Origin of the sequence: Prevotella melaninogenica ATCC 25845, assembly GCF_000144405.1 — a bacterium.
In the GTDB taxonomy this organism is placed as follows: Bacteria; Bacteroidota; Bacteroidia; order Bacteroidales; family Bacteroidaceae; genus Prevotella; species Prevotella melaninogenica.
The window spans coordinates 1,011,888-1,069,558 of the sequence record NC_014370.1 but is presented as its reverse complement, the minus strand read 5'-3'; the positions used below and the strand labels follow the sequence as shown (position 1 = coordinate 1,069,558).

Annotated in this window: 46 protein-coding genes, 3 tRNA genes and 1 pseudogene (1 of these 50 only partly in view); 22 read left to right on the top strand and 28 right to left on the bottom strand. The window is 38.5% G+C overall.

Features of this window, described 5'->3' with window-relative positions:
- Positions 1-952, top strand: partial view of a phosphoethanolamine transferase gene (locus HMPREF0659_RS04240; RefSeq protein ID WP_013264263.1) — the 3' portion only. The gene continues 806 nt to the left of window position 1, outside the view; 952 of the gene's 1,758 nt are visible here — the last part of the coding sequence; its start codon lies off the left edge, out of view; the stop codon is at positions 950-952.
- A gap of 412 nt (positions 953-1,364) precedes the next feature.
- Here the strand turns inward: HMPREF0659_RS04240 and HMPREF0659_RS04235 are convergent, their stop codons facing one another.
- Together HMPREF0659_RS04235 and HMPREF0659_RS04230 are read right to left on the bottom strand one after the other, a co-directional pair.
- Positions 1,365-2,927 (bottom strand): sulfatase, encoded by a 1,563-nt coding sequence (locus HMPREF0659_RS04235; RefSeq protein ID WP_013264461.1) that lies wholly within the window; start codon positions 2,925-2,927, stop codon positions 1,365-1,367.
- Between the two features lie 306 nt (positions 2,928-3,233).
- Positions 3,234-5,315, bottom strand: coding sequence for a GDSL-type esterase/lipase family protein (locus tag HMPREF0659_RS04230; RefSeq protein ID WP_013264294.1), 2,082 nt, complete (start codon positions 5,313-5,315; stop codon positions 3,234-3,236).
- A gap of 771 nt (positions 5,316-6,086) precedes the next feature.
- On the opposite strand from HMPREF0659_RS04230, the gene HMPREF0659_RS04225 reads away from it, so the two are divergent.
- Together HMPREF0659_RS04225 and HMPREF0659_RS04220 are read left to right on the top strand one after the other, a co-directional pair.
- Positions 6,087-6,473: an ISAon1 family transposase N-terminal region protein gene (locus HMPREF0659_RS04225; protein WP_013263850.1), complete on the top strand. Its 387-nt coding sequence runs from the start codon at positions 6,087-6,089 to the stop codon at positions 6,471-6,473.
- Positions 6,439-7,431 carry an ISAon1 family transposase gene (locus tag HMPREF0659_RS04220; RefSeq protein ID WP_013264433.1) on the top strand — a complete coding sequence of 331 codons (993 nt, stop codon included), beginning with the start codon at positions 6,439-6,441 and terminating at the stop codon, positions 7,429-7,431. Before HMPREF0659_RS04225 ends, HMPREF0659_RS04220 begins: the two co-directional genes overlap by 35 nt.
- A gap of 91 nt (positions 7,432-7,522) precedes the next feature.
- Here HMPREF0659_RS04220 and HMPREF0659_RS04215 read toward each other — a convergent pair.
- The 5 genes from HMPREF0659_RS04215 to sppA form a co-directional block, all read right to left on the bottom strand.
- A tRNA-Phe gene (locus HMPREF0659_RS04215) sits at positions 7,523-7,595 on the bottom strand.
- Positions 7,596-7,728: 133 nt separating this feature from the next.
- Positions 7,729-8,838, bottom strand: a complete 1,110-nt coding sequence (locus HMPREF0659_RS04210; RefSeq protein WP_013264755.1) for a thiamine-phosphate kinase — start codon at positions 8,836-8,838, stop codon at positions 7,729-7,731.
- 99 nt (positions 8,839-8,937) lie between these two features.
- Positions 8,938-9,747, bottom strand: a complete 810-nt coding sequence (locus tag HMPREF0659_RS04205; protein ID WP_081439540.1) for a purine-nucleoside phosphorylase — start codon at positions 9,745-9,747, stop codon at positions 8,938-8,940.
- The gene (gene lpxK / locus HMPREF0659_RS04200; protein WP_044045867.1) at positions 9,629-10,810 is read right to left on the bottom strand and encodes a tetraacyldisaccharide 4'-kinase; all 1,182 of its coding nucleotides are present in this window, start codon (positions 10,808-10,810) and stop codon (positions 9,629-9,631) included. Before lpxK ends, HMPREF0659_RS04205 begins: the two co-directional genes overlap by 119 nt.
- A 6-nt stretch (positions 10,811-10,816) precedes the next feature.
- The gene (gene sppA / locus HMPREF0659_RS04195) at positions 10,817-12,595 is read right to left on the bottom strand and encodes a signal peptide peptidase SppA (RefSeq protein ID WP_013264158.1); all 1,779 of its coding nucleotides are present in this window, start codon (positions 12,593-12,595) and stop codon (positions 10,817-10,819) included.
- Positions 12,596-12,690: 95 nt separating this feature from the next.
- On the opposite strand from sppA, the gene HMPREF0659_RS04190 reads away from it, so the two are divergent.
- Complete coding sequence (locus HMPREF0659_RS04190; RefSeq protein ID WP_013264837.1) at positions 12,691-13,743, top strand: glycerate kinase family protein; 1,053 nt, start codon at positions 12,691-12,693, stop codon at positions 13,741-13,743.
- A 134-nt stretch (positions 13,744-13,877) separates the two neighbouring features.
- A pseudogene (locus HMPREF0659_RS12865) lies at positions 13,878-14,142 on the top strand (helix-turn-helix domain-containing protein).
- Positions 14,143-14,213: 71 nt separating this feature from the next.
- Here HMPREF0659_RS12865 and HMPREF0659_RS04185 read toward each other — a convergent pair.
- Positions 14,214-15,017 carry a tyrosine-type recombinase/integrase gene (locus HMPREF0659_RS04185; RefSeq protein ID WP_013263818.1) on the bottom strand — a complete coding sequence of 268 codons (804 nt, stop codon included), beginning with the start codon at positions 15,015-15,017 and terminating at the stop codon, positions 14,214-14,216.
- A gap of 5 nt (positions 15,018-15,022) precedes the next feature.
- On the opposite strand from HMPREF0659_RS04185, the gene HMPREF0659_RS12380 reads away from it, so the two are divergent.
- Positions 15,023-15,286 (top strand): Eco57I restriction-modification methylase domain-containing protein, encoded by a 264-nt coding sequence (locus tag HMPREF0659_RS12380; protein WP_081439539.1) that lies wholly within the window; start codon positions 15,023-15,025, stop codon positions 15,284-15,286.
- A gap of 83 nt (positions 15,287-15,369) precedes the next feature.
- Here HMPREF0659_RS12380 and HMPREF0659_RS04180 read toward each other — a convergent pair whose 3' ends face one another.
- Positions 15,370-16,602, bottom strand: coding sequence for an IS4 family transposase (locus HMPREF0659_RS04180; RefSeq protein ID WP_013264582.1), 1,233 nt, complete (start codon positions 16,600-16,602; stop codon positions 15,370-15,372).
- A gap of 51 nt (positions 16,603-16,653) precedes the next feature.
- Between HMPREF0659_RS04180 and HMPREF0659_RS04175 the strand changes: the two genes are divergently transcribed.
- Positions 16,654-17,583 carry a class I SAM-dependent methyltransferase gene (locus HMPREF0659_RS04175; protein ID WP_013264625.1) on the top strand — a complete coding sequence of 310 codons (930 nt, stop codon included), beginning with the start codon at positions 16,654-16,656 and terminating at the stop codon, positions 17,581-17,583.
- 39 nt (positions 17,584-17,622) lie between these two features.
- On the opposite strand, the gene HMPREF0659_RS04170 is transcribed toward HMPREF0659_RS04175, so the two are convergent.
- The 4 genes from HMPREF0659_RS04170 to HMPREF0659_RS04155 all read right to left on the bottom strand — a co-directional run bounded on the left by HMPREF0659_RS04170 (position 17,623) and on the right by HMPREF0659_RS04155 (position 24,862).
- Positions 17,623-21,585: an Eco57I restriction-modification methylase domain-containing protein gene (locus HMPREF0659_RS04170; protein ID WP_013263844.1), complete on the bottom strand. Its 3,963-nt coding sequence runs from the start codon at positions 21,583-21,585 to the stop codon at positions 17,623-17,625.
- A 19-nt stretch (positions 21,586-21,604) separates the two neighbouring features.
- The gene (locus HMPREF0659_RS04165; protein WP_013264779.1) at positions 21,605-22,600 is read right to left on the bottom strand and encodes a hypothetical protein; all 996 of its coding nucleotides are present in this window, start codon (positions 22,598-22,600) and stop codon (positions 21,605-21,607) included.
- Between the two features lies 1 nt (position 22,601).
- Positions 22,602-23,648 carry a PDDEXK nuclease domain-containing protein gene (locus tag HMPREF0659_RS04160; RefSeq protein ID WP_013264042.1) on the bottom strand — a complete coding sequence of 349 codons (1,047 nt, stop codon included), beginning with the start codon at positions 23,646-23,648 and terminating at the stop codon, positions 22,602-22,604.
- A 500-nt stretch (positions 23,649-24,148) separates the two neighbouring features.
- Entirely contained in the window at positions 24,149-24,862 is a 714-nt protein-coding gene (locus HMPREF0659_RS04155) for a hypothetical protein (protein ID WP_146160282.1), read from the bottom strand.
- Positions 24,863-25,637: 775 nt separating this feature from the next.
- Between HMPREF0659_RS04155 and HMPREF0659_RS04150 the strand changes: the two genes are divergently transcribed.
- The 8 genes from HMPREF0659_RS04150 to HMPREF0659_RS04115 all read left to right on the top strand — a co-directional run bounded on the left by HMPREF0659_RS04150 (position 25,638) and on the right by HMPREF0659_RS04115 (position 32,935).
- Entirely contained in the window at positions 25,638-27,053 is a 1,416-nt protein-coding gene (locus HMPREF0659_RS04150) for a threonine/serine exporter family protein (RefSeq protein WP_013263860.1), read from the top strand.
- A gap of 520 nt (positions 27,054-27,573) precedes the next feature.
- Positions 27,574-27,646 (top strand) — tRNA-Lys (locus HMPREF0659_RS04145).
- A gap of 39 nt (positions 27,647-27,685) precedes the next feature.
- Positions 27,686-27,758: transfer RNA gene (locus tag HMPREF0659_RS04140), tRNA-Lys, on the top strand.
- 98 nt (positions 27,759-27,856) lie between these two features.
- Positions 27,857-29,278, top strand: coding sequence for a S8 family peptidase (locus HMPREF0659_RS04135; RefSeq protein ID WP_044045865.1), 1,422 nt, complete (start codon positions 27,857-27,859; stop codon positions 29,276-29,278).
- Positions 29,279-29,306: 28 nt separating this feature from the next.
- On the top strand, positions 29,307-30,611 hold the full coding sequence (gene xseA, locus HMPREF0659_RS04130) for an exodeoxyribonuclease VII large subunit (protein WP_013264948.1): 1,305 nt from the start codon (positions 29,307-29,309) through the stop codon (positions 30,609-30,611).
- A gap of 40 nt (positions 30,612-30,651) precedes the next feature.
- The gene (gene xseB, locus HMPREF0659_RS04125) at positions 30,652-30,840 is read left to right on the top strand and encodes an exodeoxyribonuclease VII small subunit (RefSeq protein WP_013265025.1); all 189 of its coding nucleotides are present in this window, start codon (positions 30,652-30,654) and stop codon (positions 30,838-30,840) included.
- A gap of 127 nt (positions 30,841-30,967) precedes the next feature.
- On the top strand, positions 30,968-31,984 hold the full coding sequence (locus HMPREF0659_RS04120; RefSeq protein WP_013264420.1) for a branched-chain amino acid aminotransferase: 1,017 nt from the start codon (positions 30,968-30,970) through the stop codon (positions 31,982-31,984).
- 465 nt (positions 31,985-32,449) lie between these two features.
- On the top strand, positions 32,450-32,935 hold the full coding sequence (locus HMPREF0659_RS04115) for a ferritin (protein ID WP_013264819.1): 486 nt from the start codon (positions 32,450-32,452) through the stop codon (positions 32,933-32,935).
- Between the two features lie 121 nt (positions 32,936-33,056).
- On the opposite strand, the gene HMPREF0659_RS04110 is transcribed toward HMPREF0659_RS04115, so the two are convergent.
- From HMPREF0659_RS04110 to HMPREF0659_RS04075, 8 genes are all read right to left on the bottom strand, one after another.
- On the bottom strand, positions 33,057-33,590 hold the full coding sequence (locus tag HMPREF0659_RS04110; RefSeq protein WP_013264275.1) for a hypothetical protein: 534 nt from the start codon (positions 33,588-33,590) through the stop codon (positions 33,057-33,059).
- Positions 33,590-35,365, bottom strand: a complete 1,776-nt coding sequence (locus HMPREF0659_RS04105; RefSeq protein WP_013264688.1) for an AAA family ATPase — start codon at positions 35,363-35,365, stop codon at positions 33,590-33,592. Before HMPREF0659_RS04105 ends, HMPREF0659_RS04110 begins: the two co-directional genes overlap by 1 nt.
- Before the next feature lie 298 nt (positions 35,366-35,663).
- Positions 35,664-38,189, bottom strand: a complete 2,526-nt coding sequence (locus tag HMPREF0659_RS04100; protein WP_013264105.1) for a transglycosylase domain-containing protein — start codon at positions 38,187-38,189, stop codon at positions 35,664-35,666.
- Between the two features lie 77 nt (positions 38,190-38,266).
- Positions 38,267-39,178, bottom strand: coding sequence for a tRNA (adenosine(37)-N6)-dimethylallyltransferase MiaA (gene miaA, locus HMPREF0659_RS04095; RefSeq protein WP_013264985.1), 912 nt, complete (start codon positions 39,176-39,178; stop codon positions 38,267-38,269).
- Between the two features lie 114 nt (positions 39,179-39,292).
- Entirely contained in the window at positions 39,293-40,063 is a 771-nt protein-coding gene (gene lpxA, locus HMPREF0659_RS04090; protein ID WP_013264060.1) for an acyl-ACP--UDP-N-acetylglucosamine O-acyltransferase, read from the bottom strand.
- 18 nt (positions 40,064-40,081) lie between these two features.
- Positions 40,082-41,470, bottom strand: coding sequence for a bifunctional UDP-3-O-[3-hydroxymyristoyl] N-acetylglucosamine deacetylase/3-hydroxyacyl-ACP dehydratase (locus HMPREF0659_RS04085; protein ID WP_013264911.1), 1,389 nt, complete (start codon positions 41,468-41,470; stop codon positions 40,082-40,084).
- Positions 41,471-41,475: 5 nt separating this feature from the next.
- The gene (gene lpxD / locus HMPREF0659_RS04080) at positions 41,476-42,516 is read right to left on the bottom strand and encodes a UDP-3-O-(3-hydroxymyristoyl)glucosamine N-acyltransferase (protein WP_013263969.1); all 1,041 of its coding nucleotides are present in this window, start codon (positions 42,514-42,516) and stop codon (positions 41,476-41,478) included.
- Positions 42,517-42,566: 50 nt separating this feature from the next.
- Positions 42,567-43,787, bottom strand: a complete 1,221-nt coding sequence (locus HMPREF0659_RS04075) for an HD domain-containing protein (protein ID WP_044045982.1) — start codon at positions 43,785-43,787, stop codon at positions 42,567-42,569.
- Positions 43,788-44,047: 260 nt separating this feature from the next.
- Here HMPREF0659_RS04075 and HMPREF0659_RS04070 point away from each other — a divergent pair, with 260 nt between their 5' ends.
- Positions 44,048-44,257: a hypothetical protein gene (locus HMPREF0659_RS04070; RefSeq protein WP_013263827.1), complete on the top strand. Its 210-nt coding sequence runs from the start codon at positions 44,048-44,050 to the stop codon at positions 44,255-44,257.
- Positions 44,258-44,379: 122 nt separating this feature from the next.
- Positions 44,380-45,921 carry a RapZ C-terminal domain-containing protein gene (locus HMPREF0659_RS04065; RefSeq protein ID WP_013264584.1) on the top strand — a complete coding sequence of 514 codons (1,542 nt, stop codon included), beginning with the start codon at positions 44,380-44,382 and terminating at the stop codon, positions 45,919-45,921.
- Positions 45,922-46,076: 155 nt separating this feature from the next.
- Here the strand turns inward: HMPREF0659_RS04065 and HMPREF0659_RS04060 are convergent, their stop codons facing one another.
- From HMPREF0659_RS04060 to rplU, 4 genes are all read right to left on the bottom strand, one after another.
- Positions 46,077-46,433 carry a MarR family transcriptional regulator gene (locus tag HMPREF0659_RS04060; RefSeq protein WP_013264198.1) on the bottom strand — a complete coding sequence of 119 codons (357 nt, stop codon included), beginning with the start codon at positions 46,431-46,433 and terminating at the stop codon, positions 46,077-46,079.
- A gap of 9 nt (positions 46,434-46,442) precedes the next feature.
- A complete protein-coding gene (gene trxA, locus HMPREF0659_RS04055; protein WP_013263882.1) occupies positions 46,443-46,952 on the bottom strand; it encodes a thioredoxin in 510 nt (169 codons plus the stop codon).
- Between the two features lie 566 nt (positions 46,953-47,518).
- On the bottom strand, positions 47,519-47,809 hold the full coding sequence (gene rpmA, locus HMPREF0659_RS04050; protein ID WP_004361192.1) for a 50S ribosomal protein L27: 291 nt from the start codon (positions 47,807-47,809) through the stop codon (positions 47,519-47,521).
- A gap of 16 nt (positions 47,810-47,825) precedes the next feature.
- Positions 47,826-48,143 (bottom strand): 50S ribosomal protein L21, encoded by a 318-nt coding sequence (gene rplU / locus HMPREF0659_RS04045; protein WP_013263975.1) that lies wholly within the window; start codon positions 48,141-48,143, stop codon positions 47,826-47,828.
- 832 nt (positions 48,144-48,975) lie between these two features.
- On the opposite strand from rplU, the gene HMPREF0659_RS04040 reads away from it, so the two are divergent.
- Positions 48,976-49,542, top strand: a complete 567-nt coding sequence (locus tag HMPREF0659_RS04040; protein WP_013264260.1) for an NUDIX hydrolase — start codon at positions 48,976-48,978, stop codon at positions 49,540-49,542.
- 31 nt (positions 49,543-49,573) lie between these two features.
- A complete protein-coding gene (locus HMPREF0659_RS04035; protein WP_013263879.1) occupies positions 49,574-49,822 on the top strand; it encodes a hypothetical protein in 249 nt (82 codons plus the stop codon).
- Here the strand turns inward: HMPREF0659_RS04035 and HMPREF0659_RS04030 are convergent.
- The 3 genes from HMPREF0659_RS04030 to HMPREF0659_RS04020 form a co-directional block, all read right to left on the bottom strand.
- Entirely contained in the window at positions 49,802-51,127 is a 1,326-nt protein-coding gene (locus HMPREF0659_RS04030; RefSeq protein ID WP_052299130.1) for an MATE family efflux transporter, read from the bottom strand. The two genes, HMPREF0659_RS04035 and HMPREF0659_RS04030, sit on opposite strands and share 21 nt — an antisense overlap.
- A gap of 93 nt (positions 51,128-51,220) precedes the next feature.
- Entirely contained in the window at positions 51,221-51,898 is a 678-nt protein-coding gene (locus tag HMPREF0659_RS04025; RefSeq protein ID WP_013264652.1) for a DUF4230 domain-containing protein, read from the bottom strand.
- A 2-nt stretch (positions 51,899-51,900) separates the two neighbouring features.
- A complete protein-coding gene (locus tag HMPREF0659_RS04020) occupies positions 51,901-52,569 on the bottom strand; it encodes a DUF4230 domain-containing protein (RefSeq protein WP_013264524.1) in 669 nt (222 codons plus the stop codon).
- A gap of 792 nt (positions 52,570-53,361) precedes the next feature.
- Between HMPREF0659_RS04020 and HMPREF0659_RS04015 the strand changes: the two genes are divergently transcribed.
- The 3 genes from HMPREF0659_RS04015 (at position 53,362) to HMPREF0659_RS04005 (ending at position 56,959) form a co-directional block, all read left to right on the top strand.
- Positions 53,362-54,570 (top strand): L-serine ammonia-lyase, encoded by a 1,209-nt coding sequence (locus HMPREF0659_RS04015; protein WP_044045864.1) that lies wholly within the window; start codon positions 53,362-53,364, stop codon positions 54,568-54,570.
- A 518-nt stretch (positions 54,571-55,088) separates the two neighbouring features.
- On the top strand, positions 55,089-56,483 hold the full coding sequence (locus HMPREF0659_RS04010; RefSeq protein WP_013263881.1) for a DUF2130 domain-containing protein: 1,395 nt from the start codon (positions 55,089-55,091) through the stop codon (positions 56,481-56,483).
- A 20-nt stretch (positions 56,484-56,503) separates the two neighbouring features.
- Complete coding sequence (locus HMPREF0659_RS04005; protein ID WP_013264492.1) at positions 56,504-56,959, top strand: DIP1984 family protein; 456 nt, start codon at positions 56,504-56,506, stop codon at positions 56,957-56,959.
- Positions 56,960-57,671 lie beyond the last annotated feature (712 nt).

The window sequence follows — 57,671 nt, the reverse complement described above, 5'->3', positions numbered from 1 at the left end:
AACGCCTTATCAACTTGCCATGATGAATGGTAAAGATTCGTTAGCAGTGTTTACTAATGTTGTTTCACCATGGAATCTAACGAGTAAAGTGTTCAAGCAAATATTCTCATTGCAATCCGTTGATGAGAAAGGTGATTGGAGTAAGTATGTACTCTTTCCAGCAGTGTTTAAGAAAGCGGGGTATCATGTTAGTTTCTTGTCTAATCAATTTCCGTATGGTATTAACTATACACCTGATTGGACGAATAATCTTGTAGGTGGTTTCTTCTTAAATCATCCACAATTAAACAAGCAAATGTTTGATTATAGAAATGTTACGATTCATAACTATGATGAGGACCTATTAAATGATTATAAAGATATCATTAGCTATAAGAAGCCACAACTGATAATCTTTCATCTTTTAGGACAGCATTTTCAATACTCATTGCGTTGTAAAAGTAATATGAAGAAGTTTGGAATAATGGATTATAAGCGTATGGACTTGACAGATAAAGAGAAACAAACTATTGCAGACTACGATAATGCAACGCTTTATAATGATTATGTATTGAACAAGATAGTAGAACAGTTCCGTAACAAGGATGCCATTATTGTCTACTTGTCTGACCATGGAGAGGATTGCTATGGTAAAGATGTAAATATGGCTGGTAGGTTAACTGAAGTCGAACAAATCAATCTCAGGAAGTATCACGAAGAGTTTGAAATACCTTTTTGGATATGGTGTTCGCCTATATATAAGCAGAGACATCGCAAGATTATTACGGAAACATTGATGGCAAGAAGTAATAAGTTTATGACAGATGATCTACCACATCTGTTGCTTTATCTGGCTGGAATAAAGATAAAAGACTACTTCGAAGAGAGGAATGTCATCTCTCCAAGTTTCAACAGCAATCGTCGTCGTCTTGTTTTGAAGACTATTGACTATGATAAAGCGTTATATCAATAAGACGTTTTTATAGTGCTGTTTGGTAGAGTTGTCCTATATTAGTTCTTTATAAAGCACTTTACAGTTTTCTTTATAATAACCAAAACGAGATTCTTTGACAATCTTCAGCTGATGTATTGTTATTCCGCACATAGCGTGTTGATGCTCCGCACGTGTTGTGTTGTTGGTAAACACCAATGGTGCTGCCTGCTAAATATCTCGCAAAATGTCACCAAAGTAGGTTCAACTTATTGTTATAAACAAGTTGTACTACAAAGAACTTACTTAGTCTGTTGGGTCAGTAGCTTATTTCGTAAAGTTGATAAGATATCACTTCAAGGAGATACTATTCTCTCTTTTATCCTATAAGAGTAGAATGATGCAGTTGAAATAAAATCAATGAATAACTTATGTCTACTTAAACTAACCACTCTTATTTTCTTTTTTCACCCTCTACGATTGGTTTCTGTGCATTCATTTTATGTAATTTAGATGTGAGATGTCTGTAAAGGCGTTCAACGAGTTGAGGGTGAGAAGAAGCAAGATTATTCTTCTCAGACAGGTCGCTGGATAGATCGTATAGTTCTTTTTGACCAGTGAGATACGAATAAATCAATTTCCATTGCCCTTCACGAATGGCACAATTAAGACTGATTCCCAATCCCTCTCCATCCCAAATGTTAGGATAGTTCCATATCAGTTGTCGCTTCTTATCACCTTGTTGTTTACCACGAAGAATAGGTGTAATGTCTTGTCCGTCTATTTTTTGTGGTACATGATAGTTCTTAATTCCAGCCATGGAGAGTAAGGTAGGGTAGAGGTCCTCTATGATGATAGGTGCATGAGAGCGAGTATTTGGTTTTACAATATTATTCCATTTTACAATAAAGGGAACTCTTATACCTCCTTCATACAGAGAACCTTTACCACTCTTGAGTGGTGCATTCTGCGTGTAAAGTTCTCCATCCCGCCAATAGGATGATGAGGCGAGTCCTCCATTATCGCTCATAAAGATGATGATGGTCTCTCGCTTAAGTCCTGCCTTTGCGACCCAATCCATGAGGTCTCCCAAACTTTTATCCATTCCTGCAATCAATGAAGCGTAAGCAGCTTCCTTTTCCGAAAGACCACGTGCACGATACGTAGGGTAAAAACGCATATCTCGATCGATTGGTACGTGCACAGCGTAATGAGACATATAGAGATAGAAAGGTTGGTCGTATTTCTTAGCCTTCTCTAATGATGCTATTGCCTCTTGTGTAAGGGCTTCTGTGGCAAAGATACCAGTACCCCAATAACGTTCCAAGCCTGGGATAGCGAATGGAGATGTGGGTTTGCCATCTTTTGCAAAACCATAGTTACGTTCGCTTAAATAGGTAGCTAATCCACCAGCTGCCGTACCTGTAATGTTTACGTCAAAGCCAAAATGGCACGGATTCTCACCCGGAGTGTCAATAGCTCCCCAGTGTGCTTTTCCGCAATGTATGGTATGATAGCCTACATTTTTTAGGAGTTGTACAAAGGATATAGCCTTTGTAGTATGTGCGACATTACCGCTTTGCGCAATACCATTATAATTCCAATCAGGTAATGTTACGCCATCTCGTTTCCCATCTGTCATCTTATCGCGATGTAAAGTCCAATTCGTTACCCGATGACGAGCCATATTCATACCTGTCATCAGACTACATCTGGAGGGCGAACTGATAGGAGTTGCATAAGCATCTGTAAACATCATCCCCTCGGAAGCAAGTCTTTCCATGTTAGGTGTATCGTATTTCCGATTATTGGCAGTAATCGAATCGGCAAAGGGAAGAGATGTGTCTTGCCATCCCATGTCGTCTACCATGAACAAGATAATATTGGGTTGTGTATTTACTTGTTGTGCTTTGGCTGGGAAGGAAATGCCGAGAGCAGCTATTGAAGTTGTAATCAATAGGGTAGAAGAGTGCTTTGAATTATATAAGGTATAGTTATTCATTGTTGTATCAATCATTGATAGGGGTTTTTAGATAGAGTACAAAGTTAAAAAGAAAGTTGCTAATCACCACATAAATATGATGAAGTTCTTAAAATCTTTTGCTATAAAGTTATTGAGAGTGTCCTATAGTAGATGCATGATATGGTTAAACTACCAAATATATAGGGATACATCAAGGGGCATAAAGGGAGAAAATCTATTTGTGTAATATAGTAAATAGGATTCTGTCTGGAATGGTCTTAATAAAAAAAAGTCAGACTGTGGGCAGTCTGACTTAATTGTATCATTTTTCTAAACAAAGAACGATGGTTATAAACACCTTTATTTCTTTACTGCCCATTGGAATGTACTACATGGTAATCCTACCTCATTCACAAGGTTGGCACGTGTAAAAGGTTGCCATCCATAACGAACATAGAGTGGACGTGTTACAGAAGACGACTTAACAAGAATTGTGTTAGATGATGTTATTTGTGCTTCTGCTGGATAATAGATGCCATCTGCACCTGCTACCTCAAAGCCAATAAGGCGGCTGCCCTTAGCTGATAGTGACTTTGCGTGAATAAACTGTAATTCAATTCCATTGTCTTTTGCTGATACAGAATGACAGATAGGGCCATCAGATTCTATGTTGTAGTCATAACTATGGTGTAAAGCCTGTAAGCCAAGTCGCTCACCGACAGGTTTTTTGTTAGTGTAATGTACATCTAAGGAATCACCCACATCTGTTGTAACAGCCATCCATGTATTACGTAGTCTTGATGCCATACGACGCTGAGAATCACGGAAACGTGGCCATGAAGGACGATTCAGGCTGGAGAGCTGTACGAAATAAAATGGTAGCTCTGGGTCATGGAAGAAATTACGCCAACTCTTCTGTAACATCGGGAAGAGACGTTCGTGTAGTTCCATGTTATGTGCATTGGACTCACCTTGGTACCAAACAATTCCCTTGATACTATATCCTTTTAGTGGAAGCATACCTGTCTCGAACATATAGGCTGGTGCATAAGGATGACGTTGCAGTGGGTTCTTACTTACGCTGATGTTTTGCAATGCTCGCTCACGTGCCCATTTCATACCGAAATCTCCATGATACCAATCACGAAGAATAGCTGGCATACGTTGTTCTAACGTATGGCGGTCAATCCATGACTCTGTAGTGGTACCACCAACAGCATTACAGATGACACCTACTGGGACCTGCAAACTGTCTGCTAACTTCTTTCCAAAGTGATAAGCTACAGCTGAGAAGCCACCCAAAGATTCTCGAGAGCAGTTACGCCATGGTCCAATATGGAGGTACTGATGACGATTGACAGAGTCGCAAGCATTAGCAGACCATGCTATGGCAGTCGTTGGGTAGATAGCTGACATATTAAAAAGATGTAAGTGTGTCTGACTGTCAGCCTCATTCAAGTCTTGTGTCCTGCTCTGTACAGCATTTACAGGTAACTCCATGTTTGATTGTCCTGAGCAAAGCCACACTTCACCAACGTATATGTCTTTAATAGTAAGCTTTTCTTTCTTCGTACTTATTTGGGCTTTATAAGGTCCGCCAGCTTTCTCAGCAGGGAAGGTAATCTTCCATTTTCCTGCATCATTTGTTATAGCTGAAAGCATATGCCCATTGAAGTTGACCTTAACAGTTTCACCTGCATTTGCTTTTCCACGGAAAACAATAGGTTTGTTGCGCTGAATAACCATACCATCGGTATACAATGGAGACAGGGCAAGCCCACCATAGTTGCCTGTCAAGGCTCCATAGACCGTCTCTGCAATAATCTTTGCGCCCTCAGCATTCGGGTGAATAGCATCGGCAAGAAGATCGGGACGACTATATAGAGGTGTATTTAAGTCAATGAGTGGAACTCGTGTCGCAGTCGCCACTTGTCGTATATGTTTCTGAATCTGCGCATGCCAGTCGCGTGTACCACTCTCAAAACGTGGATGACGCTCAAAGATAGGGGTCATAAGACAAATCCAAATCTTTGCTTTAGGATTCGCCTGACGGAAACTATCAATCAGACGGATGTAATCAGCATTAAATTCTTCACTGTACTCAGGCCAGTTTCGTGGGTCGGTATCATTGAGTCCAAGGTGGATAATGACAAGGTCTGCTTTGAAGTTCAAAGCGTCTTGGTACTCTTGTTGGTCGACATAGGGACGATGTCCATGTTGTAGTAGTGTAGTTCCAGAGTGTCCGAAGTTTCTGACTTCATATTTATCTCCTAACATCTTCTGTAGTTGTGCTGGATAACAATTCTTTTCTCTATCGATAATTGTCATTCCCCATGTCACACTATTTCCTACACATGCTACCTTGATTTTGCCGCCAGCAACAGCAGTCAAAACCATAAGGAGCATTCCAAACAACACGATTGTTCTTTTCTTCATAATCATTTATAAATGTAGTAATGGAAGGTTTTGCTTTTACTTAATATTTAACTTATACATAAATTCTTTGCAAAGTTAATTATAATCTATGAATAAAGGAGACACTATGGATAACAAAAGCATTTTAATGGATAAATTATTATACAAAAGGATCGGTAGTGTTATGATAAAGTATAGACGCACAACTATTCATATAGCATTACAAAAGGCTATTAATATACAAGTGGAATAACTTAAATTTCTGAACTTTTAAATAACAAAAAACCTTATGAAACAAGAGGTTTGAGACTTATTTCGTAAAAAATAGATTTTGTATAAAACATGTGTTCGCACACATCATTATAATGAAAAAATAATCTACTAAAAGTTTGCATGTGACGCGAAAATAATATATCTTTGTGACTGTTATCCTGAAAACAATCTTTTACCTTTAAAAGACTAATACCTATTGAGTAAAGAAAGCGATCACCTGTGAAGGTCATCGCTTTTTCTTTTTAACCCAAATAGTTCATTAGAGCCTAAACATATTGTGTTTTATTATCGAGCATCTTGTTTGTTTTTGGTGCAGACGTAGCGGGCTACGTCAAGTTATAAAGACAATTTCTACTGAGCCGTTTTGGTGATTCTTCATGATGCAAAGGTAATAAATACTTATGAAATTGTGTGCTTAAGAGTATAGACTTGCAACTGGGTTTTATGACTGACCCGTTTTAGGGGCTCAGTAGAAAAAAGGTGGGGAAATTTTCTTAATTAATATATTTTTCTTTCCTTTGTATCATGGAAGAAAAATATTTATATCAGTTAGCCGAATTCGTTTTACCCAGTGATGTATTACATTATTTCTCTATTGTTAAGATAGAGTCTGATACTTCATTGTTACGTATTTATCTTGATGAGAAGATGGAGAAAGAACTTTCCGATGATCTTCATTTTGAATCAAAAGGTTTTATGGAAGCTGTCGAGGTAACGGACTTTCCGATTCGTGACCATAAGGTTATTTTGGTTCTTCGTCGACGTCGCTGGATAGATATTCGTACAGGTAAGAGTTTCTCTCTTCCCTTGCAGATAGATATTACAGCCTCCGGCACTCGTTATTCCAAAGAGTTCGGAGCTTTTTTAAAAGAAACGTATGGAGACATCCCCAGTGACCTGCCGTACGCTTGAGGAATTCTATCATATCAATGGACGTAGTTTTGAGAAACAATACAAGGAAACATTAAGTGGTTACAGGTCTTGGGATCAGTTGTCTCATGCTCAGAAGTGGCTTCTCTTTGAGGATAATATTGGTAAGAACATAGCAATAGACGAGACATCCTTGTCCAATGGTGAACTCTATACGATTATCACTAATAGGGACAAACACGGCAAGCAAGGATGTCTTGTAGCCATTGTTGCTGGAACCAAATTCTTGGATGTCTGCAAGGTATTGGATAAGATAGATGAAAAGAAACGGGAAGCCGTAGAAGAGGTCACCTTGGACTTATCCGATAGTATGCGTAAGATTGTAAGGCATTGTTTTCCAAAGGCTAAACGAGTGATTGATCGCTTTCATATACAGAAACTTGCAAGTGATGCCGTGCAACAGATGAGAATAGAGTATCGCTGGGCAGCTTTACAGCAAGCAAATGACGAGAAAGAGAATGCGAAGTTAGAAAAGATAGCGTATCAACCACTGACTTTTGAAAATGGAGATACACGTAGTGAACTGCTGGTAAGAAGTAGGTACCTGTTGTTCAAATCATCAGAGAAATGGACTGATGAACAGAAGCTAAGAGCCAAAATACTGTTCAGAGAATATCCTGACATTAAGAAGGCTTACGGTTTATCACATTCGCTAAGAATGATTTTTGCTAAGAATACTATCAAAAATGCAGCCAGACTATCATTGGCAAAATGGTATAATAACGTCGCAGAAGCTGGCTTTCATTCCTTTAATGTCATTGCTGCAACTTTCTACGAGCATTACGAAGACATACTTAACTTTTATATTAACAGATCTACAAACGCTGCTGCCGAATCCTTCAATGCAAAAATAAAACTATTTAGGGCTAACTTAAGAGGAGTTGTAGATAAAAGTTTCTTTCTTTTTAGGCTTGCCAAAATATATGCCTATCCCCACTAAATATCTACTGTCCCGGTTTTAGGACTGCCCCGTTATAATGAGTAAAAAAAAGAGCGGCCTCTTGCGAGAACCGCCCTGATGAAAGGAGGAGTGGTACCACCAGGAATCGAACCGGGGACACAAGGATTTTCAGTCCTTTGCTCTACCAACTGAGCTATGGCACCATCGTTATTTGCAATCAATTTTTGTAACGTTTGTGTTGTTTTCTCAATTGCGATGCAAAGGTAGTACTTTTATTTTATTCCTCCAAGTTTTTCAAAAAAAAAATGTTTCTATTTACATCCTTTAACAAGTTGGCTATTTCTCGTTTTTAGGCCAACCTTGTGCCTTCAACTCAAACTCGTTACCATCACGAGCAATAAGGAATGCACCCAAGCTTTCCTTTGTTATATAACCTATCTGTCTGATATTCTCCATCTTATCAATCTTCTCATGATCGCCAATAGGTACTGTAAAAAGAAGTTCATAGTCTTCTCCACCATTTAAAGCAGCTGTTGTAAGGTTCATATTGAACTCTTCGCAGGTTGCTGCAGTTTGATAATCGATAGGAATATTCTTTTCATAAATTCTACAACCGCAGTGACTTTTTTCGCAAATATGTTTTAATTCACTTGCCAATCCATCTGAAATATCAATCATAGAGGTTGGATGTATGCCTGCTGTACGCAGTTGACTGAGTACAGCACCACGTGCTTCAGGTTTCAACTGGCGGTCAATAAGGTATTCTTTTCCTGCAAAGTCTGGTTGGAAATCCTCTATTGCTGCTCGTTCCTGGCGTAATGCTTCAAGTCGTTTCTCGTCTTTATTGCTTTGCGCTTCCTTTACCTTATTATTATACTCTTGCACTTGTTGGTAATAAACAGTCTTTTCACGTTCGAGAATTTGCAAGCCCATGTAGGCCGAACCAAGGTCACCGGTAACGCAGATAAGATCGGTCTCATTTGCTCCACTACGATAGACGATATCATCTTTTGCAGCTTCACCAATACAAGTGAGGTTAATAGCAAGTCCCGTATATGAAGAAGTCGTGTCACCTCCAACAATGTCTACATTCCATTTAGCACAAGCTTTGTTCAATCCAGCATAGAACTGATCAAGGTCTTCTACTTTGAAACGTTTTCCAAGCCCTAATGAAACGATGAGTTGCCGTGGCTGTCCATTCATAGCGAATATGTTACTCATAGCTATCATAGCCACCTTGTAGGCAAGATGTTCCATGTCTATGTAAGTTAAATCGAACTGTACACCCTCCATGAACATCTGTGAAGAAACAAGTGTTTCTTTATCTGAATAGTGTAAAACAGCAGCATCATCACCCACGCCCATAATGGTAGAGTTGTTGATTGGTTGTATGTCTTTTGTGAGACGGTTGATTAGTCCGAATTCACCAAGGTCTTTTATTTCCATTTACTTTATTAATAGCTTATTGATATAATGTCTAAGACGTCCTTTATCTATGAATTATAGAATAAAGAACGCCTTAGTTTCTTTTTATATTTATATGCCTTATGAGCGTTTAATCATCTCACGCATAATCTCTGTCATACGTGGCTGTGCAGCGTTTGCAGCTTCCTGAACCTCTTCGTGGCTAACTTTTACAGGAACATCAAAGCCACCAAGGTCAGTGATTACACTGATGCCGAACACCTTAATACCACTATGGCGAGCAACGATAACCTCTGGTACGGTACTCATGCCAACAGCATCACCTCCCATCTTGTGGTACATACGGTATTCTGCAGGTGTTTCAAAGGTTGGTCCTTGTACGCCCATGTAAACTCCATGCTGAACTTCGATGTTCTTCTCCTTAGCAATAGAGTCTGCTAAATCAACCAATTTATGGTCGTATGCCTCGTGCATATCTGGAAAGCGAGGACCTGTAGGGAAGTTACGACCACGTAGCGGATGTTCTGGGAACATATTAATATGATCTGTAATAATCATGAGGTCACCAATCTTGAACGATGGATTCATACCGCCAGAAGCGTTTGAAACAAACAATGTTTCAATGCCTAACTCGTGCATTACACGAATAGGGAAGGTAACATCCTTCATGTTATATCCTTCATAGAAGTGGAAGCGACCTTTCATAGCCATGATATCCTTACCACCAAGTCGTCCAAAGATAAGGCTACCAGCGTGACCTTCTACTGTTGACACTGGAAAATTTGGTATATCTTGATAAGAAAATGAGTAGCTATCGGTTATCTCTGAAGCTAATTGTCCGAGGCCTGTGCCCAGAATGATGGCTGTCTTTGGACTTGTGGTCATCCTCTCTTTTAGCCAAGATGCTGTTTCTTGAATTTTTTCGTACATAGGATATTATTTTTTTATTGAATACCTCTTCCTTGTCAAGCATAAAGCTTACCTTGATAGGAAGTGCATAAATGTTTTCTTTTACATCGTCTGATAATTTATCAATATCAACAAGACGTGCCTTATCTTTCTCTGTTGTGACAATCAATTTTGGTTCAGGCATTTTAGCAAAGGTCTCGTTAATACGATGAATATCCTTTGTTGTGAATGCATGATGGTCTGGGAACGATAGTGTTGTCAGTGCATTGTTTCCTGTGAAAGAGTTTAGATCCAACTCCAATTGCTTTGGTGACATGATACCAGCAAGCAACAAGATATTTTTTCCTCTTATTTCTGTGAGTGGTATATTTCTTCCTTTACTGAAGATAGGTTCCAAATCACAATAGTCTAACGTCGTAAAATAAAGCTGTTGGAAAGGGTAGAGTTCCATAGCTTTACTCAATACACGATAGTCTATTGGGTTTAGACTCTTTGGGCACTTCGTGATGATAACAATATCTGCACGATTTTTTCCAGAGAGTGGCTCACGTAGTCTTCCTGCAGGAAGAAGTTTGTCATAGATGATAAGTCGATGATAATCAACTAACAGGATATTGATACCGGGATGTACATATCGGTGCTGAAAAGCATCATCTAAGAGAATAACATCTGTATCTTTTGTTTCTTCATCAGATGTTAGCCGATCTATTCCTTCACAGCGTTTCTTATCAACTGCAACACGAATATCAGGGAACTTTGTCTTCATTTGATAGGGTTCATCACCAATCTCCCGCATAGGAGTATTCTCGTTTGCTAATACGTATCCACAACTCTTACGTTTATAGCCACGTGAGAGAACAGCCACCTTCATTTTATCCTTCAGTAATCGGATAAGATATTCTACGTGGGGAGTTTTCCCTGAACCACCCACAGTAATGTTACCAACAGATATGACTGGAATGTCAAACTGTCGGGATTTGAGAATGTTCAGTTCAAATAACTCATTGCGCAGTCTTACTCCAAGCCCATAGAGCCAGCTGAAAGGCAATAGCCATTTGTTTATTTTGATGTGGTCTCCTTCCATATATGATTAATGGATATTAGGATAAAATGGCAAACGTGCCTGAATTGCACTCTGTTGATCGATGGTCTTTAAGAGTGTGAATGGCTCATAATAGTCACCTAAGTTAGCACGTAACTGTTGGCTGAGGTAATTATTAGGATTCGTTTGCTCCATCATTTGCTCTAAGAAGTTAGGCTCCTTAGGGTAAGCACATTTTCTATAATTTGGTAGTTTAGCAAGTTGTGCAGCTTTTGCTACAGCAACATCCAATCCACCAAGCTGATCAACAAGTCCTATCTTTTGTGCATCTTGACCAGTAAACACATGCCCCTGTGCTACCTTCTCAACCTGTTTTTCAGTCATCTTACGTCCTTCTGCCACACGGTGACGGAAGAGTTTATAGCCACGGTTTACATATTGGCTAAGATATGACATTTCTTCTTCTGTGAAAGGACGAGCGCGTGTGCCGAAGTCAGCATATTTGTTGGTTTTAACTTCATCAAACTTTAAACCCAGTTTTTCTCTTAGCAGACCGCTAACATCAGGGAACATACCAAAGATTCCTATAGAGCCTGTAATTGTAGTAGGCTCAGCAACAATCCAGTTGGCTGGAGCTGACATATAATAGCCACCAGAAGCAGCCATTCCACCCATACTAACAACGACAGGTTTCAACTTTTTCAGTTCCATAATCTGATGCCAGATTTGCTCTGATGCATAAGCGGAGCCGCCGCCAGAGTTGACACGTACGACAACAGCCTTAACGTCTTTATCTTTTGCTAACTCTTCCAAATCTTTGCAAACAACTTGTGCGTCAATCTGATGACCTTGTGAGAAGAGACCTCCTACAACACCATCAACAATATCACCATAAGCATAGTAGACTGCAACTTCATTTTCCTTATCACCTTGGTTTTTGTCCTCAGTGTTCACCATGTCAGCAATAGTAACCTGATTGATGTCTTTGTCAGCCTCAATACCTAATTGCTTTTTGACGATTCCTTTTATCTGGTCTGTATAAACTAAGCCATCAACGAGCTTTAATTTTACATATTCTTGTGGGTCAGCAAAGGTTATCATACTGTCAGCGTATGCGTTCAGTTGTGCTACTGACAAACCTCTGCTTGCTCCAACTTCCTTTGTAATATTGCCCCAGATACTGTTTAAATAGGCTGATGTTTGCTCACGATTAGCATCACTCATCTTGTCGCCAGTGAACATCTCGGTTGCGCTTTTGTAAGCACCAACCTTTACTACCTGCATCTTTACACCGAATTTTGCCAAGAGGTCCTTAATGAAAACTGGTTCAGAAGCTAATCCGTGCCAGTCAATCTGTCCTTGTGGATTAAGATAAACTTTATCAGCAACAGACGACAAGTAGTATGTACCCTGTGTATAGGTGTCAGCGTAAGCAATAATCCACTTTCTACTCTTCTTGAAATCGAGTAGTGCTTTACGCAATGCCTGCATAGAAGCATATGAATCAGACGCAAACGCACCTGCTTCTATGTATATACCCTTTATTTTATCGTTGTCTTTAGCTTTTCTGATTCCTTCAAGCATATCGTCAAGACCCAAACTATTTATTTGAGAACCTTGTAGCTGACTAAGAAAATTATTTTCACTTCTCTCTGACATCTGTCCTGAAAGATTCAATACAAGTATTGAGTTGTCTTCAGGTTCTTTGGTTGTATCCTGCGATGCAATCATACCAACAATAGTGAAAAGTGCAAAGAGTCCTGTAACGATGCTAAACAACATCATTCCAAAGAAAGAAGCAAAAACGAATTTGAAAAATTGTTTCATATAAAGGTATATAATTACAGTTTATCTTGCAAAGATATATATAATAGATGTAAAATCCAAATTATTCACGAATTCTTAATAACTTTGTAAGCAATATGAAGCATATTATTTTAGCTATTGATAGTTTTAAAGGTTGTCTCTCTTCTGTTGAAGCTGAAGATGCTGCTGAACAGGGTCTTCGTGAGCGGTGGCAGGAAGTTAAGGTTGTAAAGGTTCCTGTCACGGATGGGGGAGATGGAATGTTAGAAGTCTTTTTACAGTTATTCGACTGTAAGGAGATTACTATTAATTGCCACGATGCACTCATGCGTCCCATTCAAGCAAGCTATGCCGTATGTGCAGATAATACGGTCGTTATAGAGACGGCTTTGTCGTGTGGCATAAATTTTCTTAAGCAACAGGAATTGAATCCTTTACGTGCAACCACTTATGGATTAGGTGAACTCTTTGCTGATGCACTTCAAAGAGGATATAGAAAGTTTGTTGTAGGACTTGGAGGGTCAGCTACAAGCGATTGCGGACTTGGTATGTTGGCAGCTTTGAAAGACATTTTTGGTAAGAACTGGCGTGATAAATTTTTACGAGATTTAGATATAACCTTAGCTTCAGATGTAAATAATCCTCTCTTTGGTGAACGTGGTGCTGCTGTCATTTTTGGTCCACAGAAGGGAGCGACACCAGAAATGATAGTTTGTTTGGATCGTCGAGCACGTACTTTTGCACGTATGGCTGCTGCTCAGTTAGGTTTTGATTGTTCTTTGAATAACGGTGCTGGAGCTGCAGGTGGATTGGGTTATGCTTTTATGCAGTTTATGAATGCCAAGATGAGCTCTGGTGCAGATGTTCTTTTAGAAACTGTCAATTTTAATTCACTTATAGAAGATGCAGATTTGATTATAACAGGGGAGGGTAGTGCAGATAGTCAGACATTAATGGGAAAGATACCGATAAGGGTTTTAGAATATGGTCTTCGTAAGAATGTTCCTGTTATGCTTATAGCTGGGAAGGTAAAGGATGCGGCAGCTTTACTTAAAGCAGGCTTCTCACAAGTCCAATGTATTACACCAACAGATATGATGCTTACAGAAGCAATGAAACCTACCGTTGCAAAAGAGAATATTCGAAAAGCTATTATACAGTTAAATTAAGGTTTCCGATATGCGGAGTAATAAAGCAGACTAAAGTTGGTGATATAAGCATTGTTGTTTTAAATTTATTTTGCTGTCACATTTAACATTTCATATAAAGGTGCTGCAAATCAATTGTTTATAGGCTCTTTTTGATGATATCAGTGACAGGAAAATACATTTTGAATAAATTGTTTTGTTCTGCAAACTTTATTCATCGTATCGAACAACTCTTCGGCAATCCGCCCGATAGTGAGGGGTGGATTGATAACGAAGATTCATGTAAGCATTTGATTATCAGTAAGTGTACCTTGCAATCATACAGAGATATGGGTAAAAATTCCTCATTCAATGATAGAACACAATTGTTATTATAAAGAGAGAGACATTACGGATTTATTGAGCGCAAAAAGTAAATGAACTATGTTGAGAACGAAATCATTGCACAGAGAGACTGCTACAACTAACAATAGTTTATCAAGTCAAAGAGGTTACCAAGTAATTATCTTGTCTACAATAGCCTGTTGCTCATTGGAAGTACGACGCAGGTAAATTCGAGTGGTCTCAATACTCTCATGCCCCATTAAGTCTGCCAATAGAACAACATCATTGAACGATTCTAAGAAATTCTTTGCATACCTATGACGGAAGGAATGAGGGTGCATCACCTTGGAATTTATACCCCATTGATGGGCGAAGCGTTGCAATTTGTGTCGAATGGCTCGTGGAGTAATCTGCTTGCCGTGTTTGTCTAAAAATAGATATCCAAGATCTATATTGGCACGCTTCAACCATGCTTTTGTCTCCATGCAGAGATCTTGCGGAATGAAGATCCGACGAACCTTCCCTCCTTTGGTATAGATGTCAAAGTAACCCACTCTCACATGCTCGACCTTGAATTGTATAAGTTCACTTACTCGAGCTCCTGTAGCACCTAAGAAACGAACGAGGAAATACCATACTTCCTCTTCTCCTTCTTTGAGTTTTGACTTGAGATACTGGTAGTCCGCATTGCTAATCACATTTTCGAGATAAGTTTTCTGTTGTATTTTGAGAGATTTGAGACGAAGGCGAGGTTTACCGATAAACTCTAAGTATTTGTTGAGAGCCTGAATGCGAAGGTTTACAGTTTTGGGTTTAAATTGTTCTATTTGATCTGCTTTGTAAAGCAAAAGATTTTCTCGATTGAAGCAAGAATACTTTCGCTCAAAGTCTTCTACAGCATACAGATAAGCTGTAATCGTATTGTCCGATAATTCTTCTTTCTTGAGTTGTTGCTTAAATGATTTGACCATATTATTTGATTTTGTATCTAAGTAATATTGCAAAAATCTCGCCGATTTACGCTATTATAGGCAACCCACCGTATCAGCTGACTGTAGCAAAGAAAGATACTGATAATGGACAAAAAGCTGTTGTAAATATATTCCAACATTTCCAATTACTTGCCGACAGACTTGCTCCACGTTTTTCCTCGCTCATTTATCCTGCTGGGCGGTGGATACATCGTTCAGGCAAGGGACTGGCAAATTTTGGCTATAATCAAATTATTGCTGTCCGATAAAACCTCTATATACTGCAATATCCTCTCTCAATCCTGCTGAAATAGGCATGATTTGTTCTTATTTCAAATTCCAAGCCCCCCCACTAGAATAATGACAACTCTTCTGGTGGGGCTTTTACCTGGGTAATCAATCTATCCCAGTCTCTATGTGGCCGTTCAAAGAAACTCTGTATTGAGACATAACTCATAAGTAGAATTCTTATCATTGTTGCCAAGCCTGAGAAACTCCAAGGTCTCTTTATTTTGTTCTTCACTAGGGTTATAAGCAGATTGGCTATAAGTGTAATCCATATTTGTATTTTTATAGCGTTCGCACTCTCTCCATAGAAGTATCTTAGCGGGAAATTCTGTTTTATTTGTTTAAATAAGGTTTCTATTTGCCATCGTCTCTTATAGATAGCTATAATATCTTCTGCTGACATCTGAAAATCATTGGTCAGCAGAGATATGAATCTGATTTTCCCTTTCTTGGTCTTATCCTGATATGTGATTTTTCTTGCTTTATGGTAAATATCTTTTTCCTTTGTATGCTTATGGAAGAGAATGGTTTCTACGCGTACAGCTCCATAATCTGTAGTCATCTGGTAATCTGTATCAGCAATCCTTTCAAAGCTAAGATTATTTTTCATCTTAGTTACATATATAACGCCTCTTTGCGTCAGTTCAGAGAACTTTTCATAGTTTATATAGGCTCGGTCAAAAGCAATCAGGTCCTCATTGGCGTATCGTTCTGGGATAAGTGCAAACTGATCATGACTAGCTGCAGATGTGAACTTAATATCGCTTGGAACATTCTCATTGGCAAATATCTCTGTATGTACTTTTATTCCACCCTTCTTCTTACCAGTTTTGGGATTACGTCCTACACCTTTAAAGACCAAGTTAGAAAACAGACTTATTGTCGTAGAATCTATTATCTTTAGATTCTTCAGCCATTTAGGCTGTCCACAATTTCGGCTGTCCGAGTAAAGCTCATGGCGGTATTTCTCATATAGGTTCATATAGATCGAACCGAATATCTCGGAATCTCGGCGTTTATTTGCATCTGACAAGGTACTTCGACAAGGGAAATGCTTTAAACCAAGATGATTAAAGCGATTAACATTAGCAAAGAGAGAGGCTTTTATCTCACGCAGAGAGTCTAAACGCAGCATTACTGCATAAAGCATGACAACAAGATGATGCCATGCATCAAACTTCTTTATATAGTGTTCACCTCCCTGAGCTTGGCTCAGAGAGAGAATTTTATCACGATTAAAATAGTTTAACAGTTGAACATATAGTGGCTGTCCGATAAAATGTGTACTTTTGTTCATCTTATTTCATTGTTTTATTATGACAACTACAAAGGAAATAAGAAGGGCTGAATGTGCAAAACAATCAGCCCGTTTTTTTATTATTCTGAATTAAAAAGATATGAACGCAAAAAAAGTTTTATCGGACACCAATATAATCAAATCAACGATAGAAGGCTTTGCCGTCTTCATTTCTTTCCTGACTCTACAGATATTTTCCAAGATGTCGGCATTGCCGATGGACTCTCTATTGTATTTATGGATTATGCTAAGAAAAAAGAGGGCTTTATCTATGCTTACAGCAAAGGAGGAAAAACTATGGAAGTTGCAATGTCTAACCCTGGTGATATTTTAATGGCACTTGATCCTATAGCCGAGCAAATCAGTCAAAAGATTCAAGCCATTGTCATTAAGCATCATTTTGAATATATCTATGGGTCAGTTCTTCCTCGCAGTCTATTTTCTATAGAGAGCGATTTTGTTGAGCAAAATCCGACCTTAGTACGCCCTTTACAAGAAGGAATAATACTTGGCGAAGATGAAATAAAGTTGTTTACGAACGACAAAGCAGGAAAGGCAGGGAGAGCAAGTTGGTTCATTGCTCATAAATCGGTAATTAAAACTGGCTTAGACTATTTGCATCGGTGGAAAGTCATTGTATCGAGCGCAAATGCTGGCGGACAGAAACGAAGCAATCAGATTGCTGTGCTTGACAATCACTCTGTCTTTGGCCGTTCACGTGTTGCCCTCAAAACATTTGAAACAGAGCAGGAAGCACGAAACTTCTATGCTTACTGCCAAACAGACTTCATACGCTACGCATTCTTGCTAACCGATGAAGCTTTAACTTCTTTGGGGAAACTTGTACCCGATTTATTGGACTATACGAACGATAATGGAATAATAGATTACGCACAAGATGTAAATACACAGTTATATCGACTATTTGGAATAGACGAGGAGATGCAAGCAATCATTAAACAAACACTCTCAGAACGATAACCAAAAAGGGCAAGCCTTATGATGACTTGCCTCTTTTTTTCACCCCATTGCTCGCACCTTTTCTTCAATAAAGGCTATTTCTTCCGCTTCCAACCCATATTTGTGGTAAAGTTGTTGGTCTATCTCTGCAACAGAAAGTGTCCAATCAATGTCTGACGCTGCGGTAAAGTCTTGCAATGGTACAAGTCGCCAAGTGTCTTTGGGATTGTGTTGCGTTGCTTTAAGTAGCCCCAGCATCGTTCTGGCAAACTTTGTCTTGACGTATTTGAGACAAGCCTCTGCTTCTGTCCGAGTATCGAATGCTCCTATTGTTAAAAATGTCTGAGTAACTCCTATGAGTGGTTCTCCTATGAGCGGTGAACTCAGTACTTCTCCGATTGCTCCCGATCCGTTGCTTTTAGGAACAATCACCTTATATTTATCCAAATTCGGGTGGAAATCAACATATTCCCTTTTTATCCAACGATAGCAACGTTCGTTTTTATATCTACCATAGAATCTAACTTCCTCTTCCTTTATTTGATAAGTCTCTTTGAATATTTCGGGCAGTTTTTCAAAAATATTGGTTGTTATATCGTATGGATGTCCCATACTTAAACGCTCTTTAGCCCAAGGATAGTCTTCGTGTAATTTATCTGACAATCTATAACTTTCGGGCGCATATATTAGTTCTGCAAACAATCCGTTTTCACTTATCTTACATACTTTATTTGCAATAATGTTCAATTTCTTGTAAGCTGTGAACGTACCAATTTTTCCAAAATTCAGCTTAGAGTCTCTGTACATAACAGCCACTCCTCCTTTTATATCTACTGTTGGGAACACATCTGTACTATTTGCCCAATAATCAACCACCTTAAAGTGCTCGTCATTAAGTATCTTAGTATTCCAATCCTTTGGCGTTTTGCCTGCGTTAAACAGATAGCGAGCAGGAGTCAGAAGCGAGACTCTTTGCGCCAAAAGGCTTGCAAGATCGATGAATAAATGATAAACAGGAGCATCGCTTGTGTTTTCGGATGTCACCTGATACGGTGGGTTGCCTATAATAGCGTCTATCTTCATATTTTCGTCATTATTTATTTTCCAGAATCTCTTACCCGAGCGCAACATATTGACCACGCTATCGGGTTCTGTGATAATGCTTTCTATTAAGTTGGGATAATATTTGGTATGCACATTCGTATTGCGGAAACCTCGTAGGGTGCGCATAGTGATGTAGCGTGCCATAGGCGTTTTGCAGACGACGAAGATGTTTTCCTCTAAGGTCAAGTCCCAAAGCATAAGTGCCGTGGCACGATTTACTTCTCCATACTTCTCACGAGCCTGCTCTAATCTGGTGCGATAGATGTTGTAAGCTGCATAGAGGGGATAGAGACCACTCTTGGAGTTAATTTCCAGAATGACGCTCTGTGGATGAAACACCTCAGTCGTGACACCTTTATGCTCAATATAGCGAGGAATATCTAAGTTGGAGGTGAAGTCCTCGTTCATAAAGCAGTAGCCTCCAAGGCTATCTCCAAGATGCATATTTACCACACGCCAAGGCGTGAGCACCGTTTCTTTATCGGGGTTGCGGAAGGTGGCAAAGATGCTTGCTAAACGGGCAATACGTTCCTCAATGGTAAACTTGTCTGCCATACGCGCCATTTCACGGATGCGCTTACCAGCCTCGCGGAAGATGTCGGGGTCGTAATAACGCTTGAAACGGGCAAACACTTGTTTGGTTACGCCTCGAGGCATAAACTCTTCCCAAGACTGGTCGTCCATAAGCTTAGCAAAGTTGTCGATGGTCAGTTCCTTGTCCTCGTCCACCATTTCGGCACCATAAAGCATAAGCGGCATACGGATAGAGATACCACGGAGAATGGAGATAGCCTCCCGCCGTTGGTCGCCCTTTGCTTTAAGCTCGTCGAGTCGTTTTTTTTCTTCTGGCGTAAGGTCTTTCTTCTTTTTCTTTTCAAGTTGTTCTTTCTCCTCGTATTGCTCGTTGGTCAGTCCCTGTCGGTTGATGTCGATGTCTCCCGACTTAGGCATTGCCTTGGTTTTGCCAATGATGCCTTTGAGGTCATCAAACTCTTTGAGTTCCACATCTGTGAGTTTGAGTAATTCGTCATTGTAGAGTGCACCATTTTCAAAACCATCTTGCACCACCTTTTCTATCTGCGCTCGCTTGAGTTGGGCAAGCATAGTTTCCACTTTGTATTGTTTCATCTGCCCACCATCAATGGCAATAATAGGACAGAAATTAAGGAAGTCGCCAAGCAATTTACGGTCATCTTCGGTTTGCTTTCCAGCCTTGTGCGATACTTTTGCAGTCTCAGCAAGCACCCGCAGCGTGCGGTCGGGAGCAAAGTCGAAGGCGTAGCAGTCTGTCTTCATACGTCCATTATGAGTATAAGGTGTTTGAACACGGAAGATAGTCTGCATATATCCTGCTGCCGAAGTGCTGTAAGCACCAGCCATCATAAACACACCAGTCCAAGGCTTTACGCTTACACCCGTGGTAAGACGTCCACAGGAGAGGGTTATTGTATAAGATTGGTCAGGGTCACTGCCAATGGCTTTATTAACAAGTTCAAGTGCGTCGCGGCTTTCTTCCTCTTCGTCGCCATCGCCTGCCACGTTAACCACGTTGAAGAGTCCAAAGACAGGGTGCTTAGCCAGTTTTCTGCTGAGAGCCTTGGCGGCTTTTACACCCGGCAGAATCCAAAGGGTATGTCGGAAAATTTGTCTAAAGCTGTCGTTAGAGTAAGGATAGAGCGATTCTTCATCATCAGTCGTCAGGAGTGTGAGGAAATGGTCAATATCTCGCTCGTGTACAAAGCTCCCATCTTCTCGTGTGCGGAAGAACTCGCGGAAGTTGAAGGCTTTTTCTTCGTCGCTATATTCACTCATCAACCGCCCAAGATCGTAGGTGTATATGTGAATAGCGGGTAGCGAAGCGTATGGATTGGTGTCACCAAGATGATTGATTTCCCAGTCTATTTTGGCTTTTTGCTCCATAACATAATCCCACGTAAAGACCTCCTCTTCTTTGTGGTCGTCCAACAGATTGAAAGGTGTGCCTGATAGGCGCAATATCTTAGTGTTTTTGCTTATCAGTTGTTCTAAGACAGCCTTTCCTAATTCGGTTTGCGTACCTTCGTGAGCCTCATCTACAATAACCAAGTCCCAAGTAGTTGAAAATATTTCGTTGTTTTTGTCAAACTTTCCTCCAACTTCCTTAGAGCCACGCATATCTTGCATAGAAGCAAAATAGACATATTTCTTTCCTTGACCAGCCAGTCGCTGGAGCGAGGCAAAGCTTTCCCCCTTGTTATGTGAACCATAATGCCACTCAGGACTGTCGTGGAATGTTTTTCCGAAGTCTTCAAACCAACTGGCGTCTACCACAGGACGATGAGTGACAATAATAGTACGGACGGCTCCCATCTCTTTAGCTACACGCAAGGCACATAGGGTTTTACCAAAACGCATTTTGGCATTCCATAACATCTGATTGCCCCGACGAAACTGTTTGAGCGTACGCTCCACGGCGTCCTTTTGTTCTGGTCGGAGAATAATCGGATTCTCAGTGTGAGTCACTTCGCCTGCCCCCAAACTGTCCTTGCCCTCCTTGATGGCAGCAATGGCACGTTTTACGGTTTCCAAGTCACAGGAATACCATTCAGTAGCTCCTTTAAACTCCTTACGTTTTACGCCCGAACGCTCTAAGACATTATGCACTTGTTTGTCATTGAAGGAACAGATATGTCCTCCACGGATGTAAAACGTAAGTTCGGTGTGCAGAAGTTCGTAACTGATACCTGCCGTTTTCGTATATTGATCAATACGAGCCTTGGCAGCCTGGTTAAGGACATCGCTATTGGGTGCTGCCAACGTATCTCCAGTATCATCACCAAGCGTTGTTTCTCCTATCTTCAAACTACCTTCATGCTGTTTGTCAGCAATAGCAAAAACATATATCAATCGAGGTTTGAGTGATGATTCAAAAGTAGCCATAGGTTGATATTTTAAGTTGTTATTTTATTAAGTCAATGAAACGTATTTTTCGATTGTTCTCTCCTGTTACTGGGTCTTTATGTCCCCAGTCACGGATGAGGCAGTATATCCCGTTGTGTCCTTTATAGGTCTCATTCTGACATCCGGGACAAAGCACGGTTCGCTCCATTGCTTCAAAAAGAGTTTGTTCAATTATGACCTCATTATGTCTACAACTATCGGGAACTACTCCTTTCAACCCATCCATCTGAAAAATATTCCAAGCTATAATATAGGCAATGTATTTTATCGAACGTTCTTGGGGTTTCTCTCCGAACTTTTCTGTGTAATACTCAATAAAAGTCATGAGTAGTGCTTCACGAGCAAGCAGGAGATTGTCTCCTTGCCATTCATAGCCATAGATATTCTTATATGCCTCTTGTGCCATTTTGAGCCATTCTCCAGTAGTGGTAGTATTTTCCGATATGACACGTAATTTACGGTCAAGCATACCTATACGTTGTGATAATGGAATAAAAGCTCCTGTAGTCGTATCGTATCGGCTTGCAAGATAGGGGGCTTCACCACATGTGATTTCCATGCGGGTGGAGCGAACATAGTCCTTCCATGTTTTACCGTCAGGAAACAAGATTGGTTTAGTTGTGGCTGTCCATGTTTTGGTTTCGGGGTGCTCGTGATTAAAAACATCTTTGCGCCCAAACCATGCCTCGTCTACCTGGTTGTTTTGCGCATTGCACACCCAAGAAGGCGTAAAAACCTCAGCTTTGTCTTTGGTTCGGTTCGCTTGTTCTTCTCGAGTTTTTAATACTCTCGGTTGTATGATAAAACCATTATCACCGGTGATACAAGGTATTGTGATAGGTGCATGATAACTATATGCCTCACCTAAAGAGGCATAATCGTCCGTAGCCCAAAAGATATTCTTTTGCGTCGTGTGGTCTCTGAGTAATTCTACAAGTATTTCTTCTGATTGCCGTAGAAGTTCGTTTTCACTAATATCTATATTTGGTTTCATATCATTCAGCGTTGTCTCTAAATTCAGAAATCCATTCTTTGACCTTTGATTGTAGCAGAGTTTTGTCGGGAAGATACAATTGATAAGCAGAAGCATAGATATTTGCATTTGGGGGCAGAGTAAGTTCTACTAATGCATCGTTTTTGTTCTCGCAGAGCAAAATACCGATTGTTGGGTTTTCAAAATCTTGTCTGATATAGCGATCATAATAGTTGACATACATCTGCATCTGTCCCAAATCCTGATGGGATAAGCTTCCTGTCTTAAGGTCTATCAATACATAACATTGTAATAATCGATTGTAAAAGACTAAGTCCACATAAAAATGTCTTTCTTCAAAGGTAAATCGCTTTTGCCGTGCTTCAAAAAGAAACCCTTTCCCTAACTCCAATAAAAATTGTTGCATACGTCCGATTATGGCATTCTCTAATTTTGACTCAGAGTATAGGCTGTCGGGCTTTAAACCTAAAAATTCCAACGTAATTGGATCCTTAATGATGTCGGATGGCTTCTCTACAACTTGCCCCTTTTGAGCAAGCCGCATCACTCCCTCCTTGTCTCGGCTGAGAGCCAGTCTTTCGTAAAGACTGCTTCCTATTTGTCTTGATAGTTGACGTTTGGACCACTGTTGTTGTGAACTTTCTATTTCGTAAAACCTGCGAGCATCGGGGTCTTCAACACGCATTAGAAGCAAGTAGTGCGACCACGACAATGTGAACTTTGGAGTAAAATCGTCAATTTGACAGCCAGTGGTTGTCAAATTGCTATATATTACAAAGAATTGTCGCATTTGGCGCAAATTAGAATAGCTCCATCCGTTACCAAAGTTTTTGGTAAGTTTAGTGGCAAGCGATTGGAGAACTTGTTTTCCATACTGAGCTCTTGTCTCACCACGTTGTTCTTCTTCTACAATATATTGTCCAATACGAAACTTTGTGTATACCTCTGCTAAATTTATTGATGTAACCATACGAGCGCGACTATCTTCTATAAGTCGTGCAACTTTGTGGTAAAGGTCTTCTGTATTTACAGTATTTATAAAACTCATTATCTACAAAGGTACTATATTTATATTGTAACAACGAAGGATTGATAGACTTATTTCACTGAGAAGATGATTTTTTTCATAATCAAGTGTTTTTTTTGTTCTTCCGAAATATGGAGTGATAAACTAAAACGATTATATAATAAGGCACACAGAGCTACGGGGAGGACGGAGGTAAACACAATGTCACAGAGGTGCCGACGGCACAAAGAGCGACGGAGGTGTAGCATACAGGTTCTTGATAACTGTTTGGGGATAAACGTTTTGTATATAAATTGCTAATAGAATTGGCAAACAGACTCCGTCACTCTATGCACCGACGGTGCCTCCGTGACTTCCATTGCTTTGTTTTGATAATCCTCCGTCCTCTCCTTTTCTCGTGTGACATTTCGTCAGAAACCTAACCTTAAGTGACAAACCTTATCACTCCAAAATCCTGAAGACCCGCAATAACTGCTATAAAATGTATCTCTGATAAACTTGTAAAAAAATATAGTATATTCTTATTTGTTTTTTGATGTTCTTGCAATACTATGCTTAAATTGTTTCCAATCCTTCTTGTTAGCCCAAGCCCACCTTTTCTTTTTAATTGGGAACAAAGATGGAGAAGGAAGTGTTTTAGCTGGGATAAATTCAAATATCCTATTCTGAACACAAGTATCGTTTTCATTTTTATTTCCAGAAATATAAGTCTCATCTAAAAGTAGCAGATGACTACTATCAATGATTTTATACCTCAGTAATACCAGTTCTGTGCGTAGTAAATAATATATATATGTCGTTACACAGATTGTATCTTCTTTTAGCTTATAATACCCACTCCTCATAAGATATATGTTATTCAAAGGAGTACACTCCTTATACAATTCCACATTAGCTCTCTTATAATGCTCATTGGCATAAAAATCCTTTTCTACAGCATTGAAAAGAATATTTCCGTATGTTCCGTCCTCATAAAGGATAAAAGGATTATACCCTGCAAGCGTTGACATGCCACCCTTGCTAATGATAGAAGAACCTCCTACGGTAACAGAATCGGTGCTATCATTAACTAAAGAATAGTAGCCTTTTATGTTCACTTTTGTAGCTATCCCTGTATTGGTATTTGCTCGAAAACCATTGTATACAAGAGCTTTCTCGTACCGATTAGGGAAGAAACTAAAGCAACTCGTTAAAGTTACAGATACTATAATGGCAGTAAATATATATTTTCTCATAACGATTTGAGCAAAAATATATAACATTCTTGAGAAATCCAAAGAAATCGGAATTTATTTTTGAAGATTATTTGTTTTATTGTACATCTTGCATTTTATAATTATTTGAGAAGCTTTATTTTCATAGTTACAACACTCTATTAAAATCGATTTATCCTACAGAAAGGTTTTGGTTACCAGAATGTTGTCGGTATTAACGCCTCGATGAAAAACTGCTTTGAAGTGATTCCCTAACGAAGATGTAAGAAACTCAATGTTTATAGTTCGGATTCTTCTCGTCCACTTCGTTTTCTACGAGAAAATTGTTATCGTTGCGGCATTGATAGAAGATTCTTTGGGCATTGAAGAATAAGGAGAGGGAAAGAAACCCGTTTGTTTTTATTCATCGACTCTTTGATATATACCTTCTCAAACTTCTATTAAACCGTATTTTACTGTTTGTGAAATGATTTGGTGCAGAGGGACAGCACATATTGTGCGGAGGGTTAGCACATCTTGTGCGGGCGGTGAACACCAATGGTGCGGACGGTTACGATGTACAGATTTACTAAGCATAAGAAAACTTGTTTATTACGAATAGGTCTAAAAGAGTGTAGGGGTTTGCGTCATAAAAATCTATAGTAGTATTACTCGAAAAGGCTGATGAGCTTTTTACTATTGAGAACAAAGTTCTATAATTATTAAGCTAAAGATTTGATTTTTAGCAGCGTAATTTTCCTATACGGATAATAAATTGTACCTTTGCAAAAGTTTTAAAGTTTAAAGATTGTTTTGTATGGACGAAAAACAGATGGATTGTTCCAAGAAAACCCTTCGTAGAAAACTCGATTTGCTCCTTCGTACAGGGCAAATTCTTATGGAAAGTTCTGCTGATACGAGTCGTGTGAAGCGAAATATGGAGCGTACAGCAGCTTATTTGGGACTTCCCAAAGAGAATCTGCACATGAACATTGATTATTATATGTTGCAGGTGAATGTTAGTGACGAATATCATAGTTTTTCTAAGATGCAGCGTTGTGATAAGCATGTAATTAATATGCTTGCTATTCAGGAAGTTTCAAAACTCTCATGGCGTGCTATTCAAAAGGACTATTCGTTAGACAAGTATGAAGAGGAACTTGAGAAGATTGCTAATGGTAAACACTATTACAAGGATTGGATAATTGCTATTGGTGCAGGACTTGCTTGTGGTGGATTCTGTATTCAGTTCGGTTGTGATTGGACAGCTTTCTTCTATGCTTCTATTGCCGCTATATTGGGTAATCGTCTTCGTATGTTCTTGAATCATTCTGGTTCTAATCTTTATGCTAACTTTGCTGTTGCGGCTTTTGTTAGTACAATTCTTGCATGGTTGTCGTCTTTTCTCTCTACACCTACCGTTCAAGCAGCGCTACCAGAGTTCCTTCGTCCAATTCTGTTTACAGAAACTCCTTGGCATCCACTCTTAGCTTGTGCCCTTTATATTGTTCCAGGAGTCCCTTTAATAAACGCTGTTAATGACTTGTTAGACAATCATATAAACACGGGATTAGTCCGTGCAATGAACACGCTTCTTATTGTCATAGCAATGTCATTTGGTATTATGTTGGCAATTAAGTGTGGTAGTTTTGATGGTTTTGCAAAAGACCTCCCTACTATTCCTCATCACTCTTTCTATGTCTATGCTGTTGCTGCTGCAATTTCTGCTATGGGCTTTGCAACGATTTATAATATTCCATATCGTTTAATGCCTTGGATTGCGGTTGGAGGTATAATCTGTGTTTGTACGCGTAACTTCGTTTTCCTTGACCCTTCAACAGGAAATGCTGGTCTTGGACTTGGAATAGTTGTTGGTTCACTTTGTGGCTCGGCATTGATATCTATCATTAATATTAAGGCTGTCCATATCCTCCATACACCACATCAGTGTATCACTATTCCTGCTGTTATCCCTATTGTTCCAGGTGTATTAATGTATCGTGCACTTTATGGTTTTATGGGGATGCAGGGTGTTGTTGGAGAAGTAACGCATGCTATGTCTTTTGCAATCAATGGTTCGTTAGTCTTAGTTTGTATTGCTCTTGGTGTTGCTATTCCTAACATTTTTGCGAAAAAATGGATTGCGCCACATCGCAAGGCAAAGCTACAACGTATGATTGATGAGCGTCGCCAGCGTGGTAAGTTCGTTGATTTGCATCAGTATAATATATAATAGAGAAATCATTATAAAACGATATTATGAGGATGAAACTGTTGTAGGTTTCATCCTCATTTTGTTTAACCCAAATGCGGTCATTAGACCACAATGTTTCAGGAATTCTTGTTTTTGTGTTGTTTCCTAACATCTTTTATTTTCTTATCGGCATCTTGTCCGTCTTTTTAACTTGACGTAGCCCGCTACGCCTGCGTTCCAAAGCCAAACAATCTGCTCGATAATAAAACAAAATATGTTTAGGCTCTAATGATCGAATTGGGTTAAATTATATAAGTTGATTAGGCATCAAAGGCGTCTGAATTTACTTATCTGGAGCGAAAGATAATTATAAATACATAAAAATAATTGTTTCCTTTTAGAACCATGTCATTTTGTAATACTCATATTATCACGTAGTTATACTAAACTTTCAGCCTGATGGCATAATATTATCGACTGATTTATGACTAAAAAAAGATAGAAAAGTTTGGTTAATTCGCAAAAAAGTAATACCTTTGCACTCGCAAAAACGAAATGAGCACCCTTAGCTCAGTTGGTAGAGCAACTGACTCTTAATCAGTGGGTCTAGGGTTCGAATCCCTAAGGGTGTACAAGAATTGATTTCTAACCCAAGTCTTTTCGTTTAGCATGCACCCTTAGCTCAGTTGGTAGAGCAACTGACTCTTAATCAGTGGGTCTAGGGTTCGAATCCCTAAGGGTGTACAAGAAGGATTTCCTAATAAAGGAAATCCTTTTTTATTTATCTAATTTCTTTTTATATCTGCGGTATAATTCAATTATTTTGTGTAAGTTTGCAGATTATGAAACAAACTTATCTCAGAAATTATATTATATTCCTATTTATACTGGTCAGCGCTACTTTATTAGCTTCTAATAAGAGTGGTGGCTTGATAAGTTACCCAGGAGGAAAGTGTTATATGTTCCGTGTTACTTTAAAAGATAAGAATGGAACACCTTATTCCTTGGATAAACCAGAGAAATTTCTATCAAAAGCTTCTCTTCTTCGACGTGAACGTCAGGGATTAAAGCTTGATTCGACAGACCTACCGGTATCACCAGATTATATTCAACAGATAAAGAAGAGAGGTGGTAAGGTTGTTGCTGTGAGTAAATGGAATAACTCTGTTCTTGTGCGTGGCAATAATCGCCAAACGTTAGAAGACTTAAAAGTATTGTCTTTTGTGAAAGATAGTAAGCTGGTATTTGTCTCTCCAGACTCTATCCGTCCACTTTCTCAACGTGTTCGTTATAATTCTGAACTTCAATCTCTTGATTCTACGGTTCACGACTATTATGGTATGGGTAAGGGGCAAATTGAGAGTTTGAATGGTAGAAAGCTGCACAACCTTGGTTTTATGGGACAAGGTATGACTATCGCAGTGTTGGATGCAGGCTTTATGAATGTGGATAAGATTGCTGCCTTTAGGAATCTCAATATAAAAGGTACACATAACTTTGTTGCAGGGTACGATAATGATGTCTATAAAGAGATGGATCATGGTACTAAGACTTTGTCAACAATAGCGATGAACCAGCCTACGGTGTTTGTGGGTACTGCTCCTAAAGCTGATTTCTGGTTGCTTCGTACGGAAGACTATTCGACAGAAAGTCCTGCAGAAGAAGATTTTTGGATAGCTGCAGTTGAGTTTTCTGATTCTGTAGGTGTTGATATCATTAGTTCATCTTTGGGCTATCACGGCTTTGATGACATATCTATGAACTATCGTTACGCAGATTTAAATGGACGAACTGCAGCAATTTCTCAAGCAGCATCACGTTTGGCAAGTAAGGGAATGATACTTGTAAATAGTGCAGGTAACGATGGTATGGGAACTTGGAAGAAGATTAATGTTCCTGCTGATGCTCATGATATTCTTACCGTGGGAGCAGTTTCTCTTGATAAAGTTAATGCTCCTTTTTCATCGATAGGTCCTACAGCTGATGGGCGTATTAAGCCAGATGTAATGGCTTATGGATGTCCAACAAATGTCGTATCGGGTAGGGGATATATCATACCAGACAATGGAACATCGTTCGCTTGTCCACTCATAGCTGGTATGGTAGCCTGTTTGTGGCAGGCATGCCCTAATAAATCAGCAAAAGAGATAATAGATATTATTCGTCAATCGGGAAATAATTGTCAATCTCCTGACAATATAATGGGATATGGTATACCTGACTTTTGGTCAGCCTATCAGTCAGCAACTCGTTATAATCAGTAATGGTTAGTGAAACATATATTTCTAAAAGATGACCAAAGCACTTTCGTTATTTGAATTAAACAGTCTTGTCGCAGATGTGATAGACGCAACCCTGTCACGTTCTTATTGGGTGGAAGCAGAATTGTCTGAGGCCCGTGAGAATCGTGGACACTGTTATATGGAGCTGATTGAGAAGAACGAAGGGAGCAATGTACCTATAGCACGTGCTTCAGCAAAGTGTTGGAGCAACATTTGGACACTTATTAAGCCAGCTTTTATTCGTATTACAGGTCAGGAAATACGAGCTGGAATGAAAGTAATGTTACAAGTTCATGCTCAATTTCATCCTCAGTATGGCTTCTCTTGGATAGTTGATGATATCAATCCTGAGTATACGATGGGTGATATGATGCGTAAGCGGCAAGAGATTATCCGTCAATTAAAGGCAGAAGGAGTCTTTGATTTGCAAAAAGAACTTTGTCTTCCGATGTTTGCTCAGCGTATAGCTGTTATCTCTTCTGAGACCGCTGCTGGTTATGGTGACTTCTGTAATCAGTTAGAAACTAATGATTATGGACTCTATTTCCACGTAGAATTGTTTCCTGCTATTATGCAGGGCGACTCTGTTGAACAGAGTATAATAAACGCATTGAATCAAATCAATAGTCGTGAAGAAGATTTCGATTGTGTTGTTATCATTCGTGGTGGTGGCGCAACAGCCGACCTTAGCGGTTTTGATACCTTGAATCTTGCTGAGAATGTGGCAAACTTTCCATTACCAATTATAACAGGTATTGGGCACGAACGTGATGAAAGCATCTTGGATATGGTATCGTTTCAACGTATGAAAACGCCAACTGCCGCTGCTGCTTATCTCATAGACCATATTGCTTCAACGTTGATGAGAGTAGAAAACGCGCAAGCTGCGATAATCGATGGTGTGAAGAAGGCCTTAGAGGTTGAGAAAATGCGTATTCAACATATTGGTTCACATATTCCAGTATTGTTCTCTGTGGTTCGTACAAAGCAGGATGCTTGGCTTGAAGGCTTATCCCAACGGCTGGTGATGAGAATGAATGAAGCTATAAAACAGGCAGAATTTTATTTAAGCACGTTACAAAATTGTATGTTACTGACACTGCAAAATAAGTTGTCTGTTGAGCAGCATCGACTCGATATACTTGAGCAGCGAGCAAGGTTACTTGATCCTTCTTTACTCTTAAAGCGTGGGTACAGTATTACATTGTGTAATGGTAGGACAATTCGTAACGCTAAAGACTTAAAGATAGGTGATACGATAACAACACGTTTTGAGACTGGCGAGGTAGAGAGTAAGGTGGAACGTTTATCCTAAAAGAGCATATTATTCCATATATTATAAATGTAAAAAGGCAATGAAAGAAATAAAATACGAAGAAGCAGTTCATAAATTGGAAGCTATTGTAGATAAAATGGAACGTGGAGAACTTGATATAGACTCTATGGCCGCCCAATTAAAAGAAGCTCAAGAGTTAGTAAAGCTCTGTAAACAAAAGCTTAAGCGTACCGACAACGAGATTCAAAAGCTTTTAGAAAAGCAATAATTCTCTTTTTTCTTATTTAGAAAACGAAATGTAAGTTTAATTAACTTGTTATTTGGTTGCATGGTAAGAATATTTTGTTTACTTTTGTAGATAATTGTCATGAATAATAACTTAACACGAAAATAATATGAAGGATATAGAATGGTCAAGTTTATCATTTGGCTATATGCCAACTGATTATAATGTTCGCTGTTACTATCGCAATGGAAAGTGGGGTGAGGTAGAAGTCAGTTCAGATGAGTATCTTAAACTTCACATGGCAGCAACTTGTCTTCACTATGGTCAAGAGGCTTTTGAGGGATTGAAGGCATATCGTTGTCCAGATGGTAAAGTGCGTGTTTTTCGTGTAGAAGAAAATGCAAAACGTTTGCAGAATACAAGTCGTGGTATTGTAATGCCAGAAGTACCAACAGAGTTGTTTGCAGAAATGGTTAAAAAAGTTGTTCGTCTTAATCAAGAATATATCCCACCTTACGAGAGTGGTGCTTCACTCTATATTCGTCCGTTGTTAATTGGTACATCTGCTCAGGTGGGTGTTCGTCCAGCAGAGGAATATTGCTTCTTAATCTTTGTTACTCCTGTTGGTCCTTACTTTAAGGGTGGCTTCTGTGCTAATCCTTATGTTATTGTTCGTGATGTTGACCGTGCTGCTCCATTGGGAACTGGTATGTATAAGGTTGGTGGTAACTATGCTGCATCACTTAGAGCAAATCGTCGTGCACATGAGCAAGGTTATGCCTCAGAGTTCTATTTGGATGCAAAGGAGAAGAAGTATGTTGACGAGTGTGGTGCAGCCAACTTCTTTGGTATCAAGGATGATACTTATGTTACTCCTAAGTCAAGTTCTATCTTGCCATCTATAACGAACAAGAGTCTGATGCAGATTGCTGAAGACCTTGGAATGAAGGTAGAGCGTCGTCCTATTTCAGAAGATGAATTGGATAGCTTTGAAGAAGCTGGTGCTTGTGGTACAGCAGCAGTTATCTCTCCGATATCACATCTTGATGATATGGAGACGGGTAAAGTTTATAATTTTGGTGACAAACCAGGACCATGGTCTACCAAGCTTTATGAAACTCTCCGTAGTATTCAGTATGGCACGATAGAAGACAAGCATGGTTGGACAACTGTAGTAATTGAATAATCTTTTGTAGAACGAGAATGCACTTATAAAGATAAGTATAGAAAACAAAGATTTGTATCAAAGTTCAGGTTTACTTTTAGTAACCGCTTTGATGCAAATCTTTTTTGATATATAAAAGTAAGATGAAATACGTTTGTATTCCCGTTTGGGTGTAGACCTCATCCCAATAATATAAAAATACACTTTTTCATAGCAATATATAGCAACTTAATTAGTGCTCAGCACCATTGGTGTTTATCATCAGTACGACATGTGCGGGGCAATAACATATCACCTAAAAAAGAGTATAAATATAGCTGGGATGATAAAATAGATGTGTGATATGAGTTTAATAAGCATGTGAAAAAATCATATTTTTGGGCTGATAATTTGGAAAAATAACAATAATGTTGTAATTTTGCAGTCGGAATTATTATTAGTGACTAACGAAGTAAGTAATTAATTACTAATTAAAAAGAACAAGAAATGAATATATCAAAGAAGATGCAGGATGCGTTCAATGCGCAGATTGCGGCAGAAATGTGGTCATCAAATCTCTATTTACAGATGTCATGCTGGTTCCGTAAGGAAGGCTGGAAGGGCTTCTCAAGTTGGATGTACAAGCAGGCTGAAGAGGAGAGACAGCACGCAATGGATATGGCTCAGTTTGTTCTTCATCGTGGTGGTGAGGTTATCCTTACCAGTATCGATGCCGTTAAGACAAGTTGGACAGACGCTAAGGAGGCCTTTGTTGATACATTTGCGCATGAGCAGAAGGTTACAGAACTTATCAACAAGTTGGCAGATGTTGCTGATGAGGAGAAGGACCGCGCATCACAGAACTTCATTGCAAAGTATATTGATGAGCAAGTAGAGGAAGAGAAGAATGTTAAGGATATTCTCGATTCATTCGCTCACTTGGAAAGCCATGCTATTGCACATATTGATAGCAAGCTTGAGCAGGCTCGTTAAGACTTAAAAAGGATATAAAAAAAGTGTCGAAGCTACTTGCTTTGACACTTTTTTTATGCGTTTTATTAAACCTAAACTGGTTCATTTAGAACCTAAGCATAATTAGGGTGTATTGTGATGTTTATTTGTTCGGCTTCGTTTGATTCGTATTTTTTATCATGTCTTTATTCAGATGAGTGACAAATATCTGCTGTCCACCTTTACTAAATACGACTTTATACACACCTCCAGCTTTATCTTTTCTTTCGTAAGTATAAGCAAATTTGTTAATATCCCAACACGTATCATGCTGTGCTGCAAGATCTATTCTCTGATAAAACTCTTTATTTGGAATCGTATCAAGAAGTAGTGTTGCTGAATAGTTGCCACTTTCTACCGATTCTTCATCAGCCGCTAAACTAACAGAGTCGGGTATAAAAGGTATTGCTTTTGTTGTCTTATATTTAGGAAAGCGAATAGAGGTAATACTCTGTAAATCAATATTTAGTTTACCATTCTCAACATGTGGTGTAAACTCCTTTGCAGCAACAGTATCTCCATTGTTACTGCCTTCTATTGTTTTGCTTTGATTACAAGATACAATAGCAATAATGATGAAAACAATACCAAAAACGATTGTTGCTATAATTTTTGAAAGACTCTTTTTCTGTTCCATTATTTATTATCTTTTTCGGTTGAAGGTTTTAATTTCTTCAATCTTTTCTGTGCTGTTGGATTATCAGGATAGAGTGCAATAGCCTTCTCATAATTGGCAATAGCTGCCTCATTCATTTCTTCACGCTCGCACTCTTTACCCATCATAACATATTCTACTGACAGCTCTTTGAGATACTCATTCTTCTTATCTTGTTGTCGCTTAAGTTCCTCATTTTCATTACGTAGCTGGTTAATGAGGTCCAGTTTTCGTCTGATAAATCGCTTAGCTGCTGGTCGTTCAATATCATAACGGCTATGAATAGCAAGAAAAAAGCTACGCAGGAAAGCATCAAAGTCTCCCTTGTCGAAAGCACATACAGCATCGTAGTATTCTTTATCAGCCTTGCTCTGTTTGAGTACTGTCGATATAATATTATTATCGTTGTAGTGTCTGGCAAAATGTGTTACCTCACTTCTTACAAAGACCTCATTTCTACGTAGTGGTTCCTTGAGTGTAATACCTTCAAGACTTGTACAGCGTGATAGAGCAACATATGCCTGACCACCGGCAAAGACACCGCCTGTGAAATCAATATTTACATTCTTGAATGTCAGTCCTTGACTCTTATGTACAGTGATAGCCCAAGCCAACTTGATGGGGAATTGTATATAAGTACCTATTTGTTCCTCTTCAATTCGTTGTTCTTCCTCATTGAATCGGTACCTTATATTCTCCCACATCTCACGTTGCACCTGTAAGTCATCTCCCTCTTCTGTATGAACATAGAGGATTCCTGCTTCCTCATCAATACCGATAATAATACCTAAGGTTCCGTTAACCCATTGCTTCTCAATGTCATTTTTGATAAACATGATATGTGCTCCCACCTTGAGGTTTAACTCAATAGGAGTAGGGAGGCTACTCTCAGGAAACTCTCCTTTGATTTCACCTAAGAACATAACAGGATCTCCATCAAGGCTATCAAGTCCTTCATTGTTTATCCAGTCTACTGTATCTCGTTTAGTCGATAGGGTAATGGTGAAATCTCCTTCTGGCTTGTTTGTATTTTCCAAACTTGCACCAACACGTTCATTGATATGGTTGAAATCAGTGTCAGTGACCTGATTCGTACGGATATGGTCAAGAATGGAAATAAAGTGAGGGTCGTTTTGACGGTAGACTTTATTGAGTTCAATACTCACAAGTGGATAATCTTGGAACACCTTTGCATCAAAGAAGTAGCTACTTGGGTAATAGGGTTGTAAGAGTCGACGATCCTCTTCCTTTAGAACAGGTTCTAACTGATAAATGTCGCCTACCAAGAGAAGTTGTTTTCCGCCGAATGGCTCGCGCATATTACGATTGTATATGCGCAGTACTTTGTCGATGAAGTCAATGATGTCAGCTCTAACCATACTAATCTCATCAATAATGATTAGTTCGACTTCCCGCAAAAGTTTACACTTGTCACCATTGTATTTCATTGTGCTGCGTAGATTACGAGCAGAATAACGTTTGTCAGTTGGGACAAGAGGATAGAATGGAAGTTTGAAGAAGCTATGCAGAGTACTACCACCTGCATTGATAGCAGCTATGCCTGTGGGTGCAAGAATAATATGTTTTTTCTTTGTTGTCGCAGCAATGTAACGTAGAAATGTAGACTTTCCTGTTCCTGCTTTTCCAGTGAGGAATAGGGAATTGTTTGTAAACTGAATAATCTGAAGTGCTTTTTGCAACTCTGTATTATCCAAGTCAATCGTATTTACGTCTATGTTTACCTTCTTTTGTGACATTGATTGGGGGGCTTTAGTTACCCTTTGCAGTTGATAGTTATGTTTGCTACTAAGCTATATTTATGCCTTGTGCCTTTTCTGTATAATTACAACGACCTATTGTTAAGTTTACTGACAAGAGGCTATAGATAAAACAAAAACCTTCATATATACTCACAGAGGTAAAAGTCTCTGTGAATATATAGAAGTTTGTTGTTTGAGGAAGAGAATTGATAGTTATTAATCAATTACCAAAGTATTCTGATTTCTTTATCAACCAAAAGTAATTATAAGTTCCATTTTAAGAATTATGAATTACTTAGATTTCCATATCTTCACTGCGTGGCTTCTTCGCCTTCTTTATAATTTGAGGCGATTCATTATTAGAACTATTGCCCTGCCGTTCTGGAGTAGGTTGTGGAGCTGGTTCTAATATAAAGCCACCCTCGTCTGTGTTTTCGTGTCCGTCGATAGGTTCTTCCTCTTCCTCCTGATGACGTCTATGTCCTGTTGTAAAGTCACGCAAAGAATCAGGAGCAGCACGCCGAACTACTGTAGGTTGACAGTTGTACATTGAAGGGTCGATGTCCTCGTCTGGATCTAACTGCCACTTAGCATGATACTTTTGGAAAGCCTTGTCGCGCATTAAGCTGTAAATAAACTCTCCACAGATAGGTAGTGCAGTCTTTGAACCCTGTCCTAAGGCTCCTGTACGGAAGTGGATGGAGCGATATTCACCACCAACCCATGCACCAACGACAAGTTTAGGGCTGACTGCCATAAACCAAGCATCAGAGTGGTTATTACTTGTACCAGTCTTTCCTCCCCAGTCTGTATCACCAAAAGTATAATGACGTAATGCTTGACTTGTACCACCACCTTCGTTCACACCAGCCTTCAACATTTCCTGCATGAGGAATGCAGTCTTGTAAGGTAATGCTCTCTCGTGGTCTTTTGGTGCTACATATACCTCGTTTCCATCTTTATCTAAGATGCGTGTAACGACAACTGGAACATGATATTCACCATCATTTGCTACAGTACTATAGGCATTTACCAATTCTAATAAGTTTACGTCGCTTGAACCGAGTGCCAATGAAGGCTCATCATCCAACGGACTCTTAATACCCATCTCCTGAGCTGTACGGATAATATTCTTGATACCCATCTCCTGTCCTAAGCGTACAGCAATGGAATTTATACTGCGAGCAAAAGCACTCTTCAGTGTAATAGAATCATTAGAGAATCTACCATTGGCATTGTGTGGTGTCCAAGTCTTCATCTGACCAGTCTTCTTATCAAGAACCTGCATACTGATATATTCATCACGACGTTTATCACAAGGGGTCAGTCCTTGATTGAATGCCTCTGAGTAGACGAATAGTTTGAAGGTTGAACCTGGTTGACGCTGTGCAACAACCTTATCATATTTCCATGTTTTGAAATCAATGTCACCCACCCAAGCTCTTACCGCACCTGTCTCTGGTTCCATAGCAACCATAGCACAGTGCATGAATTTAACCATATAACGGATAGAGTCCATTGATGACATTTCTTTCTCAATATGCCCCTTTTCATAGTCGAAGAGAGTCACCTTATGTGGTTTATTGAGATAATAGAGAACGCTATCAGGCTGGTTAGGGTATTTCTGTAATAGCTTCTTATAGAAAGGCTGACGTTCAGCAATGCCCTCAATAAAGCCAGGAATCTCATTTCCCTTTGCATCGCGCCAAGGCTGCATACCTCTCCAGTGGTTATCAAAAGTTTGTTGAACCTTTTCCATCTGCTTTGTTGCAGCTTGCTCAGCATACTTCTGCATACGAGTGTCAATGGTGGTATAGATCTTTAAACCACTGCTATAGAGGTCGTAACCATTGTCTTTCATCCAATCTTTGAAGTATTCTGATATATATTCACGGAAGTACTGAGCTTGACCATCATAGTTTTCTTCTACGTGTATATCCAACTTCATAGGTCGCTTAGAGTATAGTGCGTACTCATCATGTGGTAATACATTATGTGTAACCATATTATACAGCACAGTGTTACGACGACGAATAGAATTCTTTGGGTGCAAGATTGGATTATAATAAGTAGTAGCTTTCAACATACCTACCAACGTTGCAGCTTGATCAATAGATAACTTTGAAGGACTTGTATTAAAATAAGTCTTAGCAGCTGTCTTTACACCAAAGGAATTGTTGCCAAAGTCAACGGTGTTGGCATACATTGTCAGAATTTCTTTCTTTGAATAGATTAACTCTAACTTCACAGCAATAATCCATTCCTTACTTTTCATAATGAGCATTCGCAAGCCTGGTACATGACCTAATAGACCTGAAGAATATTGCGTACGAACACGGAACATATTCTTCGCCAACTGCTGTGTGATGGTTGATGCACCACGACCTCCACTACCTGTTACGGCATCCTTGATGGCACCACCGATACCCATAAAGTCTATACCATTATGGCTATAGAAGCGCTCGTCCTCTGTGCTGATGAGTGCATTCCAGAATGCAGGGGTTACCTCCTCATACTTTACTGGTGTACGATTCTCTTTATAGAATCTACCAATGAGGACAGAGTCTGCACTATAAATCTCTGATGCAGCATAGGTTGGAGGAGTTTTTATATCAATAAAACCTGGTGACTTTCCAAAGAGCCAAAGGAAGTTAATGTCTACCATTCCTAAATAGAGGAAGATAGCTACAAAGAAAGATACTGTTCCGACAGCCATCTTCGTGTACCAAGCACGACCTTTATACAGTTTTGCGTACCATGGGAAGAAATTGAAAATTCCTCGGAATATACTTCTAATGAATTTAAATATTTTCTTTATCATTGATTGACAACCTTCAAGTTTTAAAGCTACTTGCCTATGTTTATAATATTGCTATAATACGTTTAATACAAAAGTACTTATTTACTTGTATTTGATATCATTGTATGGACATAATTTAAGATTTCTTCAATGTTATCGGGATTAAACCATTGAAAAGCGGTATCTTTTTTATACCATGTGAGCTGTTTGCGAGCGTATCTTCGAGTATTACTCTGTATTTTAAATATGGCTTCATCAAGTGTTGTTAAGCCATCAAGGTATTCAAATATCTCCTTGTATCCAACCGTGTTGAGTGAATTCAGAGTTCGCTTAGGATAAACTTGTAGTGCTTCTTCTATCATTCCCTCTTCAATCATGTCTAATACTCGCTGATTGATTCTATTATAGAGTTCGTCTCTATCACGGTTTAATCCAACCTTGATGATATTAAAAGGACGATCTTTAATAGTATTGGAACGGAAAGATGTATATGTTTTTCCAGTTTGGATACATATCTCAAGGGCATGGATAACACGACGTGGATTATTCCTGTCAACTATCTTCCAGTGCTCAGGGTCCAGTTCTCGTAACAGATTACACATCTGTTCTAATCCTTCTGCTTCTAAGCGTTTCATCATTTTCTCTCGTATTTCAGGAAGAATTGTCGGGATATCATCAATACCATTGCATACAGCGTCAATATACATCATTGAACCACCTGAGAGTAACGAGATAGGTGTGTGCTGACTGTTAATAATATTAAGTACATCTTGTTCGTATAGGCTTGCTGAATAGTAATCTTCCAAATGATGATTACCAACAAAATAGTGTTGTACACGCTGCTGCTGTTCTGCCGTTGGTGCTGCTGTTCCTATAGGAATCTCAGAGAATATTTGTCGGGAGTCAGCATTGATAACAGGTACATTAAAATGCTCTGCAATACGGAGAGTGGTCTCTGTCTTGCCAACGCCTGTTGGGCCAGTGATGACTATTAATGTTTTGTTTTTCAAGCTGATAAATGATTATAAATAATGTTTTCCAACTCGTTTAAGTTGTGGAAATACTCAAACTACTCGTTCGCTTTTAAAGATTTCCCTCCCTTTTGAAAGGGGAGGGGATAGTCTTTATTTAATGATACCACGTTCAGATGATTCAACGAAGTCTATAATCTTCTGAATCTCTGGCGTAATCTGTAGTTCGTTCTTAATCTTCTGAATGTTCTCGGCGCGTGTACCTGTTCCATAAAGGATGCGGTAAGCATTGTGGATAAGTTCAATGAGTTCATTTGAAAAGCCACGACGGCGAAGACCAATGAGGTTAATTCCCATATAGCGGGCAGGCTCTTTTCCTACAATGATATATGGTGGAATATCCATAGAGAAACGGCTTCCACCCTGTATCATAACGTATCCACCAATATGGCAGAACTGATGACAGAGAATATTGGCAGATATGATAGCATTATCATCAACTGTCACTTCGCCTGCAAATTTGGTTGCATTACCAATAATGTCACCAGAACCAATAACACAATCATGTGCAATATGTACACATTCCATCAGTAGGTTATTACTACCAACCTTTGTTGTACCCTTTGAAGCTGTACCACGCGAAATTGTAACATTCTCACGAATAGAGTTGTTGTCCCCAATCTCACAAAGTGATTCCTCATTTCTAAACTTTAAATCTTGAGGCTTTGTAGAGATACTGGCACCTGGGAATATTTCGTTGTTATTGCCTAAACGTGCACCAACATGGATGGTTACGCTGTTTTGGAACACATTATTATCACCGATAACAGTATTCTTATCGATATAACAGAATGGACCAATTATATTGTTATCACCAAGTTTTGCCTCTGGATGAACAAAGGCCAATGGGCTTATCTGGTTCATAATTGTCTTGTGTAATTATTACTTATTCTTTACAATTTGGGCAGTGAATGTAGCCTCAGCAACAACACGCTCGCCAACAAACATATAACCCTTCATTGAACTGATTCCATGACGAACAGGACCAAGAAGTTCAACACGGAACATAAGCGTGTCACCAGGAACAACCTTCTGACGGAACTTAACGTCATCAATCTTCAAGAAGTAAGTTGACCAACGCTCAGGCTCTTCAACCTGAGAAAGTACTAAGAGTCCACCACATTGAGCCATAGCCTCTACCTGTAATACTCCTGGCATAACAGGCTCTTGTGGAAAATGTCCTTGAAAGAATGGTTCGTTGCTGGTTACATTCTTAATACCAATAATACTTGTTGAACCCATTGCAATGACCTTATCTACCAGCTGCATTGGATAGCGGTGTGGTAAAAGTTCGCGGATGCGAATGTTATCCATCAATGGCTCATCATTTGGATCATACATTGGTGCTTGTATCTCATGCTTACGTATTTCTTTACGCATCAAGCGAGCAAACTTATTGTTTACAGTATGACCAGGACGAGTCGCAATAATACGGCCCTTGATAGGTTTACCAATCAATGCCATATCACCGATGATATCAAGGAGCTTATGGCGTGTACACTCGTTATCCCATTGTAAAGGCTTATGCTGAATATAACCAATGTTATTTGCATCCATACGAGGAACCTTCAAGAGGTCTGCCAATTGGTCAAGTTTCTCTTGTGAAACCTGTTGCTCATAGATAACAATTGCATTATCCAAGTCACCACCCTTAATCAGATTAGCCTGCAAGAGTGGCATAATGTCACGTACAAAAACGAATGTACGTGCTGGAGCAATCTCGGTTGCATAAGTATTAATATCATCCAATGTAGCAAATTGACTGCTAATAAACTTAGAGTCAAAGTTACACATCGCAGTGATAGAGAACTGCTCGTCAGGGAGAATAGTAATTACAGAGCCATTCTCATCCTTAATCTCAATCTTCTTGCGAATGATATAGTAATCCTTTGGAGCATTCTGGTCAACGATACCAACCTCATTGATTTTATCAACATACATCGTTGCAGAGCCATCGAGAATAGGGAATTCTGGACCATTAATCTGTATAAGGCAGTTATCAATACCCATTGCATAAAGGGCAGACATACCATGTTCAATCGTACTAACACGTGCCTCACCCTTAGCCAATACTGTTCCACGCTGTGTGTCAACAACATTCTCAGCAACAGCATCAATAATAGGCTGTCCGTCAAGATCGATTCTTTGTATCTTATAGCCAGTATTTTCTGGGGCAGGATTGAATGTTACAGTAAGACTCAATCCTGTATGAAGTCCCTTTCCGAAGAGGGAAAAACTTCCCTTTAAAGTTTTCTGCTTAACTGTTTCCATGTATGTTATTTATTCTTTTTCAATTCTTCAATTTCTTTCTGCAGTGCATTCAACTGCTTGTACATCTCTGGCAAACGCTGGAAGATAGCCTGTGACTTAAAGTATGGACGCTGCTCCATTGGAGGAGTTCCAATGAGTTGCTGATTACTCTTTAGGCTACCAGGAACGCCTGACTGTGCACCGAGGAATACTTTGTCACCGATAGTGATATGACCAGCTATACCCACCTGACCGCCAAACATACACCATTGTCCAACCTTAGTTGAACCTGCAATACCTACCTGAGCAGACATCACTGTATTCTCACCAATATCATTGTTGTGTGCTATTTGAACAAGGTTGTCAAGTTTTACTCCCTTACGAACGTATGTACTGCCCATGGTTGAGCGATCAATACAAGTGTTGGCACCAATTTCTACGTTATCTTCTATTGTTACAATACCAATCTGAGGTATTTTATCGTAACTATTAGTTTCTGGATTAGGTGCAAAGCCGAAACCATCCGCACCAATTACACAACCAGAATGAAGGATTACATTGCTGCCAATCTTACAACCATGATAAATACTTGCATTTGGATAGACAATACAATTACTTCCCAGCTGCACGCCATCCATGATAGTTGCATGAGGATAAATCTGACAGCCGTCACCTAAAGTCACACCATCACCAATATATGCAAATGCACCGATATAGACATCCTTGCCAATTGTTGCTTTTGATGAAACAAAAGCAAGAGAATCAATGCCTTGCTTCTTAGGTTTCATACTTTCATAGAGTTGCAACAACTTAGCAACGCAGTCTCGTGCATTCTTTACACGGATAAGAGTAGGCTTTACCTCCTTGTCCAGTTGAATGTCTTCATCTATAAGTACAATGCTTGACTCTGTTTCAAAGAGATAGTGTATATATTTAGGGTTTGCAAGAAAAGAGATTGCTCCCTTCTTACCTTCTTCAATCTTGGCGAAGGTATTAATGGTTACGTTTTCGTCACCTTCAATACGACCTTGTATAAATTGCGATATTTGTTTCGCAGAGAATTCCATTTATATTGCCTTTTATTGATTATAATTTGTGCAAAGATAGGGATTTTTTATTAGAAACGTTGATAAGATAGGTAATATTTACATATTTTTTTCGAGAGTAATTCAATGTTCAAAATCTCCGATGCTTCGGTTATATCTTTTAATGTTCCGTCTTTGTACAGAATGCTAATATGGTCATCATAAGGATTGTACATATCTTTCTGTACCCGATTTACTCCAATGAGGTAATCACAATCAGTGAGACTTATCTCATATCGTTCAGAAATCTGCTGTTTAAACTGATTGATTTCCTCTGTCGTTGGCTCCTCTTCTCGTACTTCTACTTTGAATATTTTTCGATTAATCATGTTTGAAGATAGAAGTGAGAGTATCTTATCTTCATGTTGTTGCCATACTTTAATAGCACTCCATATGTCATTGTCATCCAAAGCTATATAATTATCTAATGCCTTGTTGTCTGTATGGAAAGTTTCAGCTGTAATATCATTGTAAAGGAAGTAACGAAGAGCTGGTGAAGCAAAAAGTTCAACTCCTTCTTTTGCTAATTGTTTTGCTCTATGTAAAGCATTGATAAGAACATTCTCACATCCAACGGTTGTCTTATGCAGATATACTTGCCAATACATAAGGCGACGTGAGGTAAGATAATTCTCAATAGAATAAATACCATTTGATTCGACTACCAAAGCATCATCGACAACGTTAAGCATCTTGATAATACGTGCAGAGCCAATATTGCCTTCTGTCACTCCCGTAAAGAAACTATCACGACGGAGATAGTCAAGCCTATCCATGTCAAGTTGGCTGGAAATTAGCTGATGAAGGTAGGATTTAGGGTATTCATCCTTAAAGATACTAATCGCAAGGTTGAGTGCTCCATGCATGTCTTGGTTGATACGATCCATCATCATCAGCGATATTTCTTCATGAGTAATACCACTAATCAGTGTGTTTTCCAGCACATGAGAAAAAGGAGCATGTCCAATGTCATGCATTAGGATGGCAGCTTGTACCGCTTCAGCCTCACTGTCAAAGACAAACACACCCTTTTGTTGTAGCGATATTAGTGCCTCACTCATAAGATGAAAGGCACCTAAAGAGTGTTGAAAGCGTGTATGCTGTGCACCTGGATAAACCTCTTGTGTTAAGCCTAATTGCTTGATACGTGTCAATCGCTGCATAAGTGGGTGACGTACTATGTCAAGTAACAGTCCACGTGGCACCTTTATAAATCCGAAAACAGGGTCATTAATTATCTTTGCGTCTGTCATCTTATCTATGTTATCTTGCTCTTTTATCATTAAAATACAAAGATAGTATATTTCCTTTAGACGACAGCCCTTTAATATAAATAATTCTAAGTGTAGATGTAAGAAAGCCACTTTAACAGACTTGTTTCGCTAAAATAGAATATATTTGACTATAAGACAGCTATATGCTGATAGCCAGAAAATAATAAGATAAGAATAATTAAAATAAAAACTTCTCTGTTTTCATTCCTTATCTGTAATCTTTTCGTTAACTTTGTAGCATGAAACAATTGATTAACTGGAAAGAATTTGCTGTGCTCTTCATCGTTATTGGGGGCATATATTATATTACAAGGTCATGGCTTATTACTGGTGGTGTCCTTGCACTTCTACTGTTGGTAGATGGCTTACTACGTCAGTATGACCACAAGAAGCGTGGTGAGAAACAAGCTGAAGATATAAAGAAAAAGCTTGAGGAGCAAGACGACTAACCTTTACATATACTTTTTGCAGCTTTCTTCATGTGAAGTTGTGATTTCTTATGTTTCATTATGTAGTGCGAGAACTATGGTTTAATAGTAGTTTACAAAGCTTCTACATAAGTTAAAGAATTATGGAGCAACTATTAGAACTATATAAGAATTGGAAGGGTAGTAACCCTTCAAACGTAGAAAAGTTAGCAGGGGCAGGTAGTAACCGTGAGTATTACCGAATGTTTGATGAAGATGGTGATACTGTCATTGGTGTTATAGGAACGAGTCGTGATGAAAATCATGCCTTTATCTATCTTGCTAAACATTTCGAAAAACGACGTTTACCAGTACCACATATCTTAGCTGTGTCTGCTGATGAGTTATGTTACCTACAATCAGACCTTGGTAACACGTCACTCTTTGATGCTATACGTGGTGGACGTGAGGCTGGTGGACGATATAATCTTGCTGAGCAAAAGTTGTTACGCAATGCCATAAGAGAATTGCCAAATATTCAGTTGCGCGGCGCAAGAGAACTTGATTTTTCTAATTGTTACCCACAACCAGAATTCAATCAAGAGAGTGTACTCTTTGATTTGAACTATTTTAAGTATTGCTTTCTCAAAGCAACCGAACTCGACTTCCATGAATTGAAGCTCGAAGCAAACTTCCGTATGTTTGCAAAAGACCTGACATCAGAGCAGATGGATTCCTTCCTTTATCGTGATTTCCAAGCACGAAATATTATGTTAGATAAGGAAGGGAAACCATATTTTATTGATTTCCAAGGTGGAAGAAAAGGTCCTTTTTATTATGACCTTGCTTCGTTCTTATGGCAAGCAAGTGCAAAGTATTCTTTCAAATTGCGTCGTGAATTGGTATTTGAATACTATCAGAGCCTTAAGAATTATACTGAGGTACCTTCTAAGCGTCATTTTGTTAATCGCTTATCATTGTTTGTTCTCTTCCGAACATTGCAAGTTTTAGGTGCTTATGGATTCCGTGGATACTTTGAACGTAAGAAGCATTTTATCGATTCTATTCCTCCTGCTATACAAAATCTGCGTGATCTCTTGGCATTAGGTGATGATGTTTTCCCATATCCATACATGATGGATATGTTGAAACGTCTCACATTATTACCACAGTTTGCGCATATTGAGAAGCCTGCAGCTAATAGAACAGATGGACTAAAAATAACAGAGAAAGATGTTTATAAGGCTAATCCTTTAGATGGTCCTGCTACATTCTCTAAATATGATGGTAAGGGACCATTGGTAGTGCGTGTCTTTAGTTTCTCATTTAAGAAGGGTATTCCTGAAGATACATCTGGTACTGGAGGCGGCTATGTCTTTGATTGTAGAAGTACGCATAACCCAGGTCGATACGAACCTTATAAGAAGATTACGGGTTTAGATGAGCCTGTCATCCGTTTCCTTGAAGATGATGGTGAGATACTTGAGTTCTTGAAACCTGTTTATAAGCTCGCTGACCATCATGTAGAACGTTATATGCAACGTGGCTTTACTGATTTAATGTTCTCGTTTGGTTGTACCGGTGGACAGCATCGCTCTGTTTATAGTGCACAGCATCTTGCTGAACATCTTAATGAGAAGTATGGAATTGAGGTACATATAAAGCACAGAGAACAGGGTATTGAGCAAATATTAAAGGCGAAGTAACTATCTTGACTTCAAAAGAGTTGGTATCTTGGGATAATAGATATAAATAGGGACGTATAGTTTGCGAGTTTATAAAATGCCAATTGGCTACTCACGCTCTATACGTCCCTATCTTTATTTACCTTTGTCTATTATCAGAAAGATAGCGATATATATTATATGATTTCTTTTAACTCCTCTGGAACAGCTATGGAATCACAATGCAAATGGTCTAACTTCTCTAAACCATGTTTTGTAATGTGAAACCTTTGGCAGCGTCCATCCTCTGAACAAGCACGGCGGCGAATAAGCGAAGCCTGTTCCAATGAGGCGATTACCTTTGAAGTATTCGAACGTGTCAAGCCCATCTCTTCTGCTATTTCACCAGCCAACATAGGTTTCTCACTTTCTGAAAGTAGACACAACAGCATTGCTTCGTTGATGTTTAAGCCTATTTGCTCTTGTAATCCACATTCAAAAGCAGTGATGACACGAAATATTTCGCGAATCTTACTGATACAATGATTGTCCATTATGTGTCCTTACTTCAACAAGACAGACTTGATAACCTCTTCAAACTGAGCCTTGTTCATAGCTCCGTTCTGCATTGTAGGTTCACCTGCCTTAGGAATAAAGAGGATTGATGGGATTGAACGAATACCAAAGAGGGCTGCTAACTCACGCTGCTTGTCCACATCAACCTTATAAACATCAATCTGACCTGCATAATCACTTGCTACTTCCTCGAGAACTGGCGCTGTTGCTTTACATGGACCACACCATGTTGCATAAAAATCAATAATAGCAGGTTTATCACCCTTAAAGTTCCATGTCTTAGGATTATTCTTAAAATCCATTACTTTCTGCTGGAACATATCTATGTTCATTTCTGTTACACTCATTTTACTTTCCTTTCCTTCATTTTGATTATTTACTTCTGTTTGTTCTGTAGTCATTGCACTGTTATCCTGCTTTTTAGGATTGTTATCTGCTTTACAAGCTGTCAGTGTTAATGCCATAATAGCCACTACAAGTGTTGCTGTACGTTTCATTATATATGTAAATTTTAATTTACCGAAGTTCTTTTACTACTCGGTTTGTTAATGTTTATTTTGTTTCCTAAGGAAAACGTTGCAAAGGTAATAATTATTTTATTTCCCACCAAATTTCCAATGGAAAATTATTCGTTGTGTTTTAACTTTTTATTAGATCATCAAGTTGATGAGACATTGTACTTATAGTGTTTCTATGTATAAGTGTTTACTTAAATGTTTTGAAATAAGATGTCACTTCTTCTTCTATTTTTGATGTAGTTTAATTGGCTGCCTTTAACCCTAATCGGTCATTAGACCACAATAAGTATAATTCTTCTTACTATGGTGTTGGTTCCTAACATCTTTTATTTTCTTATCGGCATCTTGTGTGTCTTTGTAGCTTGACGTAGCCCACTATGCCTGCATTACAAAGCCAAACAATCAGCTCGATAAAAAGAACAAAATATGTTTAGCCTCTAATGATCGATTTGGGTTAAAGTACTCCTATAAAAGCATGAATCCCGGCTCCAAAAGGAGACCGGGATTATGTTGTTTGTTTGGAATAGTTGTTTGTTTGTTTCGCTTTAAGCTTCTGGCTTTACAGTCTTAGCAGCGTAAACTTCCTCTGAAAGGACAGAAACAGTACTCTTATTGTACTTGCCCTTGTGGAAGTAAACAACACCGTCTGCAAGTGCATACAATGTGTCGTCCTTACCCTGTGCAACGTTCTCGCCTGGGAAGTGCTTATTACCGCGCTGGCGAACGATAATGTTACCTGCGATAATCTTCTGGCCACCCCAGATCTTAACACCTAAACGCTTTGAAGCTGATTCGCGACCGTTCTTAGAACTACCTACACCTTTTTTATGTGCCATTCTTAAGTCCTCCTTGTTAAGCGTTAATTGATTTAATTTCTACCTGAGTGAAGTGTGAACGATGACCGTTCTTCTTTCTGTAGTCCTTACGACGTTTCATCTTGAAGACAACTACCTTGTCGCCTTTTACGAGAGGAGCTACTACCTCAGCTACTACCTTTGCGCCCTCAACAGTTGGTGCGCCTACTGTGACTGTTCCGTTGTTATCAACCAACAGAACCTTGTCAAACTCAACAGCCTTGCCTTCTTCCGCATCTTTGATGTGGTTTACGAAGAGCTTCTTGCCCTCCTCAGCCTTGAACTGCTGACCGTTAATTTCTACAATTGCGTACATTTTTTTATTGTAAACGGGTTTGTACCGCTGGGCGGCTGAGCATCTATCCAGCACTTATTCTGAGCCCAAAACGGCATGATCGGTTGCAAAGTTACTAAAAATTAATGTTATGTAACATAATAATAGATGATAATTCTTGCCTAATTAACAATAATTAGAGCATTTATAGCACATAAAGTTACTTTGAAGTAGAATCAGTCAATAAAATTAGATTTATTATGTATGAAAATTAAACTTGATGATTTCTTGTCAATATACCCAAGTATACGCACATAAAAGAAGCTACTTTCAAGTTTAATTGAAAGTTTTGTAGAATATGATAATGCCAAAAGCTTATAACATTACTACGTATACCAAGCGCTGTTCAAGGAAACTCCATAGATATTACAAGCCTTAGTATTGTCATTTATATCTCAAATCAAAGGAGCTATCGTCTAAATTATCAAGTTGACGCTCATCCTCTTGATAAACATTATCGAGGTTAAACTCTTGTTCGTTGTGCATCTTTGGTTTACGTTTCATAGTAATATTCCTCCATAGAGTAGCTCTGCCGCAGAACATACCTCTGATAGTAAGTGATTTAGGATGCGGCAATCCCTTATTATCTCGTTTACAAATATATAAATTATAATTGAGACTTTTGTCAACAAATAGGATTTTTTTTGTTTAATCTTTCTACCGTATAGGAAGATTAATGATAAAGAAGAATTTAATGCATGATAATTATTGATGAAATATTAAAACCTAAATTAGAAAACTACAAGTAGATTATTTGCTCATTAAAATGGAATATCATAACTTTGTACTTGTAGAATCAATAGTTTATAGTCTTATGGATAAGGTAAAACAACGCAGTGATAATGAAATGAAATGGAGTACACTCTCCACTGAACAGCTCATCAACCGACCTTGGTTGAAGGCTCGCCGTGACACTGTTCAATTGCCTAATGGAAAGGTCTATGACGAATATTACATACTATCATATCCAACATGGATCAATGTTATTGCGGAAACAGAAGACGGAGAACTTATTTTGGAACGTCAGTACAGGCATGGACTCGGTGTTGTATCGACAGAGATTTGTGCAGGAGTTGTAGAAGAAGGTGAGACGCCACTACAAGCTGCACAACGCGAATTAGAAGAAGAAACAGGCTATACTGGTGGAGAATGGGAAGAGATTATGATTGTCTCAGCAAATCCAAGTATAATGGATAATCTTTGTCATTGCTTTTATGCTCGCAACGTAAAGAAAACGAATAATCAAAAACTTGATGACACAGAAGACATTGAGGTATTCCTTCATTCTAAGGAAGAAGTAAAAGAAATGTTACTACGTGGGGAGTTTATTCAAGCATTAATGGTAGCTCCATTATGGAAATACTTTAGCATCAAAGATTGATTTAGTTTCAAACATTCTAATAGATAAGAACATGATTACAAAAGATAGCATTGAGGCAGCCTATTGCTTTTTCCATCAGAAGTATCAAGTTTACGCATTCTCAAACAGCGAACGACAGAAAGATGACATCGAATATGCCATCAGTTCATATGTAGATGGGATGAGTTCAGAACTATACAAACTGTTAGCTAATGGTCGAGAGGAATTTCTCTTGACACATAATAGATTTGCTGAAGATATGCAAGAGGCTATTAAAAAACTATCCAATTTGTCTCTTTAGTCTTCTAATCAACCAAATGTAGGCTGGAATAAGGAATATATCTGCCATTATCCATGCTACTGGGTCAGCATAACAAACACCTATCCATGCCAAAGCAGGTACTAACCAAATACTCACACCACAGCGTGCTATCATTTCCATAACTCCACTCATCATACTCAAGTTACTATATCCAAGACCTTGAATACTGTATCGAAGTATGACGAGGACTCCCAATGAAGGATAGAACCAGTTTGAAATACGCATCAATTGTGCTGCATTTGCAATTACTTCCTGCTCTTTTCCATTAACAAAAATCATCATCATTTCGTCTGCAAAAGGATAGATAATCATAACTGTAAGAACGAAATAAGCCATCATTATCCACATTGCATCATTCACACCAGTTTTTATTCGCTGAAGTCTCTTTGCACCAAGGTTTTGTCCACAATATGTTGCCATGGCTACACCTATATTTTCAAGTACACAGGTGAATAGGTATTTAATACGAATAGCTGCAGTAAATGAAGCGACATAAACTGTTCCTAAAGCGTTATTTGCACTTTGCAGCATAATAATACCAATAGAGGTAATTGAGAATTGTAGCCCCATAGGAATACCATTGTTCAGCAAAATACTTATTCTTTTGTTATCAAACTGACGTTCATCACCAATAGGTACGAGGATTGTCATGTGTCGTTTGATAAACCACCAACATAATGATGACGCAAAAACCTGGCTGAGAAAAGTTGCTATACCAGCTCCTTCAACTCCCATTCCAAGTAACAGAATAAAAACAATATCAAGAAAAATGTTTAAGAAAGAGGATGCAAGAAGAAAGTAAAAAGGCTGCTTGGAATTACCTAATGCTCGTATCTGACCAGATAAGAGATTATAGGCAATAGTAAAAGGAATAGTGCAAAACTGCAGAAAAAGAAAGACATAAGCGTCATGAAAAATATCTTCTGGCGTGTTAACCATTTGTAGAATCTTATCACATAGAAAACAGGAAAGTAACGTAATGACGATGGCTAATACCAAAGCAATACGCATAGCATTGCTAACATAACAACGCATCTTATGGTAGTCCTTTGCTCCAAACGCTTGAGCTACAGGTATAGCAAAACCAGCGCATGAACCATTACAAAAGCCCATGATAAGAAACATGATACTACTTGACGCACCTACAGCAGCCAAAGCCTCTACACCTATCCATCTTCCTACTATTGCGGCATCAATAATTAGATACATTTGCTGCAATATATAACCAAGAATGAGAGGTATTGCAAATTTCAAGATAGCACGTGAAGGAGCGCCTTCTGTCATGCTTTCTATATGTTGTGTTGTTTCTTCTGATGCCACTATCCTCTTATAACCCTCTCAATTATAAAGCTGAAAAGTTCCTAATAACTGTGTTTGTTATTGTTTCTTTGTGACAAACTCAACCTTAATATTTTTATAGCCCATAGAACGGAGGAACTGAGTAAACTGCTGCTTAGCATTTTTCTCAGCTATCCTAATATTCTCAGCTGTCATACAACGAGCTAACATCTTTTTATAGGCGCGATTATAGAGTTGTTCACGATCAGCCGAAGTCCAGTCTCCTTTCTCAAAAAATGAGCGTGATTTAGCCTCGTCGATAAAGTTAGTGTCAAGTAATCCAATAGGTGGCAACTTTGCAACGATAACACTGTCATTCTCAACACGAAGCCAATGAGGTTCTGTCTGATGCAAGTCAACACCTAAACGAACCGTACCATAATAGATACGCACAAGTTCTGAGTCAGAGAAGAAGCCACGACTCACCGTATCTATGAGTTCTTCATCATTGATTGCAAGAAATTCCCATTGACCTATATCTTGTATTTGTTGTATCTGTGTTGGCGTTATATCAATACGCTGATCAGCAGATATACTTATTTTATTGGATGAATTAAACCAATAAAATAGACCGACACAAATACTAATGATGATTAAAAAGGTCAGCAGACAGCCTTTATTAAATGATAAGAAACGACTAAGAAGTCCTTTCTTATTCGGCTTAATATCATTCTTCTTTTGCTCTGTCATTATATTGTCAGGTGTTCTTGTTTCCATTTTCAATCCTTTTTATTTACTTCAATCACCTGTCCTAAATCCTTCAGAGTAAACTTTTTGCGGAATGAGACAGTTATGTCAGATTCTTTATAACCCATAGCAGTAAAGATCGGAACAAGCTGTCGTGCAGCACTTTCTTGTGCCTGTTCGATGATACCCATCTGTGGTATAGAAGCTATAATCTGTTTTCTTCCTTGTGCCTCATAACTTGTAAGTTCAGCATCCGTAAAGTTATGACGTGTCAGTGCCACATATTCCTTCACCTCCTTATGATTAATCTTTGTTGAAGTAAGAACAATCTTTGGATCGGGTAGGGTAATGAGAAGTTCCTTTCCTTGGCGTTGAATATTCTTATCACTAAAACCAGATAAGTCTATGTAGGCTTTCAATGTAGCGTCCATTGGAATTGCAATTCGACGATCACCTAATGGTAAAGTCACACTGAAGTCTTGCTTCATGAACGAGCCAGACAGTTTCATCTTATCATCATGAGTGATAATCTTATGAATACGGTATTCTGTCGTGTAAAGTCGTGAACATTGCTGTACCTGTGTTACCAACATTGGAATCGTATCAATAACCTTTGCAACTGGCTCTTCTGTACTTTTTTTATCAGTACAAGCCACTGTCAGCAATGAAAAAATCGACAGTAGGAGGGCGAAATGTTTCATTCTAAATCTTTATAATTATCTGCGCAAAGATACAAAAAACACATGATAAAACACTTTCTTGACTAAAAAAAGAAACAAAAAGGTAGAGTAGGGGGGATAAAATATCGAACTTAATAGAATTATTTAAGCTTATCCGTTTAAACCAAACCACTAAGATTGCAATATGAATTACAATGAATATATTGCCAAGGCTGTCAAACGACCTGCTTAATTTTCATGTCTCTGACATAGAAAACATTTTTATATTAATTACTATGAAAATGTTAATAGCAATATGAAAAATCATGACATAATTTCGAATAACATATCAATAAACAAAGGTAAAAACACGTATGAAGAGAGGATTTGTAACCAACAGGAAATCAAGTTGTTATAAACTCGTACAAGAAAAGGTGCTTAATTGGACTTCAAAAGGGCGTTAATAAGACCTCAAAAGGGCACCTATTGCAAGTCTATTAGGCGTCTTTAAGAAGCCTAAAGAGCATGTTTTAGATTCGAGTTGTGTGAAAATTATTTACAAATAACAATTAATAGGAGGGTAACCTGCAAAATACGAGAGTCATGGTAATGGATAGACAGGGTAATTCTATTTCATTAAATAAATATTTGATAACGCCCTATCCTCATAATAACCGCTTAAAAAGGAAAATTAGAAATATAAACTATAGGAATCGGTTTTAGATAATAAAAATCATATTCGACAATTTATAAGATGCATTTCTGCATAATTGACGTTTTTTTTCGTACATTTGCAGCAGAATAGTAAATAAGAAGTATTTGGGACAACCATATATGGAATCATTAAGAGAGATATTTAGAATCGGTAAGGGTCCATCAAGTAGTCATACGATGGGACCACAGCGTGCAGCAATAATCTTTGCAGAACGTCATCCAGAAGCATCAAGATTTGAAGTTACATTATATGGAAGCTTGGCTGCCACAGGTAAGGGGCACATGACAGATAAGGCCATTATTGACGTACTAAAGCAAATAGCACCAGTAGAAATAGTATGGGAACCTTCGGTCTTCCTTCCTTATCATCCAAATGGCATGTTGTTTCGTGCCTATAATAACAGTCAAGATCTCTTAGACGAATGGACTGTATACAGTGTTGGAGGTGGTGCTTTGTCAGAAGGAAAGGCCACAGACGACTACTTCCATAAGGAGTCTGTCTATGATTTGCATACACTTAAAGATATCCAAACATGGTGTGAACATCATGGACGTGGTTATTGGGAGTATGTAAAACATTGTGAGGGGGATGATTTATGGGACTATCTGCGTGAAGTCTGGAAAACAATGCAAGCTGCTGTTGAGCGTGGTCTTGACAGTGAAGGAGCCTTACCTGGTCCATTGAACCTTGCTCGTAAAGCACCTAATTATTATATAAAGGCACGTGGATATAAGCCTTCTTTGCAGAGTCGAGGAATGGTTTATTCATACGCTTTGGCAGTTAGTGAGGAGAATGCCTCTGGTGGTACGATTGTGACCGCACCTACTTGTGGTGCCTGTGGCGTAGTTCCTGCAGTCCTGTATCACCTATCAAAGGGACATGATTTTTCAGAAACTAAGATATTACATGCACTTGCAACAGCAGGTCTTTTTGGTAATATAGTAAAATATAATGCTTCTATTTCAGGTGCAGAAGTAGGTTGTCAGGGTGAAGTTGGAGTAGCTTGTGCAATGGCATCAGCAGCTTCTTGTCAGTTGTTTGGTGGTAGTCCATCTCAGATCGAGTATGCTGCAGAAATGGGTTTGGAGCACCATTTAGGTATGACATGTGACCCCGTGTGTGGTTTAGTACAGATTCCTTGTATTGAACGTAATGCTTTTGCAGCTTGTCGTGCATTAGATGCTCAGCTTTATGCATCCTTCAGTGATGGTAGCCATCGCGTTTCATTTGACCGTGTTGTAGAGGTTATGAAGCAGACTGGACATGATATTCCGTCTCTTTATAAGGAAACAAGTGCTGGAGGTTTGGCAAAGGATTATCAGATGTAAAGTTTATTTTATCAGTAGTACATCTGTCTGATACCTATTGAAGAAGATATATAGATATTCTTAATGCTCAGTAAACGTTTCACCAGATATTGGTAAAAGCAATTACTGAGCATTGTTTCTTGTAATAAGAAAGTTAATCAAGGGTTCTTTCATCCTATTCATATTAGAATCTTTTAAACCAATGGACATATTGAAATAAGATAAAGACTATGCCATTTTATTAGACTTATTCATTTGCAAATAATCTAATTTTAGATTCTATTAAACAATAATCAACATTCCTTTATAGGGTCATTTCTGTTGGTAATAATAGTGAATCCAATAATTTAACATGCTATTTATTATTTTTCTTGCTTAATCATTCAGAATGAGCAATTAATTTTGTATATTCGCATTCGGCTTGTTTATTTTATAGCTAACATAAATATCGATGCAGATTGAATGACGAAGAACAATAGAAATATTTATGGTCAGAATTCTGTGAGTAGACTTTTCAAATATCTAAAGATATCAGATTTATGAAAGAATTAATATGCCCTAACTGCCATAAGGCATTTACTGTTGATGAAGCAGACTATGCTTCCATCGTTAATCAAGTAAAGAATACAGAGTTTAACGAGGAGGTTAACCGTCGTATAGCTGAGCTTCATGAGCAGCACAAGGCAGAACAAGCCTTAGCAACTGCAAAGACAGAACAAACCTTTCAGCACCAACTCTCTAAGAAAGAACTTGAACTTGGTGCAAAAGATGCTGAGATTGAACGTCTGAAAAGTGAGAAAGAAAGCGAACTTACGAGGCTAAAAAGTTCATTCTCAGCTGAGATAGAGGTGCTTAAAACACAGTTAGAAAACATTGCAACTCAGAAGAAAAATGAGATGATGATTGCTTTGGCAGAGAAGGAACAGGAAATATCTAAGCTTAACTCTGTCATAGAACAGAATGATAATAAGTTGCAACTTGTGCTCATTGAGGAACGTAGTAAAGCTCAAAAGGAGGTTCAAGCAAAGGACACAGAAATCTCTCAGCTTCGTTCTGCAGTAGAATTAGAGAAGCGTGAAGCACAACTTCATGAGGCATCACTCATCAAACATCATGAGAATGAACTTCGAATGAAGCAGGATTTAGTGGACTACTATAAAGATTTGAAAACCAAGATGTCTACCAAAATGGTTGGTGAGACGCTTGAACAGCATTGTAGTATTGAGTTTGACCAGTATATTCGACCAATGATGCCTACTGCATACTTTGAGAAAGACAATGATGCAAGCGATGGTACAAAGGGAGACTTCATCTTTCGTGCAGAAGAAGATGGTACGGAGTATATCTCTATCATGTTTGAAATGAAGAACGAAATGGATACTACTGCCACTAAACATAAAAACGATGACTTCTTGAAAAAGCTTGATGATGACCGTAAAAAGAAAGGTTGTGAGTTTGCTGTTTTAGTCAGTCTTCTTGAAGCTGATAATGAACTTTATAATACTGGTATTGTAAACAAGAGTCATCTGTACCCAAAGATGTATGTTATTCGACCACAGTTCTTCGTTCCATTTATCAATCTTCTTGTACAAACGTCAAAGAAGAGTTTAGAATATAAGAAGCAACTGATTCTTTCACAAAGCAAAGAGGTGGATGTCACCAACTTTGAAAATAAGATAGAAGACTTCAAAACTAAGTTTGGACGACATTATGAAATGGCATCTAAGAAGTTTAATGATGCTATTAAGGATATTGATGCTACAATTATAAAACTTCAAAAGGTACGTGAGGAACTTTTAAGTAGTGAGAACAACCTTCGTCTTGCTAATAAAGACACAGACGATCTTACTATACGTAGGCTAACGCACATGAATCCTACAATGAAAGCCAAGTTTGACGAAGCACGTAAGAATAACCAGAATATAACAGAATAATTACAAAAATACATATCACAATGAAATTAGCAGAAGCATTAGCTATTCGTAAAGATACACAAAAAAGAATAGAACAGCTTAAAAGTAGAATACTGAATAATGTTCGAGTACAGGAAGGAGATTCTCCTTCTGAAGAACCTAAGGAGTTGATGAAAGAGATGGATGCTTGTCTGAAGACTCTTTTCGCTTTAATCTTCAAGATTAACAAGACTAACATGAATACTATTAGTGAAGGGCGTACAATTACAGAAATGATGGCAGAACGTGATATTCTTTCTATGCGTATTACGTCACTCCGAGAAATATTTAATAAAGCATCAGAATCTCAGGAGCGTTACAGCCGTTCTGAAATTAAAATGGTAACAACCATAGATATCAAGCCTTTAAGTAAGAAGATTGATGACTTGTCTAAGCAATTACGCGAACTTGATATGAAGATACAAACATTAAACTTCACAACAGAACTAATGGAGTAATCTTTATTCAAGAATGTAAGAAAATAAAAGGGACATTTTAAGGTGTAGTCTTATTATGTTGTAGGTGTGAGCTAAAAACAACATTACATCAGAGTACGGGGTTTCTGAGGATTTAATTGCAGGTTGCATTTCCCAGCATATGATGTCTAAAAGGACTGGTACGGTGTACTTTGCATTTTGCATATCGCATTACCATTAGCTGACTATAACATATCTGACGAGGGTGGGATTGGGAATTTTTCTTAAGCGTTATTGCTGAATTTAAATACTAAGATTAACATAAAGCAATAGATTCCTAATTTTTGAGAAAACAAAAATTCTCATGATAACATTAAACAAACGAATGCTACAACACCTTTAGCTGACCTATAAGAGAAAGTTACACTCTTTTCTAAGAATCAGTTTTGGTAACTTTCATTCAATTTTCATGATATATTGAAAGTTAGTAACATAAATTACTTTATCTTAGTTTATGATAAAAAAGAGAGGTATAGAGTAAGAAAAGACTGCTTTATCTATTCTCAGGCGGTTTATTTATAGGGTGAAAAGAGTGTTTTTACAGGTAAGAAAGTCCACCTTTATTATATAAGGAACATAAATCCAACCAAAGTCTTTTCATGAAGTAATTAGGAGTAAAGCCCTCTAATATTATCGCTTAACCCCGAATCGGTTAGGAAACAAAACCATAGTAAGAAGAACTATACATATTGTG

Bases quoted from the DNA above. Each gene is read 5' to 3' on its own strand.
- HMPREF0659_RS04235 (WP_013264461.1), bottom strand. From the start codon at position 2,927: ATGATTGATACAACAATGAATAACTATACCTTATATAATTCAAAGCAC.
- HMPREF0659_RS04230 (WP_013264294.1), bottom strand. From the start codon at position 5,315: ATGATTATGAAGAAAAGAACAATCGTGTTGTTTGGAATGCTCCTTATG.
- HMPREF0659_RS04225 (WP_013263850.1), top strand. From the start codon at position 6,087: ATGGAAGAAAAATATTTATATCAGTTAGCCGAATTCGTTTTACCCAGT.
- HMPREF0659_RS04220 (WP_013264433.1), top strand. From the start codon at position 6,439: ATGGAGACATCCCCAGTGACCTGCCGTACGCTTGAGGAATTCTATCAT.
- HMPREF0659_RS04210 (WP_013264755.1), bottom strand. From the start codon at position 8,838: ATGGAAATAAAAGACCTTGGTGAATTCGGACTAATCAACCGTCTCACA.
- HMPREF0659_RS04205 (WP_081439540.1), bottom strand. From the start codon at position 9,747: ATGTACGAAAAAATTCAAGAAACAGCATCTTGGCTAAAAGAGAGGATG.
- lpxK (WP_044045867.1), bottom strand. From the start codon at position 10,810: ATGGAAGGAGACCACATCAAAATAAACAAATGGCTATTGCCTTTCAGC.
- sppA (WP_013264158.1), bottom strand. From the start codon at position 12,595: ATGAAACAATTTTTCAAATTCGTTTTTGCTTCTTTCTTTGGAATGATG.
- HMPREF0659_RS04190 (WP_013264837.1), top strand. From the start codon at position 12,691: ATGAAGCATATTATTTTAGCTATTGATAGTTTTAAAGGTTGTCTCTCT.
- HMPREF0659_RS04185 (WP_013263818.1), bottom strand. From the start codon at position 15,017: ATGGTCAAATCATTTAAGCAACAACTCAAGAAAGAAGAATTATCGGAC.
- HMPREF0659_RS04180 (WP_013264582.1), bottom strand. From the start codon at position 16,602: ATGAACAAAAGTACACATTTTATCGGACAGCCACTATATGTTCAACTG.
- HMPREF0659_RS04175 (WP_013264625.1), top strand. From the start codon at position 16,654: ATGTGCAAAACAATCAGCCCGTTTTTTTATTATTCTGAATTAAAAAGA.
- HMPREF0659_RS04170 (WP_013263844.1), bottom strand. From the start codon at position 21,585: ATGGCTACTTTTGAATCATCACTCAAACCTCGATTGATATATGTTTTT.
- HMPREF0659_RS04165 (WP_013264779.1), bottom strand. From the start codon at position 22,600: ATGAAACCAAATATAGATATTAGTGAAAACGAACTTCTACGGCAATCA.
- HMPREF0659_RS04160 (WP_013264042.1), bottom strand. From the start codon at position 23,648: ATGAGTTTTATAAATACTGTAAATACAGAAGACCTTTACCACAAAGTT.
- HMPREF0659_RS04155 (WP_146160282.1), bottom strand. From the start codon at position 24,862: ATGAGAAAATATATATTTACTGCCATTATAGTATCTGTAACTTTAACG.
- HMPREF0659_RS04150 (WP_013263860.1), top strand. From the start codon at position 25,638: ATGGACGAAAAACAGATGGATTGTTCCAAGAAAACCCTTCGTAGAAAA.
- HMPREF0659_RS04135 (WP_044045865.1), top strand. From the start codon at position 27,857: ATGAAACAAACTTATCTCAGAAATTATATTATATTCCTATTTATACTG.
- xseA (WP_013264948.1), top strand. From the start codon at position 29,307: ATGACCAAAGCACTTTCGTTATTTGAATTAAACAGTCTTGTCGCAGAT.
- xseB (WP_013265025.1), top strand. From the start codon at position 30,652: ATGAAAGAAATAAAATACGAAGAAGCAGTTCATAAATTGGAAGCTATT.
- HMPREF0659_RS04120 (WP_013264420.1), top strand. From the start codon at position 30,968: ATGAAGGATATAGAATGGTCAAGTTTATCATTTGGCTATATGCCAACT.
- HMPREF0659_RS04115 (WP_013264819.1), top strand. From the start codon at position 32,450: ATGAATATATCAAAGAAGATGCAGGATGCGTTCAATGCGCAGATTGCG.
- HMPREF0659_RS04110 (WP_013264275.1), bottom strand. From the start codon at position 33,590: ATGGAACAGAAAAAGAGTCTTTCAAAAATTATAGCAACAATCGTTTTT.
- HMPREF0659_RS04105 (WP_013264688.1), bottom strand. From the start codon at position 35,365: ATGTCACAAAAGAAGGTAAACATAGACGTAAATACGATTGACTTGGAT.
- HMPREF0659_RS04100 (WP_013264105.1), bottom strand. From the start codon at position 38,189: ATGATAAAGAAAATATTTAAATTCATTAGAAGTATATTCCGAGGAATT.
- lpxA (WP_013264060.1), bottom strand. From the start codon at position 40,063: ATGAACCAGATAAGCCCATTGGCCTTTGTTCATCCAGAGGCAAAACTT.
- HMPREF0659_RS04085 (WP_013264911.1), bottom strand. From the start codon at position 41,470: ATGGAAACAGTTAAGCAGAAAACTTTAAAGGGAAGTTTTTCCCTCTTC.
- lpxD (WP_013263969.1), bottom strand. From the start codon at position 42,516: ATGGAATTCTCTGCGAAACAAATATCGCAATTTATACAAGGTCGTATT.
- HMPREF0659_RS04075 (WP_044045982.1), bottom strand. From the start codon at position 43,787: ATGACAGACGCAAAGATAATTAATGACCCTGTTTTCGGATTTATAAAG.
- HMPREF0659_RS04070 (WP_013263827.1), top strand. From the start codon at position 44,048: ATGAAACAATTGATTAACTGGAAAGAATTTGCTGTGCTCTTCATCGTT.
- HMPREF0659_RS04065 (WP_013264584.1), top strand. From the start codon at position 44,380: ATGGAGCAACTATTAGAACTATATAAGAATTGGAAGGGTAGTAACCCT.
- HMPREF0659_RS04060 (WP_013264198.1), bottom strand. From the start codon at position 46,433: ATGGACAATCATTGTATCAGTAAGATTCGCGAAATATTTCGTGTCATC.
- trxA (WP_013263882.1), bottom strand. From the start codon at position 46,952: ATGAAACGTACAGCAACACTTGTAGTGGCTATTATGGCATTAACACTG.
- rpmA (WP_004361192.1), bottom strand. From the start codon at position 47,809: ATGGCACATAAAAAAGGTGTAGGTAGTTCTAAGAACGGTCGCGAATCA.
- rplU (WP_013263975.1), bottom strand. From the start codon at position 48,143: ATGTACGCAATTGTAGAAATTAACGGTCAGCAGTTCAAGGCTGAGGAG.
- HMPREF0659_RS04040 (WP_013264260.1), top strand. From the start codon at position 48,976: ATGGATAAGGTAAAACAACGCAGTGATAATGAAATGAAATGGAGTACA.
- HMPREF0659_RS04035 (WP_013263879.1), top strand. From the start codon at position 49,574: ATGATTACAAAAGATAGCATTGAGGCAGCCTATTGCTTTTTCCATCAG.
- HMPREF0659_RS04030 (WP_052299130.1), bottom strand. From the start codon at position 51,127: ATGACAGAAGGCGCTCCTTCACGTGCTATCTTGAAATTTGCAATACCT.
- HMPREF0659_RS04025 (WP_013264652.1), bottom strand. From the start codon at position 51,898: ATGGAAACAAGAACACCTGACAATATAATGACAGAGCAAAAGAAGAAT.
- HMPREF0659_RS04020 (WP_013264524.1), bottom strand. From the start codon at position 52,569: ATGAAACATTTCGCCCTCCTACTGTCGATTTTTTCATTGCTGACAGTG.
- HMPREF0659_RS04015 (WP_044045864.1), top strand. From the start codon at position 53,362: ATGGAATCATTAAGAGAGATATTTAGAATCGGTAAGGGTCCATCAAGT.
- HMPREF0659_RS04010 (WP_013263881.1), top strand. From the start codon at position 55,089: ATGAAAGAATTAATATGCCCTAACTGCCATAAGGCATTTACTGTTGAT.
- HMPREF0659_RS04005 (WP_013264492.1), top strand. From the start codon at position 56,504: ATGAAATTAGCAGAAGCATTAGCTATTCGTAAAGATACACAAAAAAGA.